This window comes from Acinetobacter sp. YH12058 (assembly GCF_013419805.1).
Classification (GTDB): Bacteria; Pseudomonadota; Gammaproteobacteria; order Pseudomonadales; family Moraxellaceae; genus Acinetobacter; species Acinetobacter towneri.
The window spans coordinates 1-43,709 of the sequence record NZ_VOZL01000020.1 but is presented as its reverse complement, the minus strand read 5'-3'; the positions used below and the strand labels follow the sequence as shown (position 1 = coordinate 43,709).

Annotated in this window: 43 protein-coding genes and 1 rRNA gene; 38 read left to right on the top strand and 6 right to left on the bottom strand. The window is 41.6% G+C overall.

Annotated features, from left to right (window positions below; genetic code table 11):
* The 8 genes from rrf to hisC all read left to right on the top strand — a co-directional run.
* Positions 1 to 103 (top strand): 5S ribosomal RNA (gene rrf, locus FTU09_RS11255); the annotation flags it as partial.
* A gap of 220 nt (positions 104 to 323) precedes the next feature.
* Positions 324 to 1,778 carry an RNA polymerase factor sigma-54 gene (locus FTU09_RS11250; RefSeq protein WP_131261926.1) on the top strand — a complete coding sequence of 485 codons (1,455 nt, stop codon included), beginning with the start codon at positions 324 to 326 and terminating at the stop codon, positions 1,776 to 1,778.
* A 166-nt stretch (positions 1,779 to 1,944) separates the two neighbouring features.
* Entirely contained in the window at positions 1,945 to 2,277 is a 333-nt protein-coding gene (hpf, locus tag FTU09_RS11245) for a ribosome hibernation-promoting factor, HPF/YfiA family (protein ID WP_096902101.1), read from the top strand.
* A 138-nt stretch (positions 2,278 to 2,415) separates the two neighbouring features.
* Positions 2,416 to 2,667 carry a BolA family iron metabolism protein IbaG gene (ibaG, locus tag FTU09_RS11240; RefSeq protein WP_004975198.1) on the top strand — a complete coding sequence of 84 codons (252 nt, stop codon included), beginning with the start codon at positions 2,416 to 2,418 and terminating at the stop codon, positions 2,665 to 2,667.
* 7 nt (positions 2,668 to 2,674) lie between these two features.
* On the top strand, positions 2,675 to 3,931 hold the full coding sequence (gene murA, locus FTU09_RS11235) for a UDP-N-acetylglucosamine 1-carboxyvinyltransferase (RefSeq protein WP_004975199.1): 1,257 nt from the start codon (positions 2,675 to 2,677) through the stop codon (positions 3,929 to 3,931).
* On the top strand, positions 3,931 to 4,635 hold the full coding sequence (gene hisG, locus FTU09_RS11230) for an ATP phosphoribosyltransferase (RefSeq protein ID WP_167846233.1): 705 nt from the start codon (positions 3,931 to 3,933) through the stop codon (positions 4,633 to 4,635). Before murA ends, hisG begins: the two co-directional genes overlap by 1 nt.
* A gap of 186 nt (positions 4,636 to 4,821) precedes the next feature.
* Positions 4,822 to 6,126, top strand: coding sequence for a histidinol dehydrogenase (gene hisD / locus FTU09_RS11225; protein WP_162495523.1), 1,305 nt, complete (start codon positions 4,822 to 4,824; stop codon positions 6,124 to 6,126).
* Between the two features lie 135 nt (positions 6,127 to 6,261).
* Positions 6,262 to 7,350, top strand: a complete 1,089-nt coding sequence (gene hisC / locus FTU09_RS11220; protein WP_004975206.1) for a histidinol-phosphate transaminase — start codon at positions 6,262 to 6,264, stop codon at positions 7,348 to 7,350.
* Positions 7,351 to 7,415: 65 nt separating this feature from the next.
* Here the strand turns inward: hisC and pabB are convergent, their stop codons facing one another.
* A complete protein-coding gene (gene pabB, locus FTU09_RS11215; RefSeq protein WP_180080358.1) occupies positions 7,416 to 8,756 on the bottom strand; it encodes an aminodeoxychorismate synthase component I in 1,341 nt (446 codons plus the stop codon).
* A 255-nt stretch (positions 8,757 to 9,011) separates the two neighbouring features.
* On the opposite strand from pabB, the gene FTU09_RS11210 reads away from it, so the two are divergent.
* From FTU09_RS11210 to FTU09_RS11185, 6 genes are all read left to right on the top strand, one after another.
* Positions 9,012 to 9,995, top strand: a complete 984-nt coding sequence (locus FTU09_RS11210) for a DUF6160 family protein (RefSeq protein ID WP_180080355.1) — start codon at positions 9,012 to 9,014, stop codon at positions 9,993 to 9,995.
* A 192-nt stretch (positions 9,996 to 10,187) separates the two neighbouring features.
* Entirely contained in the window at positions 10,188 to 11,021 is an 834-nt protein-coding gene (locus FTU09_RS11205; RefSeq protein ID WP_180080353.1) for a C39 family peptidase, read from the top strand.
* 46 nt (positions 11,022 to 11,067) lie between these two features.
* Positions 11,068 to 12,198 carry a hypothetical protein gene (locus FTU09_RS11200; protein ID WP_180080350.1) on the top strand — a complete coding sequence of 377 codons (1,131 nt, stop codon included), beginning with the start codon at positions 11,068 to 11,070 and terminating at the stop codon, positions 12,196 to 12,198.
* 12 nt (positions 12,199 to 12,210) lie between these two features.
* Positions 12,211 to 13,875: an OmpP1/FadL family transporter gene (locus tag FTU09_RS11195; protein WP_180080348.1), complete on the top strand. Its 1,665-nt coding sequence runs from the start codon at positions 12,211 to 12,213 to the stop codon at positions 13,873 to 13,875.
* A complete protein-coding gene (gene filE / locus FTU09_RS11190; RefSeq protein ID WP_180080344.1) occupies positions 13,869 to 15,191 on the top strand; it encodes a putative pilus assembly protein FilE in 1,323 nt (440 codons plus the stop codon). The genes FTU09_RS11195 and filE overlap by 7 nt, the downstream gene beginning before the upstream one ends.
* A 20-nt stretch (positions 15,192 to 15,211) precedes the next feature.
* Positions 15,212 to 17,122 carry a flagellar protein FilF gene (locus FTU09_RS11185; RefSeq protein WP_180080342.1) on the top strand — a complete coding sequence of 637 codons (1,911 nt, stop codon included), beginning with the start codon at positions 15,212 to 15,214 and terminating at the stop codon, positions 17,120 to 17,122.
* Between the two features lie 101 nt (positions 17,123 to 17,223).
* On the opposite strand, the gene FTU09_RS11180 is transcribed toward FTU09_RS11185, so the two are convergent.
* Positions 17,224 to 17,772, bottom strand: coding sequence for an NUDIX hydrolase (locus FTU09_RS11180; RefSeq protein WP_026438436.1), 549 nt, complete (start codon positions 17,770 to 17,772; stop codon positions 17,224 to 17,226).
* 123 nt (positions 17,773 to 17,895) lie between these two features.
* Here FTU09_RS11180 and FTU09_RS11175 point away from each other — a divergent pair, with 123 nt between their 5' ends.
* The 9 genes from FTU09_RS11175 to FTU09_RS11135 all read left to right on the top strand — a co-directional run bounded on the left by FTU09_RS11175 (position 17,896) and on the right by FTU09_RS11135 (position 26,264).
* A complete protein-coding gene (locus FTU09_RS11175) occupies positions 17,896 to 18,492 on the top strand; it encodes a CoA pyrophosphatase (RefSeq protein ID WP_004975226.1) in 597 nt (198 codons plus the stop codon).
* Between the two features lie 31 nt (positions 18,493 to 18,523).
* Entirely contained in the window at positions 18,524 to 19,054 is a 531-nt protein-coding gene (locus FTU09_RS11170; RefSeq protein WP_131261917.1) for a gamma carbonic anhydrase family protein, read from the top strand.
* Positions 19,055 to 19,214: 160 nt separating this feature from the next.
* Complete coding sequence (tsaB, locus tag FTU09_RS11165) at positions 19,215 to 19,880, top strand: tRNA (adenosine(37)-N6)-threonylcarbamoyltransferase complex dimerization subunit type 1 TsaB (RefSeq protein ID WP_096902124.1); 666 nt, start codon at positions 19,215 to 19,217, stop codon at positions 19,878 to 19,880.
* 12 nt (positions 19,881 to 19,892) lie between these two features.
* Positions 19,893 to 20,717 (top strand): undecaprenyl-diphosphate phosphatase, encoded by an 825-nt coding sequence (locus FTU09_RS11160; protein WP_104852431.1) that lies wholly within the window; start codon positions 19,893 to 19,895, stop codon positions 20,715 to 20,717.
* Entirely contained in the window at positions 20,711 to 21,532 is an 822-nt protein-coding gene (locus tag FTU09_RS11155; protein ID WP_180080339.1) for a class I SAM-dependent methyltransferase, read from the top strand. The genes FTU09_RS11160 and FTU09_RS11155 overlap by 7 nt, the downstream gene beginning before the upstream one ends.
* 146 nt (positions 21,533 to 21,678) lie before the next feature.
* Positions 21,679 to 23,088: a C13 family peptidase gene (locus FTU09_RS11150; RefSeq protein ID WP_070154323.1), complete on the top strand. Its 1,410-nt coding sequence runs from the start codon at positions 21,679 to 21,681 to the stop codon at positions 23,086 to 23,088.
* Positions 23,089 to 23,106: 18 nt separating this feature from the next.
* The gene (gene fghA / locus FTU09_RS11145; RefSeq protein WP_004975242.1) at positions 23,107 to 23,946 is read left to right on the top strand and encodes an S-formylglutathione hydrolase; all 840 of its coding nucleotides are present in this window, start codon (positions 23,107 to 23,109) and stop codon (positions 23,944 to 23,946) included.
* Positions 23,947 to 24,114: 168 nt separating this feature from the next.
* Complete coding sequence (locus FTU09_RS11140) at positions 24,115 to 25,218, top strand: YjgN family protein (protein WP_180080336.1); 1,104 nt, start codon at positions 24,115 to 24,117, stop codon at positions 25,216 to 25,218.
* A 14-nt stretch (positions 25,219 to 25,232) separates the two neighbouring features.
* Positions 25,233 to 26,264: a M48 family metallopeptidase gene (locus FTU09_RS11135; RefSeq protein ID WP_179990899.1), complete on the top strand. Its 1,032-nt coding sequence runs from the start codon at positions 25,233 to 25,235 to the stop codon at positions 26,262 to 26,264.
* A 10-nt stretch (positions 26,265 to 26,274) separates the two neighbouring features.
* Here FTU09_RS11135 and FTU09_RS11130 read toward each other — a convergent pair whose 3' ends face one another.
* Positions 26,275 to 26,556: a DUF2218 domain-containing protein gene (locus FTU09_RS11130; protein WP_026438437.1), complete on the bottom strand. Its 282-nt coding sequence runs from the start codon at positions 26,554 to 26,556 to the stop codon at positions 26,275 to 26,277.
* 229 nt (positions 26,557 to 26,785) lie between these two features.
* Here FTU09_RS11130 and rpe point away from each other — a divergent pair, with 229 nt between their 5' ends.
* The 8 genes from rpe to FTU09_RS11090 all read left to right on the top strand — a co-directional run bounded on the left by rpe (position 26,786) and on the right by FTU09_RS11090 (position 34,394).
* Complete coding sequence (rpe, locus tag FTU09_RS11125; protein WP_004975246.1) at positions 26,786 to 27,472, top strand: ribulose-phosphate 3-epimerase; 687 nt, start codon at positions 26,786 to 26,788, stop codon at positions 27,470 to 27,472.
* Positions 27,473 to 27,898: 426 nt separating this feature from the next.
* Entirely contained in the window at positions 27,899 to 28,420 is a 522-nt protein-coding gene (locus FTU09_RS11120; protein WP_373685376.1) for a hypothetical protein, read from the top strand.
* Positions 28,421 to 28,465: 45 nt separating this feature from the next.
* Positions 28,466 to 30,511 carry a multicopper oxidase domain-containing protein gene (locus tag FTU09_RS11115; RefSeq protein WP_004975248.1) on the top strand — a complete coding sequence of 682 codons (2,046 nt, stop codon included), beginning with the start codon at positions 28,466 to 28,468 and terminating at the stop codon, positions 30,509 to 30,511.
* Positions 30,498 to 31,469, top strand: a complete 972-nt coding sequence (locus FTU09_RS11110; RefSeq protein WP_180080333.1) for a copper resistance protein B — start codon at positions 30,498 to 30,500, stop codon at positions 31,467 to 31,469. Before FTU09_RS11115 ends, FTU09_RS11110 begins: the two co-directional genes overlap by 14 nt.
* 122 nt (positions 31,470 to 31,591) lie before the next feature.
* A complete protein-coding gene (locus FTU09_RS11105) occupies positions 31,592 to 32,653 on the top strand; it encodes a cation transporter (RefSeq protein ID WP_004975253.1) in 1,062 nt (353 codons plus the stop codon).
* 146 nt (positions 32,654 to 32,799) lie between these two features.
* Positions 32,800 to 33,117 (top strand): quaternary ammonium compound efflux SMR transporter SugE, encoded by a 318-nt coding sequence (sugE, locus tag FTU09_RS11100; protein ID WP_180080330.1) that lies wholly within the window; start codon positions 32,800 to 32,802, stop codon positions 33,115 to 33,117.
* Positions 33,118 to 33,212: 95 nt separating this feature from the next.
* A complete protein-coding gene (locus FTU09_RS11095) occupies positions 33,213 to 33,704 on the top strand; it encodes a methylated-DNA--[protein]-cysteine S-methyltransferase (RefSeq protein WP_004975257.1) in 492 nt (163 codons plus the stop codon).
* 51 nt (positions 33,705 to 33,755) lie between these two features.
* Positions 33,756 to 34,394, top strand: coding sequence for a nuclease-related domain-containing protein (locus FTU09_RS11090; RefSeq protein ID WP_004975258.1), 639 nt, complete (start codon positions 33,756 to 33,758; stop codon positions 34,392 to 34,394).
* A gap of 63 nt (positions 34,395 to 34,457) precedes the next feature.
* Here the strand turns inward: FTU09_RS11090 and FTU09_RS11085 are convergent, their stop codons facing one another.
* Positions 34,458 to 35,225, bottom strand: a complete 768-nt coding sequence (locus FTU09_RS11085) for a hydroxymethylpyrimidine/phosphomethylpyrimidine kinase (RefSeq protein WP_131261907.1) — start codon at positions 35,223 to 35,225, stop codon at positions 34,458 to 34,460.
* A gap of 88 nt (positions 35,226 to 35,313) precedes the next feature.
* Between FTU09_RS11085 and FTU09_RS11080 the strand changes: the two genes are divergently transcribed.
* Both FTU09_RS11080 and FTU09_RS11075 read left to right on the top strand, forming a co-directional pair.
* Positions 35,314 to 35,961 (top strand): HAD-IA family hydrolase, encoded by a 648-nt coding sequence (locus tag FTU09_RS11080; protein WP_180080327.1) that lies wholly within the window; start codon positions 35,314 to 35,316, stop codon positions 35,959 to 35,961.
* A 118-nt stretch (positions 35,962 to 36,079) separates the two neighbouring features.
* Positions 36,080 to 36,427, top strand: a complete 348-nt coding sequence (locus FTU09_RS11075) for a hypothetical protein (protein ID WP_004975264.1) — start codon at positions 36,080 to 36,082, stop codon at positions 36,425 to 36,427.
* A 117-nt stretch (positions 36,428 to 36,544) separates the two neighbouring features.
* On the opposite strand, the gene hemJ is transcribed toward FTU09_RS11075, so the two are convergent.
* Entirely contained in the window at positions 36,545 to 36,997 is a 453-nt protein-coding gene (gene hemJ, locus FTU09_RS11070) for a protoporphyrinogen oxidase HemJ (RefSeq protein WP_004975266.1), read from the bottom strand.
* 18 nt (positions 36,998 to 37,015) lie between these two features.
* Positions 37,016 to 38,245 (bottom strand): beta-ketoacyl synthase N-terminal-like domain-containing protein, encoded by a 1,230-nt coding sequence (locus tag FTU09_RS11065; RefSeq protein ID WP_004975268.1) that lies wholly within the window; start codon positions 38,243 to 38,245, stop codon positions 37,016 to 37,018.
* 284 nt (positions 38,246 to 38,529) lie between these two features.
* Between FTU09_RS11065 and FTU09_RS11060 the strand changes: the two genes are divergently transcribed.
* The 5 genes from FTU09_RS11060 to FTU09_RS11040 form a co-directional block, all read left to right on the top strand.
* Positions 38,530 to 40,038 carry an EcsC family protein gene (locus FTU09_RS11060; protein ID WP_179989098.1) on the top strand — a complete coding sequence of 503 codons (1,509 nt, stop codon included), beginning with the start codon at positions 38,530 to 38,532 and terminating at the stop codon, positions 40,036 to 40,038.
* Between the two features lie 139 nt (positions 40,039 to 40,177).
* Complete coding sequence (gene rpsL / locus FTU09_RS11055) at positions 40,178 to 40,552, top strand: 30S ribosomal protein S12 (RefSeq protein WP_000246374.1); 375 nt, start codon at positions 40,178 to 40,180, stop codon at positions 40,550 to 40,552.
* 179 nt (positions 40,553 to 40,731) lie between these two features.
* Positions 40,732 to 41,202, top strand: coding sequence for a 30S ribosomal protein S7 (gene rpsG / locus FTU09_RS11050; protein ID WP_004975277.1), 471 nt, complete (start codon positions 40,732 to 40,734; stop codon positions 41,200 to 41,202).
* A 131-nt stretch (positions 41,203 to 41,333) separates the two neighbouring features.
* Positions 41,334 to 43,469: an elongation factor G gene (gene fusA, locus FTU09_RS11045; protein ID WP_180080324.1), complete on the top strand. Its 2,136-nt coding sequence runs from the start codon at positions 41,334 to 41,336 to the stop codon at positions 43,467 to 43,469.
* A gap of 95 nt (positions 43,470 to 43,564) precedes the next feature.
* Positions 43,565 to 43,709 (top strand): GTP-binding protein (locus tag FTU09_RS11040; RefSeq protein ID WP_257218308.1); only part of this gene is annotated, 145 nt, incomplete at its 3' end.

The following is a 43,709-nucleotide window of genomic DNA, read 5'->3' as shown; positions in this document are numbered from 1 at the left end:
AGCAAGAGTGAACCACCTGATCCCTTCCCGAACTCAGAAGTGAAACCTCTTCGCGCTGATGGTAGTGTGGGGTTACCCATGTGAGAGTAAGTCATCGCCAGCTCATTATTCTAAACACCCTCAACTAATGTTGGGGGTGTTTTTTTATGCAAGAGAGAAAATAAAGTTAGAAAAACAATAATAAATTGAATAGAACTTCTGATTAAAATCTTTATGTCTTTTGATAAATCTGTGCTATACCTAATAAAACGGCATAGAAATTGCTTATCAAAAACTTATATATTAAGTTGTTGAAAAACATAAATTTAAAAGAGTGGGTGAAAATGAAGTTATCGGTTGGATTAAAAGTTGCAAACTCCTTGTCACTGACACCGCAGTTACAACAAGCCATTCGTTTGCTTCAACTTTCGAGCTTGGAACTTGAACAAGAAGTTCAAATTCAGTTGGACAGTAATCCCTTATTAGAAAAAGTCGAAGAACAAAGTAGTGTCGAAAGTTTATCCACCTTAGAAGAGCAAGAGCATGATCAAAAGGATTTGACTAAAGAATTAAATGCAGATCATCTACCGAATGACTTGCCTGTCGATACAGACTGGGATGATGTGTACACTCATTTACCCACGAGTTTGGGAGCAGCGGAATATGAAGAGCGCGAGGATAATCGTCAGGGACATTTAGGTTTAAAAGAGCACATGATGCAACAAATCAATCTGTTGCATTTTTCTCAAGTCGAGCAGCTCATTGCCTACTGTATTGTCGATGCTTTGGATGACAATGGTTTCTTGGATTGTGAAATATCTGAAATCACTACATCTGTGCAACATTTATTGATCTCCATGGAATACGAAGATGAAGTTGAAGACGATGAAGTTTTGGTCGTTTTGAAACATATTCAGCGTTTAGAGCCGATTGGTATTGGTTCGCGTAATTTGGCGGAATGTTTATCTATTCAGCTTGAAAGTTTGGCTACAGATGTGCCTTATCGGCAGGAAGCACTGCAACTCTTGCAGCATTATGAGTTATTAATTTCGAATGATTTAGCCAAGTTAATTAAGCAAACGGGTTTAAGCGCAGATCAGCTACAGCATGCAGTGGCTTTATTAAAAACCTTGAAAGCGCATCCTGGTACAGCATTTGAAGATCAGGAGTCAGATTATCAAATTCCAGATGTAGTGGTCAGTAAAAAGCAGGACCATTGGCAGGTGCAGCTGAATCCTGATGTTGTGCCTAAGCTTAGAATTAATTCGTTTTATGCCAATATGATTAAACGCGCAGATCAAAGTGAAGATAATCAATATTTGCGTAATCAAATGCTAGATGCGAAAAACTTTATTAAAAGTGTTGATGAACGTCATAAAACCTTATTAAAGGTAGCGACTTGTATTGTGCAGCATCAACGTGAATTTTTAGAAATTGGTGCTGAAGGAATGAAACCGTTGATTTTGCGTGATGTAGCTGATGAGGTGGAGTTGCATGAATCTACAGTTTCACGGGTGACCACCAATAAATATATGTTAACTCCACGTGGTTTATTTGAATTGAAATATTTCTTTTCAAGTCATGTTGGAACCTGTTCAGGTGGAGAAGCATCCTCAACTGCGATTCGCGCGAAGATTAAAAAGTTAATTGCAGATGAAAATCCACGTAAACCTTTGTCAGACAACACAATTGCAAACCTTCTTAAGGAAGAAGGAATTGATGTGGCACGTAGAACGGTTGCGAAATATCGTGAGTCATTAAATATTCCGTCATCTTCTGAACGAAAAGTCTTGATCTAGTTTTTAAAATCGGTCTATTCTAAGGATTCATTATGACCAAATAATGAATTTTTTTTGAAGGAATAGTTAGACATGATTTAAAGTGACCGCTGCAGTGATCTGTTATTTGGCAATCAATCATGTGAACTATGCCTTCCTAATCCTAATGAAGGTGAGGGATAGAATTATGCAAATAACAATTCGTGGACATCACTTAGCTATCACCCCTGCAATTGAAGAAAATATTCGACTTAAGTTTGCACAAATGACCAAACATCTGGATCAGGTCAATAGTATGCAGGTGAAATTAAGTAAAGATCATCAAATCGATAAACATTCTAAAAAAGGCAGTGCCAATCATATTGCTGAAGCGATTATTCGCTTGCCCGGCACCGAGCTGTTTGCGCAAGCTTGTGCGGATGATATGTATACTTCTATTAAGATGATGACTGAAAAATTAAAACGCCAATTAGAGAAGCATCGGAAGATGCAGTTGGATTATCAGCCTTTAGCGATTTAGCCTTAAGGTGGTTTTAAAAGAGGTTTTGGATAAACCTCTTTTTTTATTGCGATAATGTATAGGATTAATGAATTATTTTTTCTATTTATAGTAAAATGACAGGTTTTTACACCGTTGGTCCTATAAGAGGTCTTTGTGATGAATAGTGAACAGCTCACTGAAATTTTAAAAGCTGCTTTTCCAGAGGCTGAAGTTGCTGTAAGTGGGCAAGGCGGCAAGTTTGATCTTCGTATTGTAGATAATCAGTTTGAAGGTAAGCGTCCTGTTGCTCGTCAACAAGCAGTGTATGCACCATTGAATAGCTATATTGCCAGCGGTGAAGTTCATGCGGTTACAATTCGTGCAATGACACAAGAAGAATGGCGTAAAGCAAGCTTATTTGGAGCTTAATAATTTAATGGATAAATTTTTAATTCAGGGCGGTAATAAGCTCGAAGGTGAAGTGCGTATTTCTGGTGCAAAAAATGCAGCCTTGCCACTTCTTGCTGCAATGATTCTTGCAGAAACGCCAATTACATTGAAAAATGTTCCAAATTTAAAAGATGTAAATACCTTGGTGAAGTTGATCGCAGGCTTGGGCATTAAAATGTCTTATGAAGGCGATACAGTCATTGCAGATACATCAACGTTGGACAACCAATTTGCACCTTATGAATTGGTAAAAACCATGCGTGCTTCTATTTTGGTGCTTGGCCCATTGGTCGCGCGCTATGGTAGTGCAAAAGTATCTTTGCCAGGTGGTTGTGCAATTGGTTCACGTCCTGTCGATCAGCATCTTAAAGCACTTGAAGCTTTAGGCGCAGAAATTGAAGTTGAAAATGGCTATGTGAATGCCAAAGTTAATGGTCGCCTTAAAGGTGGCGAAGTGGTCTTTGATATGGTCACTGTTGGCGGAACAGAAAACATTCTCATGGCTGCGGTATTGGCAGATGGTGTTACCACTATTCGTAATGCTGCACGTGAACCTGAAATTACCGACCTTGCGCAAATGCTCATCAAAATGGGCGCTAAAATTGAAGGTTTAGACACCGATACTTTAGTGGTTACAGGTGTTGAACACTTGCATGGTTGTGAGTATTCAGTAGTTGCTGACCGTATCGAAACAGGTTCTTATTTGGCTGCAGCTGCAATTACGGGCGGTAAAATCAGAACCACACATACCGATCCTGCCTTGCTAGAATCTGTGTTAGATAAGTTTGAAGAAATGGGTGCGGAAGTCACACGTGGCGATGACTGGATTGAACTGGACATGATGGGCAAGCGCCCTAAAGCCGTGAGTTTCAGAACTTTACCACATCCTGAATTTCCAACAGACATGCAAGCACAGTTAATGGCGGTGAATGCGATTGGACGCGGTTTTGCTACCATTTCGGAAACTATTTTTGAAAACCGTTTTATGCATGTCCCTGAGTTGTCACGTATGGGTGCCAATATTCAGGTAGAAGGCAATGATGCGGTGGTGACAGGAGTAGAAAAACTTTCTGCTGCACCTGTTATGGCAACCGATTTACGTGCCTCATTCTCGTTGGTGTTAGCAGCATTGGCGGCAGAAGGCGAAACATTGATTGACCGTATTTATCATATTGATCGCGGTTATGAAAATGTAGAACAAAAGTTACAAGGTTTAGGCGCCCAAATTAAGCGAGTAAATTGATGAATGACATGAGAAACGATGATCCAAATTTTGACGTCATGGGCAATTTTGATCATGGTTTAACTTTGGCATTAAGTAAGGGGCGAATTTTAAAAGAAACTTTGCCTTTATTGGAAACTGCGGGAATTAATTTACTGGAAGATCCAGATAAATCACGTAAGTTGATTTTTCCAACCACACATAAACAAGTGCGTATTTTAATTTTACGTGCTTCTGATGTACCAACTTATGTTGAAAATGGTGCAGCAGATATTGGGGTTGCGGGTAAAGACGTGCTGATGGAGCATGGCGCTCAAAATGTATATGAGCCGCTGGATCTGAAAATTGCCAATTGTAAATTGATGACTGCGGGCAAAGTTGGTATGCAGCGTCCCAAAGGTCGTTTAAAAATTGCCACTAAATATGTGAATTTGACCCGTCAATACTATGCCAGCTTAGGCGAGCAGGTTGATGTCATTAAACTCTATGGCTCAATGGAATTAGCACCATTGGTCGGTTTGGGTGATTACATAGTCGATGTGGTTGATACAGGTAATACTTTACGTGCCAACGGTTTAGAGCCGCTAGAAGAAATCTGTAAAGTATCTTCACGTTTAATTGTCAATAAAGCCAGTTTTAAGCGCAAGCAAGATTTGCTCAATCCAATTTTGGCACAACTTGAAAAAGCAGTGGTAGAACGCGAGTTGGCAAAACAATCTGCTTAACTTTGCATCCATCATCCTGCTTTCTCAAAAAACCGTCATTTAATGACGGTTTTTTTATGTCCACCCATGATTCTGTTCTTGAATGATTTTGAACGTGAATTTCCATCAAAACATACTGCTTTCGCCATGTATAGATTCCCACAAAGCCCTAGAAACAAGGTAAACTAAACTTTTCTATCAAACCTTGTGGGTAAATTGATGCGACGTTTATCGACTCAAGATCAAAGCTTTAAACAAGCCTTTGCAGACTTGTTGGCTTTTGAAACTGTCAGTGATCCTGAACTTTTAAAAACTGTAGATCAAATTATTGCTGATGTGCGTCAGCACGGTGATGCTCAGGTTCTTAAACTCACTCAACAGTTCGATCGACATCCAGCGCATCAATTTTCAGAACTTGAGTTAAGTCAGGAACAACTGAAAGCCGCATTTGATGCTTTAGATAACGAAGTTCGTGAAGCTTTGGAATTGGCTGCTGTACGTATTCGTGAATTTCACCAAGCGCAAAAGCAGGATGGCTGGACTTATGTTGATGCTTTGGGCAACACGCTTGGGCAAAAAGTTACGCCATTAGACCGTGTTGGTATTTATGTACCAGGTGGTTTGGCATCTTATCCATCTTCTGTGCTCATGAATGCTGTGCCTGCGCATGTTGCTGGTGTACCTGAAATTATTATGGTGGTACCTGCACCGAATGGTGAACTCAATCCATTGGTTTTGGCGGCTGCATATTTAGCAGGGGTGACTCGTGTATTTACCATTGGCGGAGCGCAAGCTGTTGCTGCATTGGCTTATGGTACAGAAACCATCCCATCGGTAGATAAAATTACGGGGCCGGGTAATCGCTTTGTGGCAGCTGCAAAACGTGCTGTGTTTGGTCAGGTTGGCATTGATATGATTGCAGGGCCATCCGAAATTTTGGTTTATGCCGAAGGTGAAAATAATCCTGAATGGTTGGCGATGGATTTACTTTCCCAAGCCGAGCACGACACGGTTGCACAATCTATCTTTATTACACCAGATGCGCAATTGCTGAATCAGGTTGAACAAGCGATTGAACAGCACTTGGCGAATTTGCCTAAAGCTGAAATTGCCCGCACTTCTATTGCAAATCGTGGTGCATTGATCTTAGTCAAAGATCGTCAAGAGGCGATTGAATTGATCAACCAAGTTGCGCCCGAACACTTGGAGTTGTGTATGGATGATCCACAAGTGATGGCAGAAGAAATTCGTCATGCGGGTGCGATCTTTATGGGGCGCTATACACCAGAAGCTATTGGTGATTATTGTGCAGGGCCAAACCACGTATTACCAACGTCGGGTACAGCACGTTTTTCATCGCCATTGGGTGTTTACGATTTCCAAAAACGCTCAAGTCTGATTATGTGTTCAGCTGAGGGCGTGAAAAGTTTGGCGAAAACCGCTGATATTTTAGCGAAGCAGGAAAATCTGGATGCGCATGCACGATCAGCACGTTATCGTTATCAATCATAAATAGCATTACAACCTCTCCCTGACCCTCTCCTAATAAAGAGAGGGGAATTTAAACCACACAAATTTTGTGTCTTTAGTAATGAAAATTCCTCTCCCTTTGGGAGAGGTTAGGAGAGGGTTTAAAGAGAATACAAAATGAATATCACAGCAGAACAAATGCGTTTTTGGAGCCCTGAAGTACGTGAGCTAGAGCCTTATGTACCGGGTGAGCAGCCAAAAATTCAAAATTTATTAAAATTGAATACCAATGAAAACCCGTATCCACCTTCGCCTAAAGTGGTGGAAGCGGTGCAAAAGGTTTTAGAAAACTCGGCAGATGCACTGCGTTTATATCCAGATCCAGATGCGTCTGAGCTTAAGCAAGCCATTGCGAAACAGCAAAATGTAGCTGTTGGAAATGTCTTTGTTGGCAATGGTTCAGATGAAGTCCTTGCACATATTTTTAAGGCTTTTTTTGTTCAGGAACAGCCGTTACTGTATCCGGATATCACCTATAGTTTTTACCCTGTATATAGTCAATTTTTTGGGGTAAAAACTAAAATTTTGCCTTTAAATGATGATTTTGAAATTGTGGTTGATGATTATAAGCAAGCCAATGGCGGCATCATCATCGCCAATCCGAATGCACCGACCAGTATTGCTTTGGGTTTAAGTGCGATTGAAGAAATTTTACAGGCCAATCCAAATTCAGTGGTAGTGATTGATGAGGCTTATGTCGATTTTGGTGCAGAGTCTGCAGTAAAATTGGTAGAAAAGTACGATAATCTTGTGGTGTGTCAAACCACATCTAAATCACGTTCTTTGGCAGGTTTACGTGTTGGTTTTGCGATTGCGCAACCGCATTTAATTGCCGCACTGGAAGCCGTGAAAAATAGTTTTAACTCCTATCCAATGGATCGTTTTGCGATTGCAGCAGCGGTGGCATCTTTTCAAGATCAGGCGTATTTTGAAGCACAATGCCAAAAAGTTATTGCAAGCCGTGAGAAATTGGTGACGGATTTAACGAGCTTGGGCTTTAAGATATTGCCATCACACGCCAACTTTATTTTTGCATCACATCCTCAACAGGATGCGGGTGAATTAGCTGCAGCATTACGTGAACGCGGTATTATTGTGCGTTATTTTAATAAACCACGCATCAATCAATATTTGCGCATTACTATTGGTACAGATGATCAAAATCAACGCTTAGTAGATACTTTAAAATACGATATTTTGGCTTAATTGTAAAATATCGTAGAGGCGAGTGAAGCATTGAATTCACTCGCTTTTTTTGTTTTTGCGACATGCTATTGCGCAGGTTTGTACCAGCGGTTCAATAAGTCCAACATCGCTGAAACCTTGTCAAAACATTCTTGATATTCTGCTTCACAAACAGATGCAATCGTGACGCCACCACCAGCCCATAATGAAACATCTTGCTGATATTTCTGAATAGAACGGATCAGGATATTCCAAGAACCCGTTCCATCGGCATCAAAATAACCCATAGAGCCGCAATAGGCGCCACGTGCTGCACCTTCGAGTTCATCTATAATTTGCATGGCACGAATTTTCGGTGCGCCTGTAATTGACCCACCTGGCAAGGCAGACATCAACACATCAAAAGGATTCATCTCGGCTTTTAGTGTTGCGGTCACTTCACTGACCATGTGATGCACTTGGTTAAAAGACTCAATATTGAATAACTTTGGCGTTTTGACGCTGCCAGTTTCGGCATAAACACTTAAATCATTACGTAATAAATCCACAATCATCACATTTTCAGCCTGATCTTTTTTAGATTCACTTAATTGTTGTTTCGATTGTCGGTCTAATTCAGGATCGCCATAACGTGGCATCGTGCCCTTAATGGGTTTTGTGGTAATTTTTCGATTTTCCTCAAAATCGATAAAGAGTTCGGGCGAACAACTTAAAATTTCAAAATCACCAATACGTAAATAACCTGCATAAGGTGCATTGGTCAGTTGCCAAAACTGAGCTGCAGTCTCTAAAAGTTGACCTTGAGCCTCAGCGCTAAACTCTTGCGTAAGATTAATTTGATAACAATCTCCTGCCACTATATAGTCTTGAACATGTTGAAAGGCGCGTTGGTAATCTGTGAAATTCCAGCGGGCTTGACACTTTTGGCTTAATTGGAACTGTTCAATTATGGTTGATTGAGTATATAAATTTAAAATAAAATCAAAGATTTGAGTAGCAGCATCGTCTGAACTATAAAAATACCAGCCATCAGTTTCTTGCTGTAAATAGCTTTTAAATTGACCTAAAAAAATACTTGGCTGGGGACGAGACTGCATATTGATGTGTTGCTGTGCTGCTGCATCATACGAAACAAACCCCATTACACTGCAAAATGGGGAGGTGTCAGCATCTTCTAAAGCACCGAGATGAGCTGTTAAATCTAATTGAGTTGGACTTAATTCATATTGATCCAATGCCGTTTTTTGAAAGTAAAAATGTTGATGGTTTTGCTGCACACAATAGCGTTCAGCCAAAAAAGCAATACGTGCCTTTCCATTATTTTGCAAATAAATACAATGTGAAAGTGCTGCCAAAGCTTGCAAAATTCTTGCAGCCTTATATTCAGGTTCACAGAATAATTTTTTAAAATGAGTAGGATAGGACATAAAGCGTAAACAGCTGAGAGATTTTAAAAGGCTATTTTACATGATTGCAGCAGATAAAAAGCAAATAACCGTTTGTCGGTAAGATGTGGATTGCGACCAACAGCAGTTGAACAAAAAATAACTCAGATATACCTTTGTATGTGCAAACCGGCTACTCAAGGAATGTGTGTCAGTGTTGTCCTCATCAAATAAAAACACAATCACTGGCACTGAGTGGTAAAACCAAAAAAATAATACTCTCGGGAGAGTAACAAGATGAAAAAATTTACTAAACTTGCTTTGGTATCATCAATCGCGTTAACGACAAATGCAATGGCAATGCAGGCAATGGACGATACTGCATTAAGCGCAACTACTGGTCAAGATGGTTTAAGCATCGGGATTGGTATTTCTAAAATCGAAATCGAAAAACTTTTAATCCATGATAATGATGGTTTACGTGTTGATGCTACCACTCCAGGTAAAGCTGGTGCGATTGTAATTAAAGGCAATGGTATTGCTGGAAATGCAAACGAAAAGCATGGTATTGTGATTGGTGCGAACTATGATAATAAAGGTGCTTACTTATTAACTTCGCGTAATTTAGCAGACTTGGTCATTGATACAGATGCAGGTTCTACTGCTGCAGGTGGAGCATTTATTAATGTTGCAGCTCAAGTATCTGGCTTAGATATCAAGATTGGTGAAATTGGTGTATCTGCATCAAATGCTGAAAATACAAGTACAACCTCTATCCGCCGTGGTAATGATGAGAAAAACTATAATGCAATTTTATCTGGTTTAACTTTAAAAACAGGTAAAATGGATGCCAACATCCAATTAGGCGCAGCGCCACAAGGGGCAATGATTAAATTAGATACCACAATGGTGGGTGGTTTAGAGATCAAAGACCTAGGTATTTTAGATAACTCTACTAAAGTAGGTGCTGGAGATGGTACTGTAGGTAATCGTGCAGCAGGCCAAATCTATGTAGATAGCATTAAACTTACTGATGCAAACTCTACGGACTTAACCTTAAAACAAAACATTAGTGTGATTGGTAAGGAAGGTACTAACAATGGTTATATCCGTATTGTGAGTACTGGTGGTGCTAAAGATAACTATGTAGCAGGTATCCATTTAGGCAGTAAGGGTGCTGCTTCTATTGGTGATATGGAAGTTCAAGGTTTACAAACTTACTTTAGTCCAGATGCTGGTGTATATACCAAAGGTGCTATTATCACTATTTCTGGTCACTAATTTAAAAACTGAAAAAGCGCGTGAATTCACGCGCTTTTTTTTACAAATAAACTGATGAGTTCGCAAAAAAATAAAGAAAGCTCTTTTTTTTTTCTATAAAACGAGTATCTTTCTAAATACAAGGAAGTAGAGTGAAAACTCTAAAATAAAAATATTAGGCAGGTATTGCCGAGAACTAAAAAGTAAAAATATATGTTAGAGATCGCTTTGGGCTCGGCATTGATCTATTACGCTGCCACACAAGCCTTTGATTTAAAAGAACAGCATCCTGAAACTGTGCGTTACACAGAAACTTTGGATTCTAGAAATAATTCCTTTACCCGTATGCACAGAGAGCCTGTGCAAATTAAACCTGCTTTAGAAGATCAATTTCGTGGAATTGTGCGCCAAGCCTATGACTATAGTTGTGGTTCAGCGGCTTTAACAACCTTGCTGAATGGTTATGTAGGAACACAATTAAACGAGCAACAAACCATGAGTGGTTTGCTGCGTTATGGAGAATACGAACGAATTATTGAACGTCGTAGTTTTTCACTATTGGATATGAAGCGCTTTGTCGCAGCTTTGGGCATGGAAAGTGGTGGATATCGCGGGGAATTTTCGGATTTAGTTAAACAAGGACAGCCTGCGATTGTGCCGATTTCCTATGCAGGTTTTAAACATTTTGTGGTGTATAAGGCATATAAAAATGGACGTGTCTATGTGGCAGACCCTGCATTAGGCAATATCAGTTTCGATGAAGAACGCTTTAAAGAAGTTTGGGAAAATAACACTTTATTTCTAATTAATGTCGCACCGCAACATCGTCAAACTATGTTGGCATTACAAGAAACAGATTTACGTCATGTGGAAGATGCAACAGTGAATCGTTATGCCTTTGTTGATATTCAATATCCACAATTTGCGATGGAAAAAATAGCCGATAAAGCATCAACGATACGTCTGGAACGTAATGTAAATAAAGATTCTGAAAATTACGGACAGTACGAGCATCGTTTTTTAAGACTCTACTACAAAAACAAATAATACATTGTTCACAACATACAAAAATAAAAAATGGAAGGGGTAAATCATGGAACGTAAATGGATGAATAAAACCTTATTGGCGCTTAGTATCCAAATGGTAATTGGGGTAGCGTATGCTGCAGAAGAGCCGCAATTAGGGGAATATGAAACCACAACTGAACAGGCAGAAGTATCAGATACAGCAGCATCAACTGCAGATACAAGTGCTGAAACAAATAGTGCGGTTGTCGCTGCAAATGGTGCACAAGCAGCATCATCTGCTTTGCAACAGCAAGAGGGCGACGCAACCAAAGAGGCGAATTTAGAGGAAGTGTTTACCTCGAATGAGCGTCAATATTCCCTTATGAGACAAGGTGAAATTTCATCTTATTATGATATTGATTATACCTATCATCGTGATACGCAGCTCGACCTTGAAATGGCTCAAGGTCAGTTGTATCAGCTTCGTGTGCAAGAAAATGCGTCCCACGCATTAACTAACACCTTCACCGCACAATATGGTTTGCGTGACAATTTAACTTTATCTGCTTCTGTACCATTGGTTGCAAAGTCAGACTTGTTAAAAGATGCCACGGCAGCAGGCTTGGGGGATATTTCTTTAGGTGCACGTTGGGAGCCATTCCCATTAAAAGCGGGGCGTTTACCTTTAATTTTATTCGCAAATTTATCGACCAAAACGGGGGATAGTCCTTACGAGATTAATCCTGTTAAAGATTTATCAACAGGTAAGGGTTACTACTCTGCAGGCATCGGTGCAAGTACGCGTAAGTATATTGACCCAGTTGTATTGTTTGCTTCTGCTTCAGCCAACTATGGTTTTAAAGAAAGCGGTCTCAATCAAATTCGCGGTAGACGTATAATTGAAGAATTTGAGCCAGGGATTAGTGGTGGTTTTGCTTTTGGTTTTGCATATTCGTTTAACTACGATGTGTCGATGACCATGTCTTATCAGCAGAGCTTCAATACTGGTTCTGAGTTTTTTTATGAAGGAGGTGAAAGCTATTCGCCTGCAGACCAAACCAGTGCGACTTTAGCTATTTCATTAGGCGTGCGCGTTTCGCCTGAAACCATTGTGAATGGTACGGTAGGAATCGGTCTGACCGAAGACGCGCCAGACGTATCACTTGGTTTGTCATTCCCACTGGATATTCTCGGTTTCGGTAAAAAAATTCGCTAAGAGGCTAGTCGCATGAAAATGATACGACTTCGCCCGTTAGTGACTGCAATTATACTGTCGGGCTGTTCAGGGGCTGCTTTTGCGCAGCTTGGACAAAACTTATCTGTCGATATTCGTTCTTTGACTATGGGGAATGCGGTCACTGCAGATCCTCCTGGTATTAGTGCGATTCACTTTAACCCTGCTGCACTGACCAAAATTGAAGGTTTGCAAACAGATGTGCAAGGGGTATTGGCACATTTTGATGTACAGCGTGAGCTTTCTGTTCCAGCAGGTTATGACGTATTTGGTTATTCTGATGACCCTGTGGTGTGTAACGATGGGCCAGAAATTTTGGCCGATTTTTGTACCGATTTTAAAGGTACAGTACAAGCCGATGTCGAATATCCAACGTTGTATGTCCCGATTCTGAAAAAATTTGTCGATTTAGGTAAGGGTATGCCACTGGCAGCGCCAACCAACGGTATTGCCTATAATCCACCTGGTTCCAAAGTAACCTTTGCCACCGCATTATATGCACCGCTGATTGCAGGCTTTGGTGCCGAAAATGGTAACCCTGGTAACTTTATGGGACAACAGGTTGCCTTAGAACGTATCACCTATCTTTCTCCATCTATTGCCTATCAAGTCAATGATGAATTGTCAGTCGGTGCGTCAATTGGGATGTCTTACCAAGCTATCGCCATGAATACCGATTTGCGCTTCCCGAATGAACTAATCGGGATGTTGCGTATGGTGGATGAGGTCGTCTGTACGCCATTTAAAGAAAATTCAGACATCATTACCGATATTTTGTTGCTCGGGATTTGTAATGCCGAAGAAGGTATGAATCCATTTTCGCGTTTTGGGCAAATGCAATTGGCGGTTGAGCAAAGTTTAAGCCCGAGTTATAACTTGGGTATTTTGTGGGAACCGACAGAAGATTTTAGCTTTGGTATGGTGTATCAGAGTGCAGCTAAAATGCGCTTGAAGGGCAAATATCATATTGATAACTCGAAAGCACCGCGTGAGTTAATTAATGGTTTGATGTCTTCACCAACAGGGCAGATTTTAGCGGCAATTTTAGGTTTCCCAAGTTATATTCCAGCCAGTGAGTCTGGTTTGGTTTCTATGGATTTTGAATATCCTGCGCACTTTCAAGCGGGGATGAAATATAAAGTCATGCCTGATTTACAAGTCAATTTTGATGTGGGCTGGACTGACTATAAAGCATGGGATAAATTCAAATTCGAGTTTGACCGTCAAATCTCAGCATTAAAAATTGCAAAATTGCTTTCGGAGCATGTGTCTGATGACAGTTTAGCTTTGCCATTAGAGTTTAAGTCACCGTGGAACTGGGGTGTTGGCATCGAATATTCAGCCACAGACCGTTTAAAACTGCGTGCGGGTTATGAACCACGTGGTAGTGCGATTCCTGACAATAAACGTAACACCATGGTACCAATTAATAATGCACGTTTATTCGGTCTGGGTGTGGGATATCGTTTTGATGCAGATACAGACCTTGATTTATCCATCGGCTTTTTACAAAGTAAGGATAAAATTCCAGCCAATACCAGTAGCTTAGCCAATAAGGAAGGTGTGAATAACCTGCTGTTAAACCCTTATGCGGGTTTGAATGTGAAAACGGATACAAAAATTACAATTCTTGGATTGAGTTATAGAACACGATGGTAAGTTCAGTACGGAAAATAAAACGGACTTTATTTTCAAAGTCGATACTCACACTGATTTTCAGTATGGGATCGGTGTGTTACGCGAATCAGTTTTACACCATTATTGGACCAGATGGTCGTCCAATTGTGGTGCAGCGTAATGCTGCAGAAAAAAAGCAAACGATACAGGCGTTGGAAACCGCACAAAAACAAAAGAAAGAGCAGCAAAAACCAGCTCAAACCGCTGTTCAAGCTGTTCCTGCACAACAAGTGATACCAGCCACCTCACTACAACTTAAAAGTGCATCGGAAAATGCTGCTCAAAAGACTCTCAAAGAGCAAATACAAGAAACTGCACCAAGCTCTAAAGTTGTTGTTCAGCAAGCAAGAACGATGCAACAGCAGCAAAAAGTACTCGTAACTCAAGATGTTGAGCAATCCAAGCCATCTTTAATTGCAGAGAAAACTGACATAGCCTCAAGCACACAGAAGCTTGTAAAAGCATCTAGCGTAGATGTTGAGAAAACCAAGCCAAAAATATCGAGTGTAATCGGCTTGGAAGAAAATTCTGCATCACCTCTTTCTCAGTCTGCAATTGTGGTTGAGGCGAAAGCTGAAACTGACGCGACATCATCAGGTTTTATGGAGATGGCGGGTGAACAGTATGTTAAAAGTGAGTATTTGGAAGATCAGGAGTTTAATTTAGAAGGAAAAAAACGCTTTTACAGTATGCCAGAAGGCATGATTGACACAAAAAACGGCGGCGGTACTCGCATGCAAGTGGTCGAACGTGAACGTGGTGTAAGCCGTTCCGTTCTCAATAAATTATTTAAAAAGCAATCGGTTGCTGAGCCTCACGCTATTGTTTTGGCTGCAGACTATTATCGTGTTAATCAAGCTGAAGCAATTGAGGGTTTGGGGCAGCAATGTTTTGCTGAAAGCAAAAAAAATAAAGCTAAAACCTTAAAAGCACAACAAGATTTAAATTTGTGGCCTAGAGCTCCCTTAACCGAAAAATTTGATTATGAATTGGTGAAGTTAGAAGGCAATATTCAAAATATTCAAATCAACTCTTATGCCATGAAGCAAAATCAACCGACCTTTTATTGGCCGTTTGTGGTTTTTCTGGATCAAAAAGGCTGTGTGATTGAAGGTGCAGGTGGTTTTAGAAATCAGGATACTGCAGGCAATGTCTTACGACACGAGGTAATAGAAGGTATGCTGCAACTTCCAAAAAATAGCCACTATGTATTATTAACGCCATTGGCTTCTGCAGTGGATATGGAACATCGCGCGCTCAGTAACCAAGGGCAATTAAAACTCATTGCGATACGCTAACAACAATAAGAGAATTCAGGATGAAAACAAGACATATTTTACCTTTTGCAACGACAGCATTGATGGCGGCATTGAGTGGTTGTGGTGGAGAAAGTGCCAATATTAATCCAGAGCCTAATGCTGTGGCGTATATCAATGGAAGTTGTGCCAGTACAGCAAAAAACTGCGTGGAATTTGCATTGGATTATCCTGTGGATGGTTTGAATTTTACCTGTAGCAGTGATACCAGTAAAACCTACATCACCATGATTGAGCCGAAAAGTAATGCGGCAACAGGTAAATGTAGTGAAGGAGATAAAGTCCACTTCTTTATTCAGGAAAAGACCAATCAATATATTGATTTAGGCACAGTATCATTGTCTGATATTGGAATGGTCAGTACTGCAGGCGCGGGTTATCCACGTTTAAGTGTGTTAGATATGGCACGTGGATTAACAGGACGCCAAGCAACGAGTTTAAGTAGTAGTGACGAAACTATACAGGTCGCGACTGCAATTGTACGTGTTTTACAGGCTTTATCTCTTGAAAATAAAAATTTTGTCGCAGGCGATATTCAGCCTTTAACGATTACGACACTCAAAAAAGAACAATTGGCAAATGTTGCTGAGTCCGTTGAGCTTGGTGACTATCGTTCAGGGGCTTATGCCAGTATTTTACGCCCGTGGGTAGATGTGTCACAGGTATCTCAAGATGATGCTTATCAAGCATTAAACACCTTGGTTTACATGAATAACTCGGCATCTTATCAAGCTAACTATCCGATTTTAGCCAAAGAAGACTCACAATTGCCACAGGGTTTATATGGCTGTAATTTGGCAGACTGTAAATCTACGGTCGCAGATTTGAAACACCTCATTGGGCAGTATCAACTGATCACAGACCGTTCAGGATATACCTTTGGATATGGTATGCAGTGGAAAGGTGCAGTGTCTGCAAACACCACTAACCCAATTTTAACTGTGAGCGGTGAATTGATTCGTAAAGTGCGTCCTGAGCGTATGGTTGCAGCAGCACAAACCACATGGGTCAACCCATTGAATAAACGTATTCAGGGGCCATTCCATTTTAGTGTGAATGACAATACGGCTGATGATTTTAAAATTACCCAAGGTAAGGTGTTTAATGATTATTTAATTGCGGGCACGGAAGGTTTTTATAAATTATTGACCAAATCTACAACAGCGAATCTTGCAGATTATGGTCAATGGCAACAAACTATAGGCACTGATCAGTTCAAAGGTTCTTTTGATGCCTATAAATTCTTTTCTGTGAACTTTTTGGATAATCGCGTTTTTAAAACCCAAAAAAATGTACCTTTAGGCAGTCGCTATATTTTCCCAATTTATGCAACCTTGACCTTTAATTTTGATGGCGGAACGACGACAGATAGCATCAAATTAGGTGTTGTTTTAGATGAAGATGGCAATATTCGTACAGATATAGCACCAAATGCCACAGAAACCGATATGTCTGGTCAGTGTGCAGCAATTCGTCAGTCTGGTGCTGAATATGTTGATACAAATGGTGTGCAGCAATACCGTATAGGTGTGTTAGGTGCAACCGATATCGACAATAAAGCAGTTACTTTGCGTATGATTTTGGCCAATCCAATATTTCATAAACTTGATGGCGCAGTCATTGGTTTGAATACCAAAATTGAAGCGGTTGAAGGTGGAAATGGTCAAGTGGTGGGCGGTGCACGTGCCAATATTGGCAATTTAGTTGCAGCCAACTCTACACGTATTACATTGTCTGATTTCAATGGCTCAACAGTGAAGTGGAGCAATATTTATCATGCGCAACTTGCAACTTACGTGGCTCAAAACCCAGCTTTAGCAACCGATACAGATAAAGCTTTGGTGAAAGCCCAAGGTGGAGCTGTAAGTCTAGATGTTGCCGAATGTTATAACCCAGATAAAGTGCGTATTTAGCATTAATTTCCTATGATATAGAGATGAAAATAGCTCACTACTCAGTGGGCTATTTATTATTCAGATTTTAGCTTGATTCAAATGAACATCATGTGGGGTTTTTAACCCGTATGATCGGTACGTGAACCTAAGGTTTCTAAGTGGGTCGTGAAATGGTTGTTTTTTCGATCTGCAAAGTAGTGTTGTAAAGTACGTTCTACACTTGGGAAAGCCAATTCAGACCACGGAATTTCATCTTCACTAAACAAGCGTGATTCGATGGTTTCTTCACCTGCACCAAATTGACCATTCAACAATTGAGCTTTGAACAGCACATAAATTTGCCCAATCCGTGGAATGTTATACATGCAATAAAGTTGTTCGATTTCAATTTCCGCTTCGGCTTCTTCGCGGGTTTCACGGGCAGAACCTTGCTCCATGGTTTCAAACATTTCCATATAGCCTGCGGGTAAAGTCCACAAACCATAGCGTGGTTCAATTGCACGACGACACAACAATACTTTATTTTCCCAAACGACCAATGCCCCACAAATGACTTTTGGATTGACATAGTGAATATTGCCACATGCGCTACACACTTGACGTAATTGCTGATCGCCAAGCGGAATTTTCGTTGTTGTTTTTTGTCCACAATTTCCACAAAAGTTCATAGTGATCGTCATTGTTGAAGGGAGTTCTCAGAATAACTGAAAATTTCAACTTTGGCATCCTCTCTATCTATTGCCCACCTATTTCAGCTATGATGAAAACTTAGACAAGGAGAATTATAAGGCATGATTGATCATTCGCTCACGCATCTATTACAGCAACGTTTGCGCTTTTCTAAAACGTTCATGGAAGCGCATGCAGCGGTATTGATTGCCATTACCGACGAGTCTGATCCAAAGGTATTGCTAACCCGCCGTTCTACCTTACTCAATAATCACGCGGGTGAGGTGTCTTTCCCTGGTGGCAAACGCGATCCGCAAGATACCAGTAATATTGTGGTGGCATTGCGTGAAGCGCAGGAAGAAACCGCATTAAATCCATTTGAAGTGCAGTTGATTGGTGACTTGCCAATGCAAAAAGCCCGTAATGGAATGTTGGTTAAGCCTGTGGTGGGGCTGATTCCTCCAAAAGTAGAATTAATTCCACAACCTTCAGAAATTGATCGGATCTTTTTTGCCTCTTTACAGCATTTAATGGAAGCGCCACCAACGCCGTATGAAGTGAGCTTTGCACAACAAAAATTATATTTTCCTAGTATGCAGGTTGAAGATGAAGTGGTTTGGGGCTTAACAGCGCGGATGTTGGTGTCTTTATTTGAATATGGTTTGGATTATCGTAAAGAATGGCCGTTTTTGTTAAATTCACCAACATTTAAGAAATAGAAAAATTTTGATGTGAAGATAGGAAGGAACCATGTTGTATAAATTTAAAGGATATGCCCCGAAAGCAATGCAGCAACCGTGGGATGGTTGGGTGGCGGATAATGCCACGGTCATTGGTCAGGTTGAGTTGGGACAGAAAGTTAGTATTTGGTTTGGGGCTGTGGTACGTGCCGATAACAGTAAAATCAAATTGGGTAATTTTAGTAATGTTCAGGAAAATGCTGTTTTGCACACCGATGCAGGTATTGAAATGCAGATTGGTGATTATGTGACTATTGGACATCTGGCGATGTTACATGGTTGTACCGTGGGCGATAACACCCTGATTGGTATTAATGCAGTGGTGCTGAATCATGCGGTGATTGGTAAAAACTGTATTATTGGTGCCAATGCTTTAATTCCTGAAGGGAAAGTGATTCCCGATAATTCTGTGGTGATGGGTTCTCCCGGTAAAGTGGTTAAGACTTTGGATGAGTCTGCAGAAGCACGTTTAAAAATGAGTGCGCTGCACTATGCTGAACATTTTCAGCATTTTGTAAACCTAGAGCCTGCAACACTCTAAAATAGAATTTGCATCGTTTAGTCAAACGCATTTTTTAGCTGTAATTACATAGAATTTTATACTCAGGAATTGCAATCTAAGGCATGTAAATCCTCGCGTGAATTTCAGGAGTGGAGTATCATAACGCCAATTTTTGATATTTACTCCTTGAAGGTTGTGCATGAAATTGCTGGCATTGGAAACTGCCAATGAGCAGTGTTCCGTTTCGATTGTAGATGAAACACAGGAACTCTTTTTTCAATTAGATGCGCGAGCAAAAGCACAAACGCAAACCATCTTACCGATGATTGAGCAAGGCTTTGCTGAAACTCAAATTAGTACGGCTGATCTGACTGCAATTGCCTTTAGCCGTGGCCCGGGTTCTTTTAGCGGTGTGCGAATTAATGCGGCAGTCACGCAAGCTTTGGCGTGGGCGCATGATGTGCCTGTAATTCCTGTATCGACTTTGCAGGCATTGGCGCAGGCGGCTTATCGTCTTGAAGGATTAACTGCAGTTACGGCTGTGTTGGATGCACGCATGAATGAAGTGTATATCGCCAGTTTTGAGCTAGATGCACAAGGAATCATGCAGGCGGTTGATCAGGAACAATTATTGAATTATAGCGATGCTGCACAGACGGTACGCTTTCAATTGGTCGGTTCTGGTGCAGGTCTCATTGATCAAGAACAAATACAATACAAAGGCTTAAGTGCAACCGCACAAGATATTGCTACTATTGCACGCGTCTGTGCACAGCAACAGCAATGGGTCAGCGCAGAACAAGCATTGCCTGTCTATTTACGTGACAATGCTTGGAAAAAAATTCCAGAACAAGGCAAGGCATAATTAGGGTTATTTATGGATCTTTTACTGCTGCTCAAAGCGGCAATTATGGGTATTGTAGAAGGGATTACCGAATTTCTACCCATTTCTAGCACAGGACATTTGATTCTCGCTGCAGAGCTAATGGACTTTTGGACCAAAGAAAAAAGCGATGTATTTGTGATTGCCATTCAAATGGGAGCAATTGCAGCGGTCATTTATGAGTACTGGACACGTCTATGGGGCGCAGCCACAGGCATGTTTACTGGCGAAGAAAAAGGTCGACGCTTGGGCTTTGGTCTGATTATGGCATCTATTCCAATTATTCTGATTGGATTGACCTTTGGGCAGACTGTAAAAGAATTACTCTTTAATGATGTTGCCGTGGCGATTGGTTTGATTATTGGCGGTTTTATTATTATGTGGATTGAAAAACATCCACCACAAGTACGTGCCCATGAGGTTGAAGACCTAACTTATCGAGATGCGATTTGGATTGGTCTAATTCAGGTATTGTCGCTGATTCCGGGGACTTCGCGTTCAGGTGCAACTATTATTGGCGCGATGTTCTTGGGTGTATCGCGAAAAGCAGCAACTGAGTTTTCCTTCTTTTTGGGAATTCCTGTCATTATTGGCGCAGGCTTGCTCGACTTATATCAAAGCTATGATGTATTCCAAACTACTGAAGATTGGACCGTACTCAGCTTCGGGATCATCGTCTCTTTTGTTTCCGCACTTTTGCTGATCCGTGCATTGGTGGCTTATGTGGCGAAACGTGATTTTATGATTTTTGCTTGGTATCGTATTGCTTCAGGTTTAATCATTTTATTGTTCGCATTCACAGGTTGGAAACTATGGTAAGCGAACTTCGCTTATACACCGAAGCCGAGTGGCTCACTCAAGCACAGCATTATTCTGCTGTGCTTTTGTCTAGAGGTGTGCAAACGCGCATTGAAACAGTAGAAAAACTCAATGCGCGTTTTTTGCGTTTGAACCCTGAGTTGGCATTGTGTATAGATGCTGAAGGGCTGTGGTTGTGTGCCAATGGTATGAAAATGCAACCCGATTGGAAAGCTGAAGTTGGGCGATTGAAACGTGCCTCTTTAAAATCGGAAATGATCGCTCGCGCCTGCAATTTGTCGGAAAAACCAAGCCTGATTGATGCTACGGCAGGATTAGGACACGACAGCTTGCTCATGGCACACTTAGGTGCTCAAGTCACGTTATTGGAACGTCATCCTATTCTTTTTACTTTGTTGGAAGATGCTAAACGCCAAGCCGCAGATGATCCTTTTTTAGCAAGTGTTGTTGCCCGTATCCAGTTGGTCTTTACAGATTCAGCAGATTATTTACGTAACTGTGCGGTGCAGGGCAAAGTGGTTGATGTGGTGTATTTAGACCCGATGTTTCCGCAGCGAGATCAACATCAACAGGCGCAGAAAAAGCAGGCTCAAGTCAAAAAACAAATGCAGTTATTACATTTGTTGTTACCTGAAGATGGCGAAATGGATTTGGGTGATCATTTACTGGGTTTGGCACAGCAAATTGCCAAACGTGTTGTGGTGAAGCGTCCGCGTTTGGCAGTATTTTTGGCGGGGAAGGAAACCACACATCAATGGCAGGGTGATGCTTGCCGATTTGATGCTTATTTCCAAGCAAATTGGAACAACGGGTAGATTTCTACCACTAAAGCAGTGGCAAGGCGTTCAATGCTTCTATAATGCGCAAAGATTTGTTATATAGTTAAAATTGACAATTGATAATTACGACGACAAGCATAAACTTGGAGTGTGGAAACGCGAGCTGCGATTAACAGAATCCTATGATTGACTTCAAACCCTCCATTAATTTTTGGCACGATTTTAAAAGCAACCAAGCCGCAGGCGTTTGGTTATTTTTGGGTTCGCGACGCTCTTTGCAAATTATTCGTCCTTCTATCTTACAACTGATTTTTTGGGGGATTTTAGGTGGTCTTGCCAATACCTTATTCAGTTGGTTGGTCGCGGGAGAAGTGGGTGAATTTAACCCACAAGGTTTGGTCAGTTATGCCTTGTGGCCCTTTATTGCCTTAATTGTCGGAATTATTCTTTCTCAGCGTGTCAATAACCCGCGTTTATTGTTAGTACCTGCTTTGTTGTGGTTGGTATTAGATACTCACGTTGCATTATTACAAAGCTTGATTCAATACATGGGCATGATGGATGTCTTGCCGTATGTGTTGTATGACTATTTGCCTACCATTTTTATGGTGCTATTTGTTTGGCAAAGTTTGGCAGTGGTATGGGTGTTTTCACGTGAATTGCATTGGCCGTGGTGGGAACGTGCGCTGATTGTTTTGGCGACCTTATTCACTTTGGTAGTTTGGCAAATGTCAGTGAAAAGTCAGCCCATTTGGAAAGTAGAAGAAGTTCCACCAAGTCTAAGCGAAGAAGCTTTTTATGCACAAAGTCGTGTACTCAATAAAGCTTTAGACAGTATTCAATATGGGGAATTTGCTCAATCGCATTGGTACTTTTTAGGTGTTGCAGGGGCGAGTTATCAAGACGTATTTATGTCTGAAATTGAGCGCATTCGTGAACAGTTTGATACCCGTTTTGGTACTTTTGGGCGTTCGATGGTGTTAATTAATAACCCAATGACCCGCAATGTAATTCCAATTGCTTCGCAAACCAGTATTGAATTAGCGCTGCGCCGTATTGGACAGCGCATGAACCGTGAAAGTGATGTGCTGTTTTTATATATGACCTCACACGGTTTAAAAGATCATTTTGAAATTGAAAATGCACCACTTGACTTAAATCAGGTCGATCCGAAATGGTTACGCGATACTTTGGATAAATCGGGTATTCGTTGGCGTGTGATCGTCATTTCAGCCTGTTATTCAGGTAGCTTTGTATCCGCCTTGCAAGATGATAATACCTTGGTGATTACTGCATCGGCAGCAGATCGTGAGTCGTTTGGTTGTTCAAACGAAGCTGATTATACTTATTTTGGTCGTGCCTTTTTTGATCAGGCTATGCGTGAACAAAACTCTTTTGCTAATGCTTTTAATGAAGCCAAAGTGACTGTGGCGAAATGGGAGCAAGCGCAAGGTTTTGAACCTTCAGAGCCACAATGGGCAATTGGTAAAAATATGGAATTGATGTTGCCACAATTAGAGCAGCGTTTGTTTCCTCAAAAAAGTGTTGCAACATCGGCTGAAATTCAATTGAGTGCACAATCTGTTCAATAAGCCAAAGAGGAGAGGGTGATGGAGTTAATTCAGAACAACCGCTGTTTTGAGGGTGAGCAACGGATTTATCGTTTTCATTCAAATGCTTTACAGACTGAAACTCAGTTTGGCATTTTTTTACCAGAACAAGCTTTGGCGGGGCAGGCGTGTCCTGCGGTATTTTATTTGGCGGGTTTAACGTGTAACGAAGAAACCTTTGCGATTAAAGCACATGCGCAGCACATGGCAGCACAATTGGGATTAATCTTGATTAGTCCAGATACTTCACCACGTGGTGAAGCTGTTGCGAAAGGCGACCATTGGGATATTGGACAGGGTGCAGGTTTCTATATCAATGCGACACAATCACCGTGGGCGGCACATTATCAAATGGAAACTTTTGTCACCGATGAGCTTTATCAATTGGTGCTGCAACAGTTCCCAATTCAGGCACAGCACGTTGGCATCATGGGGCACAGTATGGGCGGTCATGGTGCATTGACCCTCGCGTTTAAATATCCTGAAAAATTTAAGTCAGTGTCTGCTTTTGCTCCGATTTGTGCGCCAAGCCAATGCCCGTGGGGTGAAAAAGCGTTTTCGAATTATTTAGGTACAGATCAGCAAGTATGGTTACAGCACGATGCGACTGCTTTGGTGCAGGCCAAAGGTGCATTGTTCAGTGAAATTTTGATTGATCAGGGATTGAAAGATCAATTCTACAGTCAGCTCAATCCTGCATTATTTCAGCAAGCTTGCGATGCGGTTGGGCAAAAATTGAGTTTGCGGGAACATGCAGGCTATGATCATGGCTATTATTTCATTCAAAGCTTTATAGATCAGCATTTGCAATTCCATGCGGTACAATTGCAAGCGGACTAAGCCAAGTACTCAATTTTACGCATTGATTTTTAAACTTTTCTAGGCAAGTTGTTCACTTTTTATTAGAATGTTGAAGACTTGCTTTTTTACCATTTGGAAACATTGCTCATTTGGGTTTGAGTGTCTGGGTAAAATAACGACCGCACAATAAAATAAATAAGGCATCACATGCACAATTCAGAATGGGATTCACCACAACAAGCAACGCCATCTTCCCCGTTTTTTCCAGTGGAACCGACAACGCCACCCGCACGGAATCCATTACTTGGACGGATTCATCATTTTCAGTTTCATGGTAGCGCCTCAGAGTATTTTGGTATTTGGATTGTCAATATTTTGTTGATGATCGTGACCTTTGGGCTGTATGCACCGTGGGCAAAAGTACGTCGTTTGCGCTACTTTTATGGCAATACCGAATTAATCAAACGTCGTTTTGATTTCACGGGCATCCCACATAAAATTTTATTGGGACGTTTAATTGCTATTGGAATTTATGTTGCGATCTCGGTGATTTCCAATTATTCAGTCAAAGCAATGGTCATTGGCGTGGTGGTTTTATATTTAGCTGTGCCGTGGTTGATTCGAGCGACCATCCGTTTCAAGGCGCGAAATAGTAAATTTGGCAATGCCCGTTTTTATTTTTCAGGCAGTAACAAAGAAGCCTATTGGGTATTTTTAAAATGTATCGTAATTAATTTGTTTACTTTGGGCTTATTTTTTCCTGTGTTGGTGTGGATGTATAAGCGCTATTGCCTAGACCATTTATATGCAGGGCAGCTTAAATTTAAGCTGAAAGCAGATTGGCCTGCTTATATGCGCGCGATGTATATGCCTATTTTATTGTTCTTTGGCATTTTGCTTGCTGTCGGGATGATGTTGGCTTTGGCAGGACAGTTGAGTCGCAATCCTACGCAGTTGGTTTGGTTGTTTTTAGCGGTTTATTTGTTGGGGATATTTTTAATTTGGCCGTTGATGTCGGCGCGAATTTTTATCACCACATGGAACAATACCAGTATCAGTCGTAGTGAATTTCAGACCGATTGCGGACAGTGGCACTATACTTGGATTGTGGTGACCAATTGGATTGTGAAAGTTCTGAGCTTGGGTTTAATGACCCCATGGGCAGCCATTCGTTTATATCGCTATCAGGTTGAGTCTTTAAGTCTACATTTAAAAAATGATCCAGATTTGATGATCAATAAACTGCAAGCTGAACATAGCGCACTTGCAGAAGAACTCAGTGATATTTTTGATATTGATGTATCGCTGTAAGCTAGGAGAAGAAGATGGCAGCACAGATCGTGGATGTGGTGTTTTATGATGGTGTAGTGTCTAAACCATGGGCTGCCAAAATCTCTCCTATAGATGCTCAGTCGGTACTTATTCGTTATGGTGAAAATTTACAGCAACAACGACACTATCATTATCAAGACATGATGTTGGTGGGCGCACTAGGTAAAATTCAACCTGTCATTGAACTTAAAGACGATGCACGTATTGAATTTTCCGAAGCCTTGCCTGAATGGTTTCAACTGCGAAATAAACAGGTGCAGCATTCTATTTGGAAATTGGAACGTACGCCAAGCCTAATTGTATTTAGTCTGGTTTTTGTGTTGTTGATGGTATTTGCCACAGTGCAATGGGGCATCCCAAGTGCATCCAAATACGTTGCTTTTCAGTTACCTGCGAATACCTTAAAGCAAATTGGTGATGAAGCAGAGCGTTATATCTTAGACATGACAGCGCCAAGCCAACTGCCCGCAGCGCGTCAGCAGAAAATTCTAACAGATTATCGACAGCTTATTGCAGGAGATACACCTGCCAAAGTGCTGTTTCGACAAGGTGATCGCTTAGGCGCGAATGCTCTGGCAATTCCGAATAACACCATTATTTTGACCGATGAATTGGTGGAATTGGCGGAGAATGATCAGGAAATCATTGGCGTGTTGGCACATGAACAAGGGCATTTGGTAGAACGACACAGCTTGCAACAGGCTTTATCGAGCTTAGGGTTTAGTATTATTTTGCTCGCGATTACAGGAGATGGTACAGATTTAGTTTCGACCTTGCCTGTGGCGCTCGTGGGGGCAAATTATTCACGTAATTTTGAATCTGAAGCAGATTATTATGCTTTAAATACGATGCATGCTCAGGGCATTCCAACCATTCATTTTGCCCATTTTCTGGAGCGTTTGGCAGAAGATGCAGGTGAAGACACCGCCAAAAGCCCTTTGGATTTTTTACAAAGCCATCCTGCAACACAAAAACGTATTCAAGCGGTTAAGGATTTTGAACAAACGCAGCGTTTAGCGCCTTAACATGAAACAGTTAGTACCGTTGCCAAACCGCGCTCAATTCTGTTTGTCCCATACGACTTAAATGATCAAGCACGACTTGTTCGAGGTAACTTAAATCTGTTTCAGTATTTTTTACCTGAATTTCAACTACAAGCTCATGTGTTTGGGGTATAAGTAGAATTGTGGCACTTGGCATCATAATTTGGTATTGGGTTGCGCTTTCTGCAACGTCAAATTTATGTTTCCAGTGGTTGAGTAGACGCTTGGCAATACGGCTTGCTTGCGTTGTTTGAATATGGGCAGAACTGTTCATCATCTGTTGAAACCAGCATGTTGTTCAAATGAGTAATGGTGTTCACCATAACAAAGCCAGACTGAAAGAACAGTGGAGTGCTGCAACAGAGCGTTGCGGAGATAGAATTATCAAATTGGCTGATCGACCTGAATCATCGAACTGAATGATCCAATCGTAACAGAATCCACCACACCAAGCAGTCTTTGCTATAATGCGCCACAATCCCAATATTTAGCTAGGTTCTCCCATGTCCAAGCCTTATTTAATTGCGCCGTCTATCTTATCTGCAGATTTTGCTCGTCTAGGCGAAGAAGTGGAAAATGTACTTCAGGCAGGTGCCGATGTGGTGCATTTTGATGTGATGGATAATCACTATGTACCGAATTTAACTTTCGGTGCAGGTGTATGTAAGGCATTGAAAAACTATGGTATTACTGCACCAATTGATGTGCACTTAATGGTAAAACCTGTAGACCGCATGATTGGTGATTTTCTAGAAGCGGGCGCAGACATTATCACGTTCCATCCTGAAGCTTCAGAGCATATTGACCGTTCATTGCAACTGATTAAATCGGGTGGGGCAAAAGCGGGTTTGGTCTTTAACCCTGCTACACCGCTGCATTATTTAGATTATGTACTTGATAAAGTTGATCAGATTTTACTCATGAGTGTGAACCCTGGTTTTGGTGGGCAAAAATTCATTCCAATGACTTTAGAGAAATTACGTCAGGCACGTCAAATCATTGATGCTTCAGGTCGTGATATCCGTTTAGAAGTCGATGGTGGTGTGGGACCTGCCAATATTCGTGAAATTGCAGAAGCGGGCGCAGATATGTTTGTTGCAGGCTCAGCAATTTTTGGCAAGCCAGACTATAAAACGGTGATTGATGAAATGCGTGCTGAATTGGCAAAAGTTGGCGCAGTCGAAGTATAAATTTCTACAATCACAAGTGCTTATGCTGTGGATAACTTTGTAGATAACCGTATGGATATCTATGTTGATAACACTATGGATAAGCCGATTAATTTATAAACATTTGTACATCAATTGTTTATGACTTATACAAAATAAGTATAAAAAGGATTCAGTCGAATCCTTTTTGTTTATTTTAAATACACTGAATTTATTGAGTATTTACTCAGTTAATTATAAAAATAAGTTGCTTAATATATAACTTGATTGTTTTAGTTGGCTTTTAAATCGCACGGATTCACTCTGTTTTTCAATGCAGAAGATATTGTGTATAAGTGGGGCTTGAATTATATTGAGTGCATTGTAGATTGTGGATTGTACTTGGCAAAAATGTTCAATTCTTGTGCAAGTTCAGGTCTGCATCTTTCATACTCAGGAATTTATTTAGTGCTGACTCAACCCTACAAACAAATGTGGTTTGTTGTCCTGATGGCATTTGTCATAGGGTGGAGTGGTATTGTTAGTGCTGCGGTAAAACCTGCACATGATTGGATGATGTCAAATCAGGCAGCAGGGTCTGAGATTCGACATTCTGCAACCGCAGCGAGTGAAATGACATCTTTACCAGATTGTCATACCACAGCTTTACAAACGCATCCTGAAACCAAGCAGCATATATCTGGGCATGATGCCAAGGCCAACCATCATCTCAGTCAGCACACATCCGCAACGGATACCGATTTAAATGCGGCAGATTGTTATGGCTCGGCTGATTTTTCTACTGCAAAGATGAATTGTCAGGACTGTGCGCAGTTGCATTGTCAAAGCTTAAACAGTGTGTTGAATGTGCAAGTCCCTGAACTGATTCAACCTATAGCATTTACATCGGTCAATATTCTATTGCCTGCTTATCAAGCTCAACATTTACTTGGGCATTGGCAGCAAATTTTACGTCCACCCAAAGCTTAATCCTGAATTCAAAACACCTTTACGTTTTATTTTAAGGATTAAGTCATGTCTAAATTTTATCAGCCTGCGCTGTTTTTAACAGTCTGTGCATTGTGTTCGAGTTCTGCATTTGCTGCGGTCAAGGAATATCACCTGACCATTGCAGAACAAACGGTCAATATCACGGGAAAACCTGTTCAACGTATTACAGTCAATGGACAATTTCCCGCGCCTGCACTCGAATTTGAAGAAGGCGATGAGGCGGTAATTCACGTTAATAATCAATTAAAAAATCAGGACTCATCTATTCACTGGCATGGTTTATTGTTGCCCGGTTTGATGGATGGTGTGCCTGGATTTAATGGTTTTCAAGGGATTAAGCCACAAGGACATTTTGTTTATCAATTTAAAGTACGTCAAAGTGGTACCTATTGGTATCACGCACATTCCAAAGGTCAGGAACAAGATGGTCTATACGGCTCTTTGGTGATTCATCCTAAAGCCAAGCCAGCCGTAAACGCACATGAATACACAGATCGTGATTATGTGGTGATGCTGTCAGATTTTCATGAAAAATCTAGCAATCAAATTCAGAAAGATTTAAAAATTTCAGCCGAGTTTTATCAAAATCAGCGTGAAACCTTAGGTGATGTTTGGCGTCAAGTACAGCGTGATGGGCTAAAAGCCACATGGTCAGACCGCAAAATGTGGAATCAGATGCGCATGCTGAAAACCGACCTTTCCGATGTCACAGGCTATACTTTTTTAATGAATGGCAAGACACCTGAACAGAACTGGACAGGTGTATTTAAGCCAAATGAAAAAGTGCGTTTACGTTTTATCAATGCCTCTGCCATGTCGTTTTATGATGTGCGGATTCCAAACTTAAAAATGACAGTGGTCAGTGCCGATGGTCAGCCAGTCAAACCTGTTACTGTGGATGAATTTCGTATCGGCACTGCAGAAACCTACGATGTGATTGTTGAACCTCAAGCAGCGCATTATCAAATTGAAGCGGAATCAATAGACCGCTCAGGTTTTGCTGTGGGTAGCTTGCAGAGTGAACTTCATTCTGCAACATCAAATCTACAGCTCCCTGCAGCGCGCCCGCGTGCTTTACTCACCATGCAAGATATGGGGCATGCTACAGAGCATTCAGGCGATGATCATTCCAAGATGAACCATGCAACGATGTCTGAAATGGATCACTCAAAAATGAATCATGCAGCGATGTCTGAAATGGATCATTCCAAAATGAACCATGCAGCGATGTCGGATATGGATCATTCCAAGATGAACCATGCAGCGATGTCGGAAATGGATCATTCCAAGATGAACCATGCAGCAATGTCGGAGATGGATCATTCCAAGATGAATCATGCAGCGATGTCGGAAATGGATCATTCCAAGATGAACCATGTAGCGATGTCAGAAATGGATCATTCCAAGATGAATCATGCGGTAATGTCGGAAATGGATCATTCCAAGATGAACCATGCAACAATGTCTGAAAATACGCATACACAACATGGCATGCCTTCAACAGAACACAAAAATGCGGTGGTATATGGATGGGCAAATGCTTCTACACCCGCGGGGCATAAAGCCTTGCACTATGAAGATTTGAAATCGCTGCAGCCACAAGCAGATACACGTGAACCAAGCAGTGAATTGGTCGTGCGTTTAGGCGGTACGATGGAGCGTTATATCTGGACAATCAACGGTAAGAAATTTAGTGATGCCACACCACTCAAGGTGAAATATGGTGAGCGTATTCGGATTAAATTTATCAATGACAGCATGATGGCACATCCAATGCATTTACATGGCATGTTTATGCAGTTGGAAAATGGTCAAACGGCAGCAGAAATGCCGAATAAACACACCTTAATTGTGCCGCCAGGTCAAACTGTAACTGCACTGCTTACTGCAGATGAATTAGGTGAATGGGCAATACATTGTCATTTGCTCTATCACATGAGCGCGGGAATGATGAATAAATTGATTGTAGCGCAGGTGAGTGAAAATGAACCGCTTTCAACCACAGCAATTCAAGCCACTCAAACCCCTTCAGCGACAGCGCAAAAAGGAGCAGCACATGCACAACATTAATCTTTTTGCGAAAACAGTTTTAAGTATTTCTGTCTGCTGCATCAGTACAGTTGGGCTAGCAGCGACAGAGGTGCATAGTGCACATGCCAGTTCAGCAGAGATTGCAACAATTGCAGCTCAGGCTGATACTCAATCGCATCAATCGCATCAATCGCATCAATCGCATCAATCGCATCAATCGCATCAATCGCATCAATCGCATCAATCGCATCAATCGCATCAATCGCATCAATCGCATCAATCGCATCAATCCGATTCGTCCGTGCAAGAGTCGCAGTCACACGATCATCGTAAAGAACATGGTGCGCAGGTGTACGCGGTGAGCACTTTAGATACGCAATGGCAAGTGAATGATCATGCCGAGGGAGTGCTCAAATCTAAATTACAAACTCGTATCGGAACTGATGAAAACAAGTTGTTTGTGAAAATTCATAGCGATAAGCAAGAGTCACAAGCGACTGAATATGATGCCAAGTTGTTATACAGTCGTATGATTTCAGATTTTTGGGATGTGCAAGCAGGTGTGCGTTATCGACACGAAGTGAATCAGCAAGAGCATCAAACAGACCGAGAAGATAAGTTTGACGCTGTGTTTGGCTTACATGGTTTAGCTCCATATTTTTTTGAAACCGATGCTTATTTTTATTTGGGTGAGGATCAATATGCGGCTTTGAGTTTGGAAACCACACGGGATCTGTTATTGACTCAGAAATTGATCGCACAGCCTTATTTAGATGTAGATGTTATTCTGCAGGATGATGCCAAATATGCGAAAAAAACAGGACTCAACCGCGCAGCTGTGGGTGTGGAAATGCGTTATGAAATCAGCAAGAACATCATGCCGTATATCAGTGCAGGTTATGAGTATACGAAAGGTGATCAACACACTGATTGGCAGTCTGCAACCGATTCCGAGCAGAGCGGCTTATATGCGATAGGCTTGCGTTTCAGGTTTTAATGATTAGGGGTATTTATCAATGATTAAGTCAATGGATCGTTGCTGCTTCTAAATAGAATAGATTGTCCCTAAATACATAGGCTTGGTTTATACTGAGCCTATTGTATTTTTGGGTGTGGCGTATGTCTTCATCAACTCAAGATCCTCAATCGAATCAAGATAAAAACTTAGAAAACCAAAATCTAAACAATACTGGCTGTGGTTGTGATACGCAAAAAAATGTAAACCAGCCTTGTGCAACTGCGCCTACACACTCCAAGTCATGTGGCGATACAGGCTGTGGTTCGTCTTGCGATACAGAAAAAAGCTGTGCTGATCAAAATAGCTGTACATCTGCAACGACTGCCAAGGCAGATAAAGCAACAATTTTGGATTCGGAACTTTTGAGTCCGTGGGTGAGTGCATACCATATTCCTAAAATGGATTGTGGCGCAGAAGAACAAATGGTGCGGATTGCTTTGGCAGATCATAATGATATTGCAGCCTTGTCTTTTGATTCACCTGCACGACTTTTAAAGGTTTATCACAGCAACCAATCTGCCACAGAAATTACCCATAAATTAGAAGCATTGGGTTTGGGTGCTGTGTTGCAACAGACTGAAGCCAATACACAAACTGAACTGCCTGTATCTAACAGCGCTGCACAACAAAAAGTGCTATATGCCTTGCTTGGTATTAATGCCGCTATGTTTTTGGTGGAATTAATTGCAGGTTTAATTGCATCTTCGACTGGGTTAATTGCTGACTCCTTGGATATGTTTGCCGATGCCGCCGTGTATGGTTTGGCTTTATTTGTCGTGGGTCAATCCGCCAAGAAACAGCTCAAAGCTGCACATTTGTCTGGTTGGGTACAACTGGGTTTGGCTGCACTGGTTATCTTTGATGTCCTGCGCCGTTTCTTCTTAGGCAGTGAGCCTGAATCCATGTTGATGATGGTCATTGGTGCTGTGGCATTGCTGGCAAACGTCACCTGTTTATGGCTAATTTCAGGGCATAAAGATGGTGGAACCCACATGCAAGCCAGTTATATTTTTTCCGCCAATGATGTGATTGTGAATTTAGGTGTGATTATCGCGGGCGGTTTGGTGATGCTGACAGGGTCGAATTATCCAGACCTGATTATTGGCTTAGTTGTGGCCATGTTTGTATTGAATGGTGCGCGCAAAATTTTAAGTTTAAAATAGACGGATCATCGCTGCGCGGTGGCTTAAATTGCAACAGGAGGAACGACCTCCCTTGTTTGGGTTTTTAGAAATAGTCAAAGTGACTGAACACTCGACAAGAAAAATCTTCAGGACGGCCTGATTTCATGCTATTGAAGGAGGGCGTTATGGCCTGGATGATGTTGATATTGGCGGGTATTTTTGAAGTGGTTTGGGCATACTCCATGAAGTTGTCTGACGGCTTTAGTAAATTAACGCCCAGTATCGTGACTATCTTTTTTATGATTTTAAGTTTTGCGCTTTTGACCTATGCCATGCGTACTTTGCCATTAGGCACGGCTTATACGATTTGGACAGGTATAGGCGCAGTCGGTTCATTTTTAGTCGGTATTTTTGTTTTAGGCGAACCTGCCAGTGCTATGCGTATGTTGGCTGCAGTTCTGATTATTTCAGGTTTGGTGCTTATGAAAATTTCATCCAGCTAACTTGGAATGCAGTCTTTTAGTGTGTGCTCAATAACAGATCGGTTTGAGTTAAAAACAGGATGACCTGATACCCAATCTGCTTGAGGAGAAAAATAATGCAATTGGCATTTACTGAAATGGACACTCCTGTAGGCGTGCTTAAATTGGTGGCTCACGATCACGCATTGGTTGCGGTAATGTGGGATAACGAAGATCATAAACGGGTACGTTTAGCCAGTTTAGTTCGACAAGATGATCATCCAATTTTGCTCAAAACTCAGCAGCAACTCCAAGAGTATTTTGCAGGTCAGCGTCAGCAATTTGATGTGCCTCTTGATTTTGAAGGCACTGAATTTCAGAAGAAAGTCTGGCAGGCGTTATTAAGCATTCCTTTTGGGGAAACTCGTAGTTATAAGCAAATTGCCGAACAAGTTGGTAGTGAGAATGCGATGCGTGCCGTAGGGGCGGCAAATGGCAAAAATCCAATTTCGATTATTGCACCGTGTCATCGGGTGGTGGGTGCAAGTGGAAAATTGGTGGGCTTTGCAGGCGGGTTGGATAATAAAGCGATTTTGTTAAAGTTAGAATCTTCAACTTCAAAAGTTTAAATGACTGAGATTCAACAACAATTTTGATCAAAATAAAATAGAGCAGGGGAAATGTTAAAAACATTATTGTTGCAGTTTTGGTGGCTTATTCTGCTTGTTGCAGGTGTAGGGCTGATCAAAATTTTCAAACCTTTTCTAAAGGGAAAGGTGGGGGAACTCGCAGTAAGTACGCATGTGAAGTTGTATTTAGATGAACGTTATATCTTGTTGAATGATGTAACTTTGCCTGATGAGTTCGCAGGAACAACTCAAATAGATCATATTTTATTGAGTCCTTTTGGGGTTTTTGTGATTGAAACAAAAAACTATAAAGGCTGGATTTTTGGTGGAGAACGCCAAAAAGTATGGACACAAAAAATTTATAAAAAGACCTACAAGTTTCAAAATCCTGTCTATCAGAACTATAAGCATATAAAAGTTTTGGAATCAGTATTGAGCGATATTGTCGAGCCTGAATATCTGCATTCTGTGATTGTATTTATGCCAGACTGTGAGTTTAAGACCTCTTTGCCCAACAATGTTTTTAAAGGCAGTGCATGGGTTGAGTATGTCAAAGGTTTTCGGCATGAAGTCATTTCACCGATGAAACTGAAACGTATTCAGCTGAGAATTGAAAAAGAACTACTTGATAAGTCTTGGAAAACCAATCGTCAACATGTCGAAAATTTGAAACAACGGCACGAACGTTAAAAAGTTGCAATGAAAAACCCTGATACAAGGTGATCAGGGTTTGAAGGAGTTGAACGATAAGCACTAAAACCTTTTCGGAATTTTCTGTCCGTTCGGTACAGGCGTTTCCGCATATTTAAGCACACCAAACAACCAAGTTTCAGCATGTTGTACCGCTTGTTTCAGTTGATCTCCCATTGCCAAGCGCCCTGCAATAAAGCTCGCCAATGAACAGCCTGAACCGTGATATTCACCTTCAAGCCGTGGACAGCGGGTTTCTGAAACCATTTCATTGTTAATATACAGTGCATTACGAATATGATCAGGGGTATCTTCATGCCCACCTTTGACCAAAACGGCCTGCGCGCCCATTGCAAATAATTTAGCTGTTGCGCGTTCTAAATCATCTTCACCCGTTAAGGCACGTAATTCCACAGTATTTGGCGTGATTAAAGTCGCCAGTGGAATCAACTCGACAAATGCCTGAACCAAAGTCGCTTGATTACCTAAAGAACCACCACTATTGGCAACCAAAACAGGGTCAAGCACATATAAATAATCAGGATGTGCACGTAAAAAATCTGCCAGCGCTGCAATATTGTCAGTGGTGCCCAACATGCCCGACTTTACAACTTTAATGGGCAAATCATTCACCACCGCATTGGCTTGCGCCAATAACAATTCTTTAGACGTTGCTTCAAAGCCAAATACTTGCTGAGAGTTTTGAATGGTCAGTGCTGTGCAGGCAATCGCTGCATGTGCACCGCTATTGCCAACGGCTTCAATATCAGCCTGTAAACCAGCGCCACCCGAAGGGTCTAAACCAGAAAAACATAGTACTGTTGGTCGCACACACATATCCTTAATTGCTTCTATTTACGTTAGTATAGGCAACTTTGGAGTAACACTCGATAGTCATTTAGGCACATAGGCTGACATTGTGATAAAGAACCTTTTAATTGATTTAGATGGCACGCTGACCGACCCGAAAGAGGGCATTACCGCTTCTGCGCGTTATGGTTTGGCTAAGGTTGGACATCCTATTGCAGATACGGAAAATATTGATTGGATTATCGGGCCGCCCTTAAAAGCCTCTTTGGCAAAATTACTTCATGTAGATGTGCATGACGTATTGGCAGAGCAAGCCTTAGCAGGCTATCGAGAGCGTTTTGCTGCAACAGGCTTATTTGAAAATCATGTCTTTGAAGATGTTGCTGCAACATTGGCAGATTTAAAACAGCAAGGCTATCGACTGTTTTTAGCAACAGCCAAACCTGAAATTTATGCACGCCAAATTTTAGATCACTTCGATTTATTACAATATTTTGAATATCCCTACGGTAGCGAACTAAATGGTGAGCGTACCAATAAAGCGGATTTAATTGCCTATATTTTGCAGCAAGAACAATTGCAACCTGAACAATGTTTAATGATTGGAGATCGTGAACACGATATTTTAGGTGCACGAGCCAATGGAGTCGATTGTGTTGCAGTCGAATACGGCTATGGTTCGGCTCAGGAGTTAGACTTGGCTGCACCAAAACATAGAATTCAGTGTTTTGTGCAAATTTTGTCGGTGCTTGAATAGTTATCTGGATGAGCGAGATGCTTACATCTGTTTGCATTTCTAGCGCAGTGTTATTGCAAAGATCGTGCTTCAATATTTAATTTGAATATTTAATTTTAATATTGAAAGAGGGTATGTGATGAAGATATTTAGTCAATCTATTGCAGTAGTAGCGGTTTCAATACTGATGACTGCATGTGCCAATCATGCTGCTACATCCACAACACCTACTGCGCAGGTCGAAATGTACACATCATTGCAACATCGACAGTGTGAGCCAGATTCAGGTTTAACCCTTACGGAAATTGTTCAGCGTTTACAGCAAGCACAGATTCAGGTGAAGCGGGCCAGTGTAGGTTCAGATGGGCGGATGTATGCACAGGTCTGTGGTGGTGCAGATGGAAAAATTGCTATTGTCACGATTCCTCAATCTCAGCAGAAACAAGCAGCGGCATTGGGCTTTCAGCCTTACTCACAAATACGTTGAATTAAAGCATAAGTGCTGTTTTTAGTTGTCACCCATAAAAAAACCTCAGTTCTTTGCACTGAGGTTTTTTTACAACCGAATCAGGTTGAGATGTCAGGATACTTGGCGTTTCAAATTTTAGAACTGTGGTTTTACCACGACTAAAATTACAATCGCTAATAGCAGCACAGTCGGCATTTCATTGAAGAATCGCCAGAACTTGTGTGATTTATAATGCGCATTGCCAATCAGTTTTTGGCGGTAATAGCCACAAACCAAATGGTAAATCACCAATAAACCGACCAATGCTACTTTCAGGTAAAACCATAACGCATCGTGGTAATTGCGGGTCGCATCGCCCCAATCTACCAAAAAGTGTGCCGTGATGAGGGTGGCAATCATAGACGGCCACATAATCCCTCGGTACAACTTGCGCTCCATGATTTCAAAACGCTGATGGCTCAGTGTATCTTCACTCATGGCATGGTAAACATATAAACGTGGTAAGTAGAACAATGCAGCGAACCAGCAAACCACGGCAATAATATGTAATGCTTTTACCCATAAAAAAGCATCAGAAGGTGCATCCATCGACTATCCTATAGGAGATTATTCATCCCACTTCTTGAAAATAAGGCAGGCATTTACACCGCCAAAACCAAAACTGTTACTCATCACAGTATTCAATTTTGTGTCGCGTTTTTCAAGTACGATATCAAATGCTTTCGCGCCTTCATCAAGTTCAGTGACGTTGATGTTTGGTGCAATGAAGTCGTTTTGCATCATCAAGACAGAATAAATTGCTTCTTGAACGCCTGCAGCACCCAAGCTGTGACCAGTCATTGACTTCGTTGAGCTAAGAGCAGGCACTTTACCTTCACCAAACGCACGTTCCATGGCTTTCAATTCAGTCACGTCGCCTGCTGGAGTAGAAGTACCATGTGTGTTCACATAGTCAATTGCGTCTACACCGTGTTGTTTCGCTTCGTCTAAAGCCATCAAGATACAACGTGTTGCACCTTCACCGCTTGGTGCAACCATGTCTGCACCGTCAGAGTTTGCAGCATACGCAACCACTTCAGCTAAAATATTTGCACCACGTGCTTGTGCGTGTTCAAGTGATTCAAGAACCACGAAACCACCACCACCTGCAATGACGAAACCATCACGGTCTGCAGAGTACGGACGAGATGCTGTTTCTGGTGTGTCGTTGTATTTAGAACACAAAGCACCCATCGCATCAAACAATAAGCTTTGTGACCAGTGATCTTCTTCACCGCCACCTGCAAGCATTAAATCTTGTTTACCCAATTGAATTAGGTTGTAGGCATAACCAATTGCATCGGCAGAAGTTGCGCATGCACTGGTAATTGAGTGCGCGATACCTTGTAATTTGAACGCAACACCCAAGTTTGCCGTAATGGTGTTCGACATGTTACGTGGTACGAAGAACGGGCCAATTTTACGTGCGCCTTTTTCTTCAAGTAGCTCAATCATTTCTGCAACAGATGCAGTTGAGTTACCGCCTGAACCACCCGCGATACCGTAACGTGGGTTGCCTGCTAAATCTTCTTGCTTTAAGCCCGCATGTTCAATGGCATCTACTGCAGCGTTGTAAGCGTACATCGCACACACGCCCATAAAGCGTTTTAATTTACGGTCAATGTGGTTAAAGTTTTGTTCTGCTGCTGCACTTACGTGGCTTTTGAAATTAAGTTCAGCATAAGTTGGGTTGGAACGTGTCCCAGAAATACCGTTTTGTAAAGAATGAGTCACAGCTTCTAAAGTATTACCAATGCACGAGTTAATGCCCATGCCGGTGATTACAACACGTTTCATCTACAGATCCCTTTTATGGTGATAATGTTGAGCCGAACACCGTGACTGCCAAGCAATCGCTGATACGGTATGACTCATGTCTTACAATTGCGTTCATAATAGCAGAAAGAATTTTGAATTCTTATGGCAAATATGATGCCACTTTGCAGGGAAGATCAAACCGCAGCGAAGCGGTAAATGAGATGCAGGAAGCCAACCAAAAGATACACAATCATATTGAGATAAACTTAGACTACACCTAGTATCTACCCATAAATCATAGAAATTAAAAATGAGGAGTAAGAATGTCAGATTCCAAGAATAAACAATCAAGCGGATTCTTCTCGAATGCGATTGGGGTGGCTAAAAAGCTCAGCAGTACAGGCATCCATGTATTGCAGCAAGTTGCACCGGGTACTGTAGCGAAGGATGAGCACAGTGCAAAATCAGGGCAAATTATTGAAGGTCAGGCACGTAGCTTTAGTGCTTTTCAAGCGCGTCAATATGACAATCCTCAACACATGCTCAGACAGCATGTGCCTCAAGTTTCACGTCAGCTTTTAGGTCGTCACTATAACCGCGTCAATCAGGTGGCGAGTTTTGTGTCGCCCGATTTTTCCGACAAAATTTCAGATTACCTATTTGATCAGTTGAATAGTTTTACTTCCAATATCAGCTCTGTTGATGATGTGCTTGATCAGGCTGGCGTACGCGATTTAGAAGAATTGACTCAAGATGTAGATCGTTCTAAACGAATTAGTCAGGCACTCGCAGAACAAAATAAATGGATTGCATCACTGCAAGGCGCATTGACAGGTGCAACAGGAGTAATCGGTTCAACTATTGATGTGCCTGCATCTATTGTGATGTCTTTGCGTACCATTTATCAGGTGGGACGTGCATACGGTTTTGAACTGAACAAAGACACCGAGCAAGAAATTGTTCAGTTTATTTTTAAACAAATTGATTTAGGCGTCATTGCAGAAAAGCAAGCGGTACTGATGGGGCTAAAAACCTTATCCAATATGCTGCAAACTCATGATGTGCATCAATTACAAAATATGCTCGGTTCAAGCAATGATTATGAGGCATTAAAGAAATACTTCTTGAATGAGCAAGGTCAAGTCAAATGGCCGTGGTTGAATCATGTACCTAAGTTTTCCATGTTGAATAAACTCACGCCTGTAGCAACCGCATCGGTGAGTGCAGTATATAGCTGGAAATTGGTGGAAGATGTGCATCACAAGGCACAGCAAGTGTTTTCCAATGCCCGTAGCTATTTAATTCAGCATAAAGACAGCAATTTATCAGCCATTCATGCGTATGAAAAATCGTTGGAATTGCTGGCACAGGCTGCGCCTAAACTCTTGGAGCAATTGAAGGGCAATGAAGCTAAACATGCGGAGCAAGATGAATTAGTAGCGGGGCAAGAGCGCGCGGAATCTGCGCCGTCAGATGCTTTAGTGCAAACCGTATCAGACCATGAAAGTATCCGAGCGGTAAAAGTGCAGAAAAAATCGGACAAAGTGGAAACAACTGCAGCACAACTCGATGAAAATATTCAGCAAGGTCTAGAAGAATTGGCAGATCAAATGCTAGAGCCACATGCTGAAGTTGCACCGCAAAAACCTGCTGTACCTGCAGAAAAAATTGATGAATATAGGCTGGAAGATGCTTTGGAGCCAGTGGAAGATTCAACTCAAGTGGCTGAAACTGTTTCGGAAAATCCAGTAACATCAAGTACAGAAACTGCAAAGCAGGTTACAAAAAAGCCGAGAACTCGTACAAGTACTCGCAAGCCAAAAGCTGAATAAAAACAAGTGATAAGTAGAAATTTGGTTGGTATTTTAACTGCCTATGAAATATTGACCATTTTTCTATCTTCGCTTACAATTGCATGCCCTCAAAAAGTAGTATGTTTTTGGGGCTTTTTATTAACGGGAGAATTGCCACATGGCAACAACAAATCAGTTGATCCGTAAGGGTCGTACGACTTTGGTTGAAAAATCAAAAGTTCCTGCGTTGAAGGCTTGTCCACAACGTCGTGGTGTTTGTACACGTGTTTACACAACTACACCTAAAAAACCTAACTCAGCAATGCGTAAAGTTTGCCGTGTTCGCTTAACTTCAGGTTTTGAAGTTTCTAGCTACATCGGTGGTGAAGGTCACAACCTACAAGAGCACAGTGTTGTTCTTATCCGTGGTGGTCGTGTTAAAGACTTACCAGGTGTACGTTACCATACCGTTCGTGGTTCTTTAGACTGTGCTGGTGTGAAAGATCGTAACCAGTCACGTTCTAAATACGGTGCTAAACGTCCTAAGAAATAATCTTTTAAAGATTAAGCCCTTAGTTCGTAGAACTGCAATCCTTTATCGTCTCGCTTGTCTGATTTCTGCATTTAATTTTGTGAAATTCAAGCGACGTGTAGTAAGGCCAGCGAAATGCACACGACACTTTGTGCTACGGCTGGATCACCCTGAAGTGTCATATTTATAGGTAGTTTAAAATGCCAAGACGTCGCGTAGTCGCTGCTCGTGAAATCCTTCCGGATCCTAAATTCAGCAGCCAAACAATCGCTAAATTCATGAACCACGTAATGCAAGATGGTAAAAAATCTATTGCTGAAAGTATCGTTTACGGTGCTTTAGACCGCGTTCAAGAAAAATCTAAAGTAGACCCAGTTGAATTTTTTGAAGCTACGCTTGAAAAAGTTCGTCCAATGGTCGAAGTAAAAGCACGCCGTGTTGGTGGTGCTACTTATCAAGTTCCTATGGAAGTACGCCCATCCCGTCGTACTGCTTTAGCGATGCGTTGGTTGGTAGATGCTGCTGCTAAGCGTTCTGAAAAAACTATGGCGTTACGTCTTGCTGGCGAGTTGCTTGATGCATCTGAAGGTAAAGGCGCAGCGATCAAAAAACGTGAAGATGTGCACCGTATGGCTGAAGCCAACAAAGCCTTCTCTCACTACCGTTTCTAAGCGGATAAAACAGGCCCTAATCAGGAGGGTGATGAATCGGTTGTCACTGAATTGTCATCAAATCGCTTTAAGTTGCTAGGCAGCTTAAAGCGTCCTGTTTTAAACAACAAAATTTAGGAATGCTAGAAATCATGGCACGTCAAACCCCAATTTCTCGTTACCGTAACATTGGTATCTCTGCGCACATCGATGCGGGTAAAACAACAACTTCAGAACGTATTTTGTTCTATACAGGTGAAAGTCACAAACTTGGTGAAACTCACGAAGGTTCAGCAACAACTGACTGGATGGAACAAGAGCAAGAACGTGGTATTACTATTACCTCAGCAGCTGTAACATGCTTCTGGAAAGGTATGGCTAACCAGTTTGACCAACACCGTATTAACGTAATTGACACCCCAGGACACGTTGACTTCACAATCGAAGTTGAGCGTTCTATGCGTGTTCTTGACGGTGCATGTATGGTTTACTGTGCTGTAGGTGGTGTACAACCTCAGTCTGAAACTGTATGGCGTCAAGCAAACAAATATAAAGTACCTCGTTTAGCGTTCGTGAACAAAATGGACCGTACAGGTGCAAACTTCTTCCGCGTTGTTGAACAAATGAAAACTCGCTTGGGTGCAAACCCAGTGCCTATCGTTGTTCCAGTGGGCGCAGAAGACACATTCACAGGTGTTGTTGACTTAATCGAAATGAAGTCAATCATCTGGGATGAAGCTTCACAAGGTATGAAGTTTGAATACGGTGAGATTCCAGCTGACCTTCAAGCAACTGCTGAAGAATGGCGTACGAACATGGTTGAAGCTGCTGCAGAAGCATCAGAAGAACTCATGGACAAGTACCTAGAAAATGGCGAACTTTCTAAAGAAGAAATCGTTGCTGGTTTACGTCAACGTACATTAGCGGGTGAAATTCAACCTGCAATGTGTGGTTCGGCATTCAAAAACAAAGGTGTTCAACGTATGTTGGACGCAGTAATTGAATTCTTACCTGCACCAACTGACGTTGAAGCGATCAAAGGTATCTTAGACGACAAAGACGAAACTGAAGGTTCTCGTGAAGCGTCTGACGAAGCACCTTTCGCAGCGTTAGCGTTCAAAATCATGAACGACAAATTCGTTGGTAACTTAACGTTCGTACGTGTTTACTCTGGTGTTCTTAAAGCGGGTAGCCCGGTTTATAACCCAGTGAAAATGAAGCGTGAGCGTATTGGTCGTATCGTACAGATGCACGCAAATGACCGTCACGACATCGAAGAAATTCGTGCAGGTGACATCGCAGCGTGTGTAGGTCTTAAAGATACAACCACTGGTGATACATTATGTGACGAAAACCACGTAATTACACTAGAGCGTATGGAATTCCCAGAGCCAGTAATTGCATTGGCTGTTGAACCTAAAACTAAAGCTGACCAAGAAAAAATGTCAGTTGCTTTAGGTCGCTTGGCGAAAGAAGATCCATCATTCCGCGTTCGTACAGACGAAGAATCTGGTCAAACGATCATTGCGGGTATGGGCGAGCTTCACCTTGACATCATCGTTGACCGTATGAAGCGTGAATTCAACGTAGAAGCGAACATTGGTAAACCAATGGTTGCATACCGCGAAACGATCAAAAAGACGATTGAGCAAGAAGGTAAATTCGTACGTCAAACTGGTGGTAAAGGTAAATTCGGTCACGTATTCGTACGTTTAGAGCCGCTTGATCCTGAAGCTGGTAAAGACTACGAATTCGCTGAAGAAGTTGTAGGTGGTGTAGTACCTAAAGAATTCTTCGGTGCAGTAGACAAAGGTATCCAAGAACGTATGAAGAATGGTGTCTTGGCTGGTTACCCAGTTGTAGGCATTAAAGCGACATTATTCGACGGTTCTTACCACGATGTCGACTCTGACGAATTATCGTTCAAAATGGCGGGTTCTTACGCATTCCGTGACGGTTTCATGAAAGCAGATCCTGTTCTTCTTGAGCCAATCATGAAAGTTGAAGTAGAAACTCCAGAAGACTACATGGGCGATATCATGGGTGACTTAAACCGTCGTCGTGGTATGGTTCAAGGTATGGACGACTTACCTGGTGGTACTAAAGCAATTCGTGCAGAAGTTCCACTTGCAGAGATGTTTGGTTACGCAACACACATGCGTTCTATGTCTCAAGGTCGTGCGACTTACTCTATGGAATTTGCTAAATATGCTGAAACTCCACGTAACGTGGCAGATGGCATCATTGCTAAATTCCAGTCTGGTGGTAAAAAAGGTGACGACGAGTAATCTTTCGATTACTATAAGCGCAAACTAATTCATAGTTAAAAAACCTAATGCTCATGGAGTGATCCTCCATGAGTTGTTTTAAAAAGGAAGATCTCATGGCTAAGGCTAAGTTCGAACGTAATAAGCCACACGTTAACGTGGGCACAATCGGTCACGTTGACCATGGTAAAACAACTTTAACAGCTGCGATTGCTACAGTATGTGCACGTAAGTTTGGTGGTGAAGCGAAAGATTACGCTG

Bases quoted from the DNA above. Each gene is read 5' to 3' on its own strand.
- FTU09_RS11250 (WP_131261926.1), top strand. From the start codon at position 324: ATGAAGTTATCGGTTGGATTAAAAGTTGCAAACTCCTTGTCACTGACA.
- hpf (WP_096902101.1), top strand. From the start codon at position 1,945: ATGCAAATAACAATTCGTGGACATCACTTAGCTATCACCCCTGCAATT.
- ibaG (WP_004975198.1), top strand. From the start codon at position 2,416: ATGAATAGTGAACAGCTCACTGAAATTTTAAAAGCTGCTTTTCCAGAG.
- murA (WP_004975199.1), top strand. From the start codon at position 2,675: ATGGATAAATTTTTAATTCAGGGCGGTAATAAGCTCGAAGGTGAAGTG.
- hisG (WP_167846233.1), top strand. From the start codon at position 3,931: ATGAATGACATGAGAAACGATGATCCAAATTTTGACGTCATGGGCAAT.
- hisC (WP_004975206.1), top strand. From the start codon at position 6,262: ATGAATATCACAGCAGAACAAATGCGTTTTTGGAGCCCTGAAGTACGT.
- pabB (WP_180080358.1), bottom strand. From the start codon at position 8,756: ATGTCCTATCCTACTCATTTTAAAAAATTATTCTGTGAACCTGAATAT.
- FTU09_RS11210 (WP_180080355.1), top strand. From the start codon at position 9,012: ATGAAAAAATTTACTAAACTTGCTTTGGTATCATCAATCGCGTTAACG.
- FTU09_RS11205 (WP_180080353.1), top strand. From the start codon at position 10,188: ATGTTAGAGATCGCTTTGGGCTCGGCATTGATCTATTACGCTGCCACA.
- FTU09_RS11200 (WP_180080350.1), top strand. From the start codon at position 11,068: ATGGAACGTAAATGGATGAATAAAACCTTATTGGCGCTTAGTATCCAA.
- FTU09_RS11195 (WP_180080348.1), top strand. From the start codon at position 12,211: ATGAAAATGATACGACTTCGCCCGTTAGTGACTGCAATTATACTGTCG.
- filE (WP_180080344.1), top strand. From the start codon at position 13,869: ATGGTAAGTTCAGTACGGAAAATAAAACGGACTTTATTTTCAAAGTCG.
- FTU09_RS11185 (WP_180080342.1), top strand. From the start codon at position 15,212: ATGAAAACAAGACATATTTTACCTTTTGCAACGACAGCATTGATGGCG.
- FTU09_RS11180 (WP_026438436.1), bottom strand. From the start codon at position 17,772: ATGAACTTTTGTGGAAATTGTGGACAAAAAACAACAACGAAAATTCCG.
- FTU09_RS11175 (WP_004975226.1), top strand. From the start codon at position 17,896: ATGATTGATCATTCGCTCACGCATCTATTACAGCAACGTTTGCGCTTT.
- FTU09_RS11170 (WP_131261917.1), top strand. From the start codon at position 18,524: ATGTTGTATAAATTTAAAGGATATGCCCCGAAAGCAATGCAGCAACCG.
- tsaB (WP_096902124.1), top strand. From the start codon at position 19,215: ATGAAATTGCTGGCATTGGAAACTGCCAATGAGCAGTGTTCCGTTTCG.
- FTU09_RS11160 (WP_104852431.1), top strand. From the start codon at position 19,893: ATGGATCTTTTACTGCTGCTCAAAGCGGCAATTATGGGTATTGTAGAA.
- FTU09_RS11155 (WP_180080339.1), top strand. From the start codon at position 20,711: ATGGTAAGCGAACTTCGCTTATACACCGAAGCCGAGTGGCTCACTCAA.
- FTU09_RS11150 (WP_070154323.1), top strand. From the start codon at position 21,679: ATGATTGACTTCAAACCCTCCATTAATTTTTGGCACGATTTTAAAAGC.
- fghA (WP_004975242.1), top strand. From the start codon at position 23,107: ATGGAGTTAATTCAGAACAACCGCTGTTTTGAGGGTGAGCAACGGATT.
- FTU09_RS11140 (WP_180080336.1), top strand. From the start codon at position 24,115: ATGCACAATTCAGAATGGGATTCACCACAACAAGCAACGCCATCTTCC.
- FTU09_RS11135 (WP_179990899.1), top strand. From the start codon at position 25,233: ATGGCAGCACAGATCGTGGATGTGGTGTTTTATGATGGTGTAGTGTCT.
- FTU09_RS11130 (WP_026438437.1), bottom strand. From the start codon at position 26,556: ATGAACAGTTCTGCCCATATTCAAACAACGCAAGCAAGCCGTATTGCC.
- rpe (WP_004975246.1), top strand. From the start codon at position 26,786: ATGTCCAAGCCTTATTTAATTGCGCCGTCTATCTTATCTGCAGATTTT.
- FTU09_RS11115 (WP_004975248.1), top strand. From the start codon at position 28,466: ATGTCTAAATTTTATCAGCCTGCGCTGTTTTTAACAGTCTGTGCATTG.
- FTU09_RS11110 (WP_180080333.1), top strand. From the start codon at position 30,498: ATGCACAACATTAATCTTTTTGCGAAAACAGTTTTAAGTATTTCTGTC.
- FTU09_RS11105 (WP_004975253.1), top strand. From the start codon at position 31,592: ATGTCTTCATCAACTCAAGATCCTCAATCGAATCAAGATAAAAACTTA.
- sugE (WP_180080330.1), top strand. From the start codon at position 32,800: ATGGCCTGGATGATGTTGATATTGGCGGGTATTTTTGAAGTGGTTTGG.
- FTU09_RS11095 (WP_004975257.1), top strand. From the start codon at position 33,213: ATGCAATTGGCATTTACTGAAATGGACACTCCTGTAGGCGTGCTTAAA.
- FTU09_RS11090 (WP_004975258.1), top strand. From the start codon at position 33,756: ATGTTAAAAACATTATTGTTGCAGTTTTGGTGGCTTATTCTGCTTGTT.
- FTU09_RS11075 (WP_004975264.1), top strand. From the start codon at position 36,080: ATGAAGATATTTAGTCAATCTATTGCAGTAGTAGCGGTTTCAATACTG.
- hemJ (WP_004975266.1), bottom strand. From the start codon at position 36,997: ATGGATGCACCTTCTGATGCTTTTTTATGGGTAAAAGCATTACATATT.
- FTU09_RS11065 (WP_004975268.1), bottom strand. From the start codon at position 38,245: ATGAAACGTGTTGTAATCACCGGCATGGGCATTAACTCGTGCATTGGT.
- FTU09_RS11060 (WP_179989098.1), top strand. From the start codon at position 38,530: ATGTCAGATTCCAAGAATAAACAATCAAGCGGATTCTTCTCGAATGCG.
- rpsL (WP_000246374.1), top strand. From the start codon at position 40,178: ATGGCAACAACAAATCAGTTGATCCGTAAGGGTCGTACGACTTTGGTT.
- rpsG (WP_004975277.1), top strand. From the start codon at position 40,732: ATGCCAAGACGTCGCGTAGTCGCTGCTCGTGAAATCCTTCCGGATCCT.
- fusA (WP_180080324.1), top strand. From the start codon at position 41,334: ATGGCACGTCAAACCCCAATTTCTCGTTACCGTAACATTGGTATCTCT.